Source organism: Pseudorhodoferax sp. Leaf267 (assembly GCF_001422405.1).
GTDB lineage: Bacteria > Pseudomonadota > Gammaproteobacteria > Burkholderiales > Burkholderiaceae_C > Pseudorhodoferax.
The window spans coordinates 169986-227656 of the sequence record NZ_LMMV01000024.1 but is presented as its reverse complement, the minus strand read 5'-3'; the positions used below and the strand labels follow the sequence as shown (position 1 = coordinate 227656).

Here is a 57671-nt window from a genome sequence, read left to right as displayed (position 1 = left end):
GGCAGCTGCGCGCCCTCGCCGCCCAGGCCCTGCCGCTGGTACCGCAACTGGTGGAACAGCAACGCCAGCGCTTCCTGGAGCGCTGGAAGGAAGCCATGGCCCTGGCCGACGGCGCCACCTTGCCCGAGGCCGCACAGGACCGCGCCTTGACCGAAGCCACGGCCTTCGCCATCCGCATCGACGTGGCCGAAGAGCTGACGCGGCTCAGCTCGCACCTGGACGAGATCGAGCGCCTGCTGAAGAAGGGTGGCGAGCTCGGCAAGCGGCTGGACTTCCTGATCCAGGAACTGCACCGCGAGGCCAACACCATGGGCTCCAAGTCGGCCGCGCTGGAACTCACGCGCATCTCGGTGGACATGAAGGTTTTGATCGAGCAGATGCGCGAGCAGGTGCAGAACGTCGAGTAGGCTGCCAGTCGCGCAAGGGCCCCCAAATCCAGCTCCCGTCGCCGCCGGAGCACAACTGCAGGCAAAGTGAGCCGCGCGCGGCCGGTCAAGATGGGAGGACTGGGCGCCCACCACCCAGCGCCACGGCAGCATCAACCATGCCACGCCCATCCAGAGCGGCGGCCGCACCACCGCCCAACGCCAAGCCGATGTGCTGGCTGCTCAGGTCGCTGCTTGCAGCTTGCGACGCTGCGCAAGTCCCAAGCCGGCAATGCCCAATCCCAGGAGAGCAAGCGAACCAGGCTCAGGTACCACTTGAACGACGTCGATGGAGAACGCGTACAAGCTCTGAAGTCCAGGGTTGCTGAAGTTTGAAATGGTGCCGTTGATGAACAGCGGGTCCAGATTTTGCGCATCGTGGTCCGTCGCCAACGGACCGGTGTTGCCCTGGAGGAAAATCGGGTTGAAACCGATATACGTGGCAAAACCCGCATAGACGGTCGTTGGAGAAAAAAGTTCGAAAACATCCGCCGGGCCAAAATCGACAGATTGGTCCAAAGTGGCTCCCGACAGCGTTTGCATCGAGCCGATCAATATGACTTCGTAGCTGGCGTTGCCGTTTGATATCGCCAAGAACGGCGTCACGTTTCCAGCCCGTCCTGCATCGAAGTTGAAATTGGTCGCCTGCCACGCGCCCCCAGCAAGCGTCACGGCCGAAGACAGATCGACATTCAGACGCCCAACGCCACCTTGATCGAGAAACTCATTGGCAATGGAGGTCCCGGGGCCGATCGGAACAGCCAACGCGGCAATGGGCGCGACAAGCGATCCGCAGGCTAAAGCGGAGATCAATGCGATGCTGAATTTTTTGAAAATCATGGTCCTGTCCTAGAGCTTTCTGTTTGAGTTCATGGGCTGCTGACTCGAATTTAGTAGCGCCGCGACCCGAGGTCCGCAACTTGATTGATCAAAATCTGAGCGTTGGATCGGAGAATTCCGTGCAACTTTTGAACTTACGCACGAATCGGGCCGTCTGTTTGAATTCAACAAGCTTTAGCACTTCGAGCTCCAATCGAGCGATGGGTGTAAAGAATCACGACTATTCAAATTGACTGATATCAAGCCGCCAATCAAGGCGATTCGCCAAGTTTCGACAAACGAAAATAATCAAGACGTTGCACGATTCGTCTCGGGCTGAAGATGGATGGGCAATACCAATCGACGACAAGTTTCATGATCGACCTGGCAGAAGCGCACTGCGCATGCGCAGCTTCCACGCAGGCGCCGACCACGAAGCATTATTCGAGGGGAGCCGTGCAGCGCTACGACACCCACGTGCCCCTGCCCATCGAGCTGGCGTGCTGGCATGTCCATGCGTCTGCTGTCGCGTGGTCAGAACAGCGGCACGACGCCGAATGCGGCCGCCGACAGGATCATCACCAGGACCAGCAGTGCCGCCCACTTGAAGGTGAACCTCTGGTGGGCACCGAACTCTACGCCGGCCACGCCCATCAACACGTAGTTCGCCGCAACGAGCGGGCTCAGTTGGTGGATGGGCTGCCCCAGCAGCGAGGCGCGGGCGATGATCTCCGGCGCGATGCCGCAGCCCTTCGCGGCCTCGGCCAGGATGGGCACGACGCCGAAGTAGAACGCGTCGTTGGACAGGAAGAAGGTGAACGGTGCGCTCAATAAACCGGTGATCAGCGGAAGGAAGTTGCCCGCGTTCGCCGGGATGTTGGACACCACGCTCTGCGCGATGGCGTCGGTCATCTTGGTACCGGACAGGATGCCGGTGAACACCCCAGCCGCGAAGATCACGGCCACGACCGCAATGACGCTGGACGCGTGCGAAGCGATGCGCTCCTTCTGGTCCTTCACGTTCGGGAAGCTCACCGTGATGGCGATGGCGAAGGCGCCCATGAACAGCAGCGGCAGCGGCAGAACACCCATCACCAGGCTGGCCATCAGGGCAGTGGTCAGGACCAGGTTGAAGGCCATCTTGGCGCGGCTGGAACGCGGCGGCTCGGATGCGTCGATGTCGACTTCGCCACCAAGCGGCGACGATTCGGAAAGGTTGGGCTTCCAGTCGATGCGTTTGAGTCGTGCACGCTCCTTGTTGCCCAGATACCAGGCCACGCCGAGGGTCGCCAGGCAGGCCATTGCCATCGATGGAATCAGGGGAAGGAACACCTGCGAGGCGTCCAGGTGCAACGAACTCATGACGCGCGCCGTCGGCCCGCCCCACGGTACGAAGTTCATGATGCTGTTGCCCATCATCGTGACGCACGGCAGGATCAGCGGGTTGATGCCCATGCGCTTATGCAGAGGCAGCATGGCCGTGACGCACAGCAGGTAGGTGGTCGACCCGTCGCCGTCCAGCGAGACGATCAGCGCCAGCAGCGCCGAATCCACGACGATGCGCACGGGGTCGCCCTTGACCAGGCGCACGATGAAGCGGATGAGCGGGTCGAACAAGCCCACGTCGATCATCAGCCCGAAGTAAAGGATGGCGAACAGCAGCAGAACCCCGGTGGGCGCGATGGAGCGGATGCCGGCGATGACCATCGGTCCGGCCTTTTCTCCGAACCCTCCGATGAGCGCGAAGACCAGCGGGACGGCAATCAGGGCGATGAGCGCGCTCACGCGCCCCGACATGATGCGCGCCATGAACACGATAATCATGGAGTAGAAGAGAGGGAAGCGGAGGCTTGCGCTCAGCCCAGGCTGGCGCCCTGGGAAGCGCTCGGCACGTCGCTGGCGGGCAACGCGTCAGGCAGTTCGTGCTGCAGGCCGCCCACCGGCGGCTCAACCGGCCCGGCCTTGTGCGATGCCACGTCGGTGGCCGCCGAAATCCAGCTGGAGTTTCTGGACCCGGGCGCCAATGACGATGGCGAGGGCGGCGCTACGTTCCTCACTGGCCACATGGTCGACACGGTGGCCGTGCCTGGCATCGGCGAGGTGCAGGCCACCTTGATCAACGCCGGCAACTCCACTATCTTCGTGGACGCGAAGACCCTGGGACTGACCGGCTCGGAACTGCAACCGGCGGTCAACAACGATGCAGCGCTGCTGGCCCGCTGCGAAAGCATCCGCGCCCATGCCACCGTGGCGATGGGCCTGGCGGCGACTGCGCAGGAAGCGACAGAGAAACGTCCGCACACCCCCAAGCCGGCCTTAGTTGCGCAGCCCCTGGGCTACACCTCGTCCAGTGGCAAGGCCGTCGCGCCCGAGGACATGGACCTGTGCGCGCGCAGGAGCCTTCAGGCCAGGTTCAATCGCCGCGGCTCGTGATTGCGCACCTGAACCTTGACTCTGTGGGCGTCGCGCGGCGAGGGCAAATACTGCTCGGTTGAACGCGGGCGCTCCGTGCGTGGCATCTGGAACACGGCGACAGATTTTTCCAGCGTGGTGGCACTCTGGCTGAGAGCACCGGCCGATGCCGCAGACTCTTCCACAAGCGCCGCGTTCTGCTGTGTCACGGTGTCGAGCTGCACCACGGCTTCGTTGATCTGCGCGATACCGATCGATTGCTCGCGAGTCGCGTCGGTGATCTGGGTCATCATCGAACCGGTCTCGGCCACCGATGCAATCACGGCCTTCAGCGTCGTGCCGGCACCTTTGATGCGCTCGCCTCCCTGTCCGATGCACTGGGCGGCCTCGGCGATCAATTGCTGGATCTCTTTGGCGGCCGTCGCGCTTCGCTGGGCGAGCGCGCGCACCTCCGTCGCCACCACCGCAAAGCCGCGACCTTGCTCGCCGGCCCGGGCCGCCTCGACGGCTGCGTTCAGAGCCAGGATGTTGGTCTGGAACGCGATGCCCTCGATCACCGACGTGATGCTGCTGATCTTCCTGGACGACTGCTCGATTGCGTCCATCGCCACCTGCGCCTGGTGCACGGCTTCTTCGCCTCGTTCCACGGCCTGGATGCTGGTGGCGCTCTGCACAGAACCGTGGGCGGCCCGCTCTGCGGTTTGGCGCACGGTGCCGGACAGTTGCTCCATCGACGCGGCAGTCTGCTCCAGGCTGCTGGCCTGGCTTTCCGTGCGCGATGACAGATCCAGACTGCCCTGCGCGATCTCCTTTGCGGAAGTGGTGAAGCCGCCAATCTCGCTGCGCACATCTCCCACGACCGCACGCAGGTTGATCTGAATCTGACTCAGCCGCCGCATCAGCGCACCGATGGGCTCGGGGAAGTCCGTGCGGACCCGCCCGCTCAGGTTGCAGCTCGACAGCTCACCGGCAAATCGCACCGCCTCGCGCATGCCGGCGTTCAGACGGGCGCTGAACCACGCGAACGCTCCGCCCAGCCCGATGGTCAGGATGGCCATGCGCGCGCCGATGGCCTGTGCCCCTTGCCATTGCAGCGCGTCCGGCAATATCGCCAGAACAGCCACGGCCGCGATGGCGCCCCCAAGCCGCATCGATAACGGCGCACGCGCCAGTCGGGCGGGCCAGGCCGCCGGGCCGCGCTGCTGCACCAGCCCTCCTTGCAGACTGAAGCGGGGACGCGCCCGGTCATGCTGCGCATTCAATGTTTTGTACAGGTCTTCGGCCGCAGCAACCTGCGCCCGGCTGGGCTTGATGCGAACCGACATGTACCCGCTGGGCTTGCCGTCCTGCATGATCGGCGTCACGTTGGCTTGCACCCAGTAGTGGTCGCCGTTCTTGCGGCGATTTTTGACCATGCCTGTCCAGGGCTGGCCGCTGCCAATGGTGCGCCACATGTCCTTGAACGCGGCTCGCGGCATGTCCGGGTGCCGGATGACGTGGTGCGGCTGGCCGATGAGCTCGTCGTACTCGAAGCCCGATGTCCGCACAAACGCCGGATTGCAGTGCGTGATGGTTCCGGAGGTGTCGGTCGTGGAGACCAGTTGCTCTCCCTCGGACAATTCGTACTCACGTTGCGTGACTGGAAGGTTGATCTGCATGGTGTACTCCTGACGGCAAGATGGGTGTGCGTATGAGTCGAACGAGGCTAGAAGGCTGCCCAGCCCTCTTCATCCGCCGACAGAGCCAGCGCCGGCGCTGGCGCCGCGCGCCGGTGCGCGACCGGCCGGCGAAGGGGCGCAGAAGTGGGAGACGGCGCAGCGCCTGGGGTGGCCGCCCGCTTGGTGCTGGAGCTTGCCTGCGTGGCCCGCACGGACGTGCCGATGGGCGTGACCTTGAACACGGCAACCGCATCCACCATCTGCTGGGCCTGTGCACTCAGGCTTGACGCAGCCGCTGCACTTTCCTCCACCAACGCAGCGTTCTGTTGCGTGGTCTGGTCCAACTGAGACACGGCCGCGACCACCTGCGAGACGCCGGCGCTTTGCTCCGTGCTGGCGCTGCTGATCTCGCCCATGAGGTCGTTCACGCTCGCGATGGACCTGACGATCTCCTGCATCGTCACACCGGCCTGGTCCACGAGCGCGGTGCCCTGCTCGACACGCTCCACGCTGGCGGCAATCAGGGCCTTGATCTCGCGCGCTGCTTCGGCGCTGCGGCTGGCCAGGCTGCGCACTTCCGTCGCCACAACGGCGAACCCGCGACCCTGCTCGCCTGCGCGTGCAGCTTCCACCGCCGCATTGAGCGCCAGGATGTTGGTCTGAAACGCAATGCTGTCGATCACGCCGACGATGTCGGACACCTTCGCCGAACTTTCGTTGATGCCGCGCATCATGTCGACCACTCGCGCCACCGTTTCGCCGCCCCGCGTGGCCACTGCCGTGGCACTCTTGGCCAGTTGATCTGCCTGTCGTGCGTTGTCCGCGTTCTGCGTGACGGTCGAACTCAGCTGTTCCATCGACGCCGCCGTCTCCTGCAGGGCGGACGCTTGAACCTCCGTGCGCTGGCTCAGATCCGCGTTGCCATGGACAATCTCTTCCGACGCGATGGCGACGCCCTCGGCATTGCGGCGGACGCTGGTGACCATGCCGGCAAGGGTCTCCTGCATGCGCTGGACCGTGGCCATCGTGCTCCCGGTGTCGCCCGCGCGTACCTGTACCGGCGTCGTCAGGTCACCGTCCGTCACGCGTTGCACGGCCTCGCTGACTTGGCCCGGCTCGGCCCCCAGGGCGCGTGTCAAGCTCCGCGTGATGCTCCAGCCCACCAGCGCGCCACAAGCCGCCATGGCGGCGACCATGGCGGTCAACAGTGCGACACTGCGCGACGCAGAAGCCATGGCGTCGATCGCAAAGACATTGGCACTGTCGGTCTGGATGGCGATGGATTCCTCGACCGCCTTGAACAGGACCTCCTTGTTCTGCCTGACATTGCTCGACAAATACCGTCCCGCTTCTTCGGTCCGCCCTTGGCGGGCCATCGCGAGGGCCTCGTCCACGCCCCGGTCGTAGAGCGGGGTCGATTGCTTGATCGTGGCCAACAAGGCGCGGCCCTTGGGCAGAACGACCAGTTTGTCGAGTTCGTCCACCAGCTGGATGTTGCGGGCACGCAGACCCTGAATCTTGCTGCTCTCGCCGTCGCGGAACCCCGGGTCCGCAACGATCACCACGTTGCGCGCGAACACGGCCATGTCGTTCAGGTTGTTCATCACGGCGTTGAACTGTCTGACCTTCAGCATGCGGCTGTTGGCCAACTCGTCCAGGTGCGATGCCAGCTGGCGCACCAGGACCGTCGAGTAGACCGCGATCGCCACACCGAAGAGGATCGAGAGGCCGAAGCCGAGCGCAAGGCGCGTGGAAATCTTGAGATTGGAATGTGGAGCCATGGAAGCTGTTTCCTGTCTGGAGGTTGTGCCGTTGGAGTCAGTGAGCGTGGCTTGGCAACGCCGGGGCCGACGCCGCCCTGGCCAACCCCATCTCCGGACTGCGCATCAGCGCTTCGATGTCGAGCAGCAGCAAAGTGCGGTTGTCGAGTGAGCCGATGGCCAGCAGGTGGTCGGTGAGCACCGACGCGTCCAGTTCAGGCACCGGATGCAGGTGCTCGGGCTCCAGCGTCAGCACGTCGCTCACGCTGTCCACGACGATGCCCGCGATCCGGGCGCCGAACGTGAGGACGATGACCACGGTCGAGGCGTTGAAGAGCGGCTGTTCGATGCCGACCTTTCGCCGCATGTCCACGATCGGCACGATGACGCCGCGCAGGTTGATGACACCGAGGATGAAGCTGGGCGCAGTCGGCAGCTGTGTCGGTGCCGTGTAAGAACGGATCTCCTGCACCCGCAGGATGTCCAGCCCGTACTCCTCTTGCCCCAGCCGGAAGGCCAGGAACTCGCGCGGCCCGGGCCCGAGAACCTTTTGGCTGGCGGCTGGTGGACGGGTGTCGACGGCAGTGCCGGCATTGACGCTGTAGGTCATGTCTTCTCCGGGGGTGATGGGTGGATGGCAGAGCGCGGGATGTGGGCCAGGCGCCTCGTCACAACCGCGCTGGCACCGTTTCGGCGTATCCGCGCATGGGCATGAAGATGTGGAATGCTGCTCCTCTGGGCAGGTTCTCTGCATGGATGCGGCCACCATGGGCCTCTGCGATCTTTCGGCAGATGGCCAGGCCGAGCCCCGTTCCGCCTGAACCATCCTTGGTCTTGCTCGACTGCACGAACGCTTCGAAGATGCATGCCAGTTCATCCTCGGGAATCCCGGGCCCCTCGTCGCTGACGCAGAAGTGCAGCTCATTGGTCAGGCTGACCTCTCCCACGATCTCGACCGTCCCGCCTTGCGGCGAGAACTTGATGGCATTGGCGATGACGTTGCGCATCAGCTGCTGGAACCGCAGCGGGTCGGCTTTTGCGACCAGGGGCACAGACGACAGGCTCGTCTGCAGGTGCAGGCGTCGCGAATCCACGAGGGGCTCCAGTTCCTGCAGCACGGTGCGCAGCGGTCCGCGCAGGTCGATGCGCTCCAGGTGGAACGTGCCCACCGTGCTCTCGATCTTGGCCACGTCGAGCAGATCGTTGACGAGTGCCAGCATGCGATGCCCTGCAGCGTGGATGTCGGCAAACATGCCGGCCAACTTGGGCTGGTCCTTGCCGCGCAGGGTTCCAAGTTCCGAGAAGCCGATGATCGATTGCAGCGGCGTGCGCAGCTCGTGGCTCATGTTGGCCACGAACTCGGACTTCGCGCGAGAGGTTTCTTCCAGCGCATCCTTGGCTTCGCGCGTGACACGCTCGGCCTCGCGGAAGTCGGTCACGTCCATGAGAACGCACAGGATCCCGGCTGCCTGGCCCCTTGCCTCTGGGACCAGGGCCTTGAACACACGCGTGCTGCGCAGGCTTCCGTCGGCGCTGCGGATGCGCGCCTCCAGATGCAAGGTGCCACCATTGCTCAGCAGTTCCCGATCGCCCTGGGCATGCATCTGTACCTCCTCGCTGCGCAAGATCTCGCTGAGCCTGCGGCCAATGACGGCGGCGCGCTTCAGGCCCTTGTAGTCCTGCCAGGCCTGGTTCACGAGCACCAGCCTGCCCTTGGAGTCGGTCATCGAAATGGGCAACGGATTGAGTTCGAGCAGCTGCGTGGTGAGGGCCAGGTGCGACTGCAGCTGTTGCTCGGCTTCCCAGCGATCGGTGATGTCAACCGCACTGCCGGCGAAGCCGATGAGCCGGCCTGCCATTTGCAGTGGCACCACGGCCACTTCGAGCAGCAGCTCGCGCCCGTCCAAGGTCATGGCGGTCGCCTGCGTGGACCGCGCGGCCGTGCCGCGAGAAGGTTGAAAAAGCTCCTGCACCGCCGCTTTGTGCTGCTGCAAGAACAGGTCGCGCAGCGGCCGTCCGATGGCGTTGTCGGCGCCGGTGCCCCGCCAGGCCGCCCAGCGTGCGTTGACGAATGTGATCGACCCATCGACGTCGGTCCGAAACAGCAGCTCCTGGACGCTTTCCATCACGACCGCCATCTCGTGCTGGCTCTGCGCAACGCGCGCCTGCGCTTCGTCCCGCAGCCGGCGCGCCGCCTCACGGGCCCGCAGGCTGCGTGAGGCGAGCGCCGTCAACCCCACGATGACGCCGACCGCGCAGGCGCCCACGATGACGAAGCCGAGAGCACTGTCGCGCCATCTCCGCCCCGCCGCGGAAAGCGGCTCGCGAACGACGGTCACCATCGGGCGCGTGCGCGATGTGCGGTAGGCGACGATGTCATCGTCGCTGGTGTAGCTGCCGAATTCCTTGCGCGGCAGCAGCGCGCTGAACACGCGGGAACTTTGCAGCCACCTGGTGGGATCGTGGCTGGCCGCGCCGGACGATGCCAACACATCGCCCGTGTAGGTCGTCACCACAGCGGACTTGTCGGCATCGCCCAAGCTCAGTTGCTGGTACGTCGCGATCGCATCCGGGTTGATCAGTCCCACCAACAGCAGCGGCTTGCCCGTGTCCGACCTGAACTGCCGCATCAGTGGAATGAAGCCGACGCCCTGGGGGCTCGGGGTTGCCCCGCTGCGTTGCAGTCCCGACAGCGAGCGACCAGGCACGAGGGGGCCAAGCACGTCGCGTTCTCCGGCTGGCATCTTGCCAAGACGGGTGGTGTCCACGACAAGGCCGGCCTCACCTGCGGTCGAACTGGCGAGCACCATGCCCTGCAGGTCGACGACAGCGGCGGAGCGCACGAACGGCAAGCCCAGCAGCGCCTGCGCCAGGTTGGCTTGTGCCGCATCCGCGCTGGCTGGAAGCCGATGCAGGACAGGCGAGTTGGCCAGCCCGTTCATGGCCACCGACGCCGTTTCCACGGTGCGCGTGGCCTGCTCGTCCAGCACCCTGGCGAGCAGATCCAGCTGGCGCTGCTCAGCGTGGATGTAGTGTTGACGGTCGCTGTACGCCACCCAGGCGGTGCCGACCGCGACCGCGCCGGCCAGCAGCGCACCGGCGATCCATGCGAAGCGGCTGGACAGCCGAGACCCCTGCCAAAAACCGTCGTCCCCGCCCTCGGGCGCTGCGAGGACGACAGCGCTGACGCTGGCTGCCGTCATGGCGCGACGATGTCGGCCAGGCCGTGCTTGCGCGCGGCCTCGGCCAAGGAGCCGTCGCGCTGGATGCGGCCCACAAAGCCATCCATGAGCGTGAACCAGGCTTCGTCGCCGGGCTTGACGGCATAGGCATAGGGCAGCACATGGAACGGCTTCGGCGGTGCAATCAGCCGCGCCCAGTCCGCGTTGTCCAGCAGCCGGCGGCTGTAGGGGTAGTCGGTCATGAACACGTCGACGCGGCCTGCTTCGAGCTCCAGTTCGCGCGTGGCGGGCGCTGCGACCTTGACCAGTTGCGCCTTTTTGAGCTCCGAGGCCATCACCGGCTCCATGAACGTCCCGGCCTGGACGGCCACCAGCACGCCTGGCCGGTCGATATCGGCCCACGCCTTGACGACCGGATTGCTCTTGGTCGTCACGGCGTAGATGCCGCTGCTCAGGTAGGGGCGCGTGAACCGCAAGCGCTCCATGCGCTGCGGCAGCATGGCAATGGCAAACATGGCGACGTCGCAACGGTCGCCGGTCAGATCGCCCACCAGCGATGCGAAGGACGAATCCACATACGTGACCTTCAGGCCGAGTTGCCGCCCGAGCAGGGCCGACAGGTCGATGTCCAGGCCGCTCAGCTGTTCGGTCCGCGGGCTGCGGAAGGTGATGCCGTAGTAGTCCGGCCAGATGCAAACCCGCACCACCCCGGAAGACTTCACGCGGTCGAAGGTGCTCTGGGCGGCAACCGGTGGCGCCGCAGCGAAAGCTATCAGCGCAGACAGGAGGGGGAAAAGGCGTCGAAGCATGGCACGTCCCGGTGGTTGTTCAAGACTGGTCCAGCAAGGCATGGAAATCGAGCTGCTGCGCATTGACGAACAAGCGCAGCGTTTCCAGGCGGTCGAATGCGTGGACGAATGCATCCACCACGGCAGGGTCGAACGCCAGGCTGCGTTCTGCCAACAGCATCAACAGCGCCTGCTCCGGTGGGTAGGCCTTGCGGTAGACCCGGTCCATCGTGAGTGCGTCGTAGAAGTCGACCACCGAAGTGATGCGTGCGGACAGTGGAATCTGCTCGGCCAGCAGACCGTTCGGATAGCCCTTTCCGTCATACCGCTCATGGTGGTTCAGCGCCACCTCGGCTGCCAGCTGGAACAGCGGGATGCGTGAGCGGCCCAGGATGCTGGCGCCGATCTCCGGATGGCAGTTCATGATCTCGCGCTCTTCCGGCGTCAGCGGGCCGGGCTTCTTCAGCACGGCGTCAGGCGTGCCAATCTTGCCGATGTCGTGCATGGGCGCTGCCTTGCGCAACATGCGGGCTTTCTCCTTGGTCTCGCCCAGGACCAGGGCCAGCGCCTCCACCAGGAAGCCGATCCGCACGATGTGCAGGCCGGTGTCGTCGTCCTTGAAGTCCGCCGCCAGTGCAAGGCGCAGCAAGGATTCGTGGTGGGCGCGTGTGATCTGCTCCAAGGCTTCGTTGCGCTCGCGGTACATGCGCCCGAAGTCGGCAACGAACCGTTCCATCTGCGCCGATGCGGCCTCGTCGAAACTGTTGGCAGGTTCGGTGTTGCGCGGGCCGGCCACTGTCGCGAGGCTCGCATCTTGCAGCGCGCCATCGGGCAGCTCTTGGGCTGAAGGCAAGGCCAAGCTCATGCTGCCACCTCGGAGCGGCGCAGGGTTTCCAGCACCTGGAGCGTCGAAAACGGCTTGACCAGGTACTCGTCGGCGCCCGCCTGGATCCCGGCTTCCCGGTCCCCGCTCTGGCCACGCGCGGTCAGCATGACCACCTTGGTGCGGCCGAGACTGGCCGTGCTCTTGATGCCGCGACAGACATCGAGCCCGCTGAGGGTGCCCGGCATCATCACATCCAGGAGGACGACGTCAGGGCAAAAGGCGAGCGCCAATGCGAAGCCGGAGTCACCGTCGCCCGCTTCTCGAATGTCGTAGTCTTCGAATTCCAGCGTCAAGCGCAGCAGCTTGCGGATGTCTGCATGGTCTTCAACGATCAGGATCTTGCGCATCGGTGCTCCAGTGAGGCTAAAGGAAATTCAACTGGCCGATATCATATCTATCAAATAAAATATTGTTAAATGATAGAAAGCGGGATTGTGCAAATTCGATAAAAATGCACGCATGATGAAGATGCAGAGTGAAATGGGCGAGGCTGCGGCACTCAGCACGATGGAGGTCGCAAGAAGGCTGGGGCTGGCCGTGCGGTCGGTCCAGCTGATGGTGGACCGCGGAGAACTGCTGGCGTGGAAGACGCCTGGCGGGCATCGCCGCATCTCGCACGCGTCCGTGAAGGCATGGGAGTTCAAGCGCGACAGCGGCCTGGAGGAGGCGCCGGCCAGTGCAGCCAGTCCTGGTGATGCCGGGCCCGACGGGCTCTCAGCGAAGGCTTCGGCGGCCCGGCCCGGCCCGGCGCCGCAGCGGGTGCTCCTCATCGAAGACTCGGTGCACTACCAGCGACTCATGTCCCTGCTGCTACAGGACGCGTTCGCGGACGTCGAACTGCATGTGGCGAGCGATGGCATCACGGGCCTCACCATGTATGGCCAGCTGCAACCCGATGTGCTGATCGTCGACATCCTGCTGCCCGGCATCGACGGTCCGACCCTCATCTCCACCCTGCGGTCGCAACCGCAATTCGCACACACGCGGATCATCGTCGTGACGTCGCTCGATCAGGATGAGCGGCTGCCGTACGCGCACGCCCTCGTGGGCGTGCCGGTGGTGCACAAGCCCCGGCTGGCAGCGGATTTGCCCGCCCTGCTCGCACAGGCACTGGCTGGCGCGGACCGCGCGCGAGGAGGCTGAGATTGCACAAGATCCTGCTCGTCGAGGACGACGCCTCGACCGCTCGTTTCGTCGATGGAGCCCTGGAAGACCTGGGCGTCGACTTGCGCACCACCAGCAGCGTGGCACAGGCTGTCGCGCAATTGTCAGCAGCGCCATTCAGTCTCGTGCTGACCGACCTCATGCTGATTGGCGAGTCCGGGCGGGACCTTGTGCAGCGATTGCGTGACCACCCCACACTGGGCGCGGGGCCCCGGGTGGCGGTGTACAGCGCAGGGCTCTCTGCGGAGATCAGCGCCGAACTGCTGCGGTTGGGCGCCTGGCGCCTGCTGCACAAGCCCGTGCCCGTGGAGACTCTTCGCCAGTGCGTGCGCGATGCCATCGCCACCGCACCGGCCCAGGCTTCGGCTGCGTGCGCACACACCGCCGAACACGCAGCGCCTGCGGCTGCCGGTTCGACTGACGTGGTGACGACCTATTTCGGCGGGAACCTGCGCATCTACCACGCCTACCGGGCGACCTGCGAGAAGCAGTTTCCCGTCGATGCGGCCGAGGGTGACCGCGCCATCGCCGCAGGCGACATCCAGGCGATGCGACGCCTGGCGCACACGCTCAAGTCGGTCCTGCAGGCACTGGGCCACGGGCAAGCGGCGGAGACCGCGCGCGCCATCGACGCGGGTTGCGCCACCAACGATTGGGCGGCGGTGACCGTGCGCTGGCCCGCGTTGCGAACGTTGCTGTTGGCGGGCATGCAACCTGGGAGCTGATCCGGCCTGCTCGTGTTGATGCAGGCAACCGATGGACGTGGCCCCTCAAACGCCAAAGCTCCTAATATCATTTCTCGCACATTTCGCAATTGAATGTGCAGTTTCTGCTTTGAGCCACGGCGGCGTAGACCCCACGTCCGTCACAGTCCCGAAACAGTTTGAAGCGAACGGCGCGCAGAATTCCCTCGTCAAAACAGATGTGGGGCGGCGTCATGCAATCGTTCGATGTTGTCGACCTCATCAGAACGCAATTTCCAGATGCCGCGATCCTCACGACCGCGGATGGCGAAGTCACGTATTGGAGCCTCGGCGCACAGCACGCCTTCGGTTATCTAGAGTCCGAAGCAACGCACCGCAACCTTGTCGATCTGATCGTTCCGCTGGCGCACGCCCATGAGCACGCCGAACGCATGCAGCAGGCTTTGCGCGATGGCCTGGTGACCTTCGAGTCGGTGCGCCGCCGGCAGGACGGCACCTTGCTCTATGCGGATGTGTCGGCCAAGCGTGTCGAAACGCCGCTCGACACACAACCGTCGATTCTCCTGGTCGAGAAGGATGTCACCTTGATCAAGGTGATGCGCGACGCCCGGCTGATGGAGGCACGCTACCGCGATCTGCTGGAGTCCACGCCCGACGGCATCGTGATGGTCAACCCCACGGGCCACATCGTCATCGCCAACAGCCAGGCGGAACGGCTGTTCGGCTACGCGCCATCTGAGCTTCTGGGCAAGTCGGTCGATCTTCTTCTGCCCGAGCGCTACCGCAAGGCACATGTCAGCCACCGCTCCAACTATCTGTTCCATCCACGCAAGCGCGCCATGGGCTCGGGTCTGGACCTGCAGGGGCGACGCAAGGACGACAGCGAGTTCCCGATCGAGATCAGCCTGTCCCCTCTGCACACAGAGGAGAACGCTTTCGTGATGAGCGCCATCCGCGACATCAGCGAACGCAAGAACTTCGAGAAGGCATTGCAGGAGAAAAACCTGGAACTGGCCAACGCCAACCAGGCCAAAGACCGCTTCCTCGCGAGCATGAGCCACGAGTTGCGCACGCCACTGAACGCCATCATCGGGTTCACGGGCACGCTGCTGATGAAGTTGCCCGGACCGCTCACCGTGGACCAGGACAAGCAACTGAAGACCGTGCAGACCAGCGCGCGCCATCTCCTGGCGCTCATCAACGACCTGCTCGACGTGGCCAAGATCGAAGCGGGAAAAATGGAGTTGCGTCCGGAGCCGACCGACTGTCGTGCCGTGCTGGAGGACGTGATGGCCGTGTTGCGGCCTCAGGCCGAAAGCAAGGGCCTCGCGTTCGTGCTGTCCGTTCCGCCCCAAGCTTGCTGGCTGCTGATCGACCGTCGGGCGCTCAGCCAGATCGTCATCAACCTGACGAGCAATGCGATCAAGTTCACCCACGCAGGTTCGGTCTGTGTCTCCCTGATTCGACCATCGATGGAACCCGGGGGCCGGACCGACATCATGGTGGAAGACAGCGGCGAAGGGATTTCGCCCGCCGACCAGGCCAGGCTGTTTGGCGCATTCAGCCGGATCGCGCAACGCACGGGCCCGCAAGCGGAAGGAACCGGCCTTGGACTGCATTTGAGTCTGAAGCTGGCGACCCTCATGGGCGGCGACATCCTCGTGCACAGCCGTGAAGGCCAGGGCAGTCGCTTCACCCTGACCCTGCCAGGGGTTGCAACGTGAAGCCGCGCATCCTGATCGTGGAAGACAACGCCGCCAACCTGGAGTTGGCTCGCTATCTCCTGTCCTACGCAGGGTACGACGTCCTGTTGGCCACCGATGGCGAAGAGGGGTTGGCCGTGGCGGCGCGCGAACTGCCCCATCTCATCATCAGCGACCTGCAGATGCCGGTCATGGATGGGTATTCGCTGATCGCAGCGCTTCGCGCCAGCGCCCAGTGCGCGCACATTCCAGTGGTTGCGCTCACTGCGTTTTCAATGCCTGGCGACCGCGAAGACGTGATGCGTGCCGGGTTTTTGGGCTACTTGTCCAAACCCATCGAACCAGAACTGTTCGTCCACCAAGTGGCAACGTTCCTCGCATCCGAAACGCCTCTCGGCGCACGTGCGCCCGAACCGATGCCGCGAGAAAGTCACTGAGATGGCGCGCGTGCTCGTGGCCGACGACGTTGCGGCGAATCGTGAGCTCGTCGCGACGCTGCTGCGCTACGCGGGGCATGAGCTCGCCGAGGCCGGTGACGGTGAGGAAGCACTGGAGAAGGTCCGCGCCTTCAAGCCGGACCTGGTCGTGTGCGACATCCTGATGCCTCGCATGGATGGCTACGAGTTCGTTCGACATCTGCGCGGTCTCTCGGAACTCGCACACACGCAGGTCATCTTCTACACAGCGACCTTCCTGGAGGAGGAAGCGCACGCATTGGCAAATGCGTGTGGCGTGCGCTACGTGCTGACCAAGCCCTGCGAACCCGAGGAGATCATCTCGACGGTTCGGTCGGCGCTTGCGCATCAAGGCACGCAGGTGCCTGCCATTGTTGCCACGCCGCACTTCGACCGCGAGCACTTGCGGCTGGTGACGGACAAACTGGCGCAGAAGGCGAATGAGCTCGAACAGTCCAACACGCGACTGGCAGGATTGATCAAACTGGGCGTACAGCTTGCGTCTGAACGGGACACGACCGTGCTGCTCGACACCTTCTGTGACGGCGTGCGCAACCTGTTCGGAGCCCAGTTGGCCGTGTTGTGGGTGCAGGACGATGAGCTCGACGACGAACACTGGGTGATGCGGAGCGACGCCGGCGCTGCATCGTTCACGGTGCAAGCCTTGCGCGGCGACCACGTTTTTGGCCGTGAGACGGCCAGGCTCAGCTGGTTCGACGCGCTTGGCGGAGACGAGGGGCTTCGGCGGGCCGTGACGTTGCACGTGCAGGGTGCGCGCTGCGCGCTCTTGGCGCCCATCGCCTCGCTGCATCTGCGCTACGGATGGATGCTGCTGGTCGACAAGCATGCCGGCGGCTGCTTCCAGGAAGACGACCAGCAAACCCTTGCCGTGCAAACGTCGCAGCTCGGCCGGGTGTACGAGAACGGCCGCCTCTACATCAAGGTGCAGGAGCAACTGGCCTTGCTGCGGCTGCAGGCCGAGGTGCGCGAGCGCGAAGCCGCCCTGCTCCGCTTGGAGCACAACGTGGCCCGGGCCCTGGCCGCTGCCGATGCCATGGACACGGGGCTTGCCACCGTGCTGCAGGCCGTTTGCGAATCGCAGCGGTGGGACATCGGCCGCATGTGGCATGTCGACGAATCCGCTTCTGTGCTGCGGCTGGCGATGGAATGGCACGCGCCGGAAATGGCGGCGCGCAGCGAGAAGTTGCCGCCGCTCACTGTGCTGAAGTCCGGTGAAGGGCTGGCCGGGCGGGTCTGGCGCACCGGTGAACCCATGTGGATTCCCGACCTGCACACCGAGCCCCGGATGATCCATCGCGCCTTGCTGCGCACCGTCGGTGCTGCCAGTGCCACGCTGTTCCCGCTTTACAGTGGCGGACGCGTCTTCGGTGTGCTGAGCTTCCTGGGCCGCGAACGGCGCGAGCCGGACGAACGGCTTCAAGCATCGGCCCGTGTCATCGGCAACCAGCTGGGCCAATTCATGCAGCGCAAGCGGGCGCAGGACGCGTTGAAGACGTCCGAGCATTTCATCCGCTCCACCCTCGATTCGCTCCTCGAACACGTCTGCGTGATCGACAGCCATGGCGTGATCCTGGCAGTGAACCGGGCCTGGCGCGAGTTCACGCACGCCCACAGCGAGGAACCCTTCTGCGTCATGGAGGGCGCCAACTACCTGCAGGCCTGCGCCAACGCGCACGGTGACGGTGCCGCCGATGCCCGCGTGATGGCGGCCGGCATCCGCAACGTGATCAAGGGCCACCAGGCAACGTTCACGATGGAATACACGTGCGACTGGCCCGCCACCACGCGCTGGTTCCTCGCCAGGGCATCGCGCTTCGCCGACGAAGGGCCCGTGCGTGTCGTGGTGGCGCACGAGGACATCACGGAGCGCAAGCAGAACGAGCAGCGCATCCGGCGCCTGCATCGCGTATCGAGCGTACTGAGCGACATCAACGCCCTGATCGTTCGGGTCACGGACCTGGACGAGCTGTTCCGGGATGCCTGCCGCATTGCCATCGAGACGGGGCGTTTCAAGATGGCATGGATCGGACTGGTGCATCGCAATCCGCTGCGCATCGAGATCGTCGCAGGCCAGCATGCCGGCGTTGCAGACGCCTACTTCAAGCAACTCGGCCCTGAACTGCAAAAGCACCTGGACAACAACACGCCGCAAACGCAGGCGCTACTGGATCTGCAGCAGAGCATTGTGATCAACGACATTGCCAGCAGCACCTGGATGTCTTTGCGCGATGTCTCGCTGAAGACCGGTTCCCGCTCGGCCATCGCAGTGCCGTTGGCAGTTGGCGCCGAAACCCGGGGCGTGCTGACCCTGTACGCAGAGGAACTCGACTTTTTCGACGACGACGAGATCAAGCTGATGCATCAGTTGGCCGGGGATCTGTCGTTCGCCATGGACCATGTGCGCCAGGCAGAGCAGCTCAATCACCTGGCGTACTACGACGCTCTGACGGGCCATGCCAACAACACGCTCTTCCACGAGCGCATGACACAGTTTGTCGATGCCGCCGCGGCAAGCAGCACGCGCCTGGCGATCGGCGTGCTGGACATCGAGCACTTCAAGTCGATCAACGACGTCTACGGGCGTCATGCCGGAGATGAAGTTCTGCGACAACTGGCCGGCCGCGTGCTGGCCTTGTTGGGAGATCGCAGCCGCATGGCGCGCGTGGGGCCTGACCAATTTGGCGTGGTGATCCAGAGTGCACCGCATGGAATCGAGTTGCTGCGAACGTTGGAGGAGTTCCGCGATCAGTGCTTCAAGGCGACGTTTGACAGCAGCAACGGCTCGATCCATGTGTCCGGGCGGCTGGGCGTGGCGCTGTTTCCAGACGACGGTGCCGATGCCGAAACGCTGTTCCGCAATGCCGAGGCCGCCGTCAAGCGCGCGCAGCGTTCGTCCGAGCAAGTGCTGCTGTACGACGCCCATGCCAGCAAGCAGATCGCCGATCGGATTGCGCTGGAACGGCGATTGCGCGATGCGCTTTCACAGGACCAGTTCGTGTTGCATTACCAGCCCAAGGTCGACGCCGTCTCTCGCGAGATCGTCGGCGTGGAAGCCTTGATCCGCTGGCAGGACCCCACATTCGGACTGGTGCCTCCCCTGCAGTTCATCCCGTTGATGGAAGAAACCGGCTTGATCGTCGAAGTCGGCTCCTGGGCCCTGCGCCAGGCCGCGCAGGATCGGCGGCGCTGGATCGAAAGCGGCCTGGTCGCATTGAACGTGGCCGTCAATGTGTCGGTCGTGCAATTGCGCAAGAGCGATTTCGTCGCGACCGTGATGGCTGCCCTTGGCACGCTGAACGAGCCGATCGGCATCGACCTGGAGATCACCGAAAGTGCAGCCATGGAGGATGTGGGCGACACGATCGCCAAGCTCGAGCGCCTGCGCCAGCACGGCATCTGCCTGGCCATCGACGACTTTGGCACCGGCTACTCGTCGCTGGCCTACCTCAGCAGGCTGCCTGCCCAGGTGCTCAAGATCGACCGGGCATTCACGATGACGATGAATGCAGACCCCAACACCCTGACCCTGGTTGCCACCATGATCTCGCTCGCGCATGCAATGAACATGAAAGTGGTGGCGGAAGGTGTCGAAACCGAAGAGCAGGCGGTCACACTGGAACGCCTGCACTGCGATCAGTTGCAGGGCTACCTGATCAGCAAGCCGGTTCCTGAGGCGGCATTGGCGCACATGCTCAAGGCTGGCTGACGGATGGGTCAGCGCGGAAGATCCAGGGGCCTTGTTCACCCCGCCGCAGGCGCGCAGGTGAAGCCATCAGCGCCTTGCTGCGAGATCACCCCACGCTGACGGCTTCGTCGGCTCGATCAGGACGGTTCGACTGCACGCTCACGTCGTGGACGGTCCGGTGCGGGCCTTGCGGTGGCCGCTCCATCCGCGATCCACAGGCCGATGCGCGTGCGTCCTGCCGCGGAGCGGGCCAATGTGCCGCCCTGGTGCATGTCCGCGATGGCAGCCACGATGGACAGGCCCAACCCATGGTTACGGTCGGCATGGCTGCGGGCCGGATCGGCACGGAAGAAGCGATCGAACAGCCGCGGCAGATGCTCGGGCGCAACGGTTGGGCCTTCGTTCTCGACCGCGATCTCGACCCGGCCCGCCCCCTCCGCCACGATCTGCAGGGCCACCGCGGAGCCTGGCGTGGCGTGGCGCACGGCGTTGCCCAACAAATTGGAGAGCGCCCGTTGCAGCAGCCGCGCATCGGCCTGCACCGCAGCGTCGCCCTCGATGCGCAGCAAGATCCCCGCCTCCTCCAGCGTGGCCTCATGGAATTCGGCGACATCGGCAGCCAATACGGCAAGGCTGTCCACCGGTGCGCGACGCGCGCCGATGCCGCGGTGCGCGCGCGACAGGAACAACATGTCGGCCACGATGCGCGCCAGACGGCCCAGCTCCTCCAGGTTGGATCCCAGCACCTCCTGCAATTCGGCCAGACTGCGCGCCTTGCGCAGTGCCAGCTCGCTGCTGCTGATCAGTATCGTCAGCGGGGTGTTGAGCTCGTGCGCCACGTCGGCATTGAACGCCTCCATCTGCGCGTAGGCTGCAGAAAGCCGGCCCAGCAATGCATTGAACTGCGCGATCAAGGGCTGCATCTCCGCTGGCTGGGCCGACCCGTCGAGCCGGCGCTGCAGGGTCTCGGCCTCGAGTCGGCGCGTTTGCGCGACGAGATGGTGCAGGGGCTTGAGGCTGCGGCGCACCAAGATGAATCCCCCCGCCGAGACCATCGCCGCCCCTCCAACGGCGGCCAGCAACAGCATCCACCCGGTGCGCCGCAGCAAGTCCGTGTCGGCGCTGGTGTCCAGCTCCAGGGACATGCTTACCGGGCCCGGCAGATGGGGGACCGTCAGGGTGACGACATGCGCATGCGCGCCCGTGCTGCTGACGGCGCCCTGGAGCGGCCGGTCGAACACGGTGCGGCCCAGACCATCCACCAGCTTCAGACCCACATCGGAATGGCCGGCCAGCATCGCCTCGAGCAGGTGCGACAGGTCTTCAGCCCGCCGGCCCGCGCTTTCCATCGAGACCTGGTCGCGCACGGCCTGCTCCTTCTGCACCAGCGTGTCGTGCTGGCGCTCGCGCAGCGTCCAATCCATGCCCAGATAGAGCGCCCCGCAGACCAGGCCCAGCCCGGCCATGGATTGCAAGGCCAGCCACAACGACAGCCGGGCGCCAAGGCTGCGCTGCCCCCTGCCCTCGCCGGTCACGCCCGCGCCTCGAGCACATAGCCCATGCCGCGCACGGTGTGCAGCAGGGCCTGCGCGAACGGCTGGTCGAGCTTGGCGCGCAGGCGGCGCACGGCCACCTCGACCACGTTGGTGTCGCTGTCGAAGTTCATGCCCCAGACCTGCGCCGCAATTTCGGTACGTGACAGAACTGCGCCCTGCCGCCGCAAGAGCAGCGTCAGCAAGCTGAATTCCTTGTTGGTGAGATCGAGCCGCTGCCCGGCGCGTGTGACACGCCGGCGAATCAGGTCGACTTCCAGGTCGGCAAGACGCAGTACAGCGGTCTCGGTGGACTGCGGCGTTGCGCGCCGCAGCAGCACCTGGATGCGGGCCACCAGTTCGGAGAACGCGAATGGCTTGACCAGGTAGTCGTCGGCACCGCTGCGCAGCCCACGCACACGGTCCTCGATCTCGCCACGCGCTGTCAGCATCAGCACCGGTGTCTGCTGGCCCTGGCGCAGTGCTGCCAACACCGCAAGGCCATCGAGCCCCGGCAGCATGCCATCGAGCACGATGAGGTCATACCGGTGCAGTGACGCCGCTTCCAGACCGGTCACGCCGTCGCGCGCCATGTCGACCGTGAACCCCTCTTCGCGCAGCCCCTTTTGCAGGTACTGGGCCAGTTTGATTTCGTCTTCGATGATCAGGATCTGCATGGCAGGGGGATGGGTGCGAGGGTGGTGCCCCGATTGTCACAAGGTCAGGGTGCGCGCGTGCGCTGGGCCGACGACCTCGCGCGTCGCACGACATCAAGGCTTCACGTCTGCGACCAACCGCGTCCTCGCGGCCCGCTTCTGGATGTCGATCTGCGGTTCACTGGCCCATTTGTAGGCACTGCCCCACGCCCAGGCCGTACCAGCCAGCCGAACGAAGCGCACGTCACCGCCAGAACCTGCGACGCGCGCTTCTCGGCGCTGCCCTTCGAACGTGAAGACCAGCGCATGCTGGCCGGGTCCGAGCCGCAAGCGGACCATCGAATCCGGCAGGGTTTCGATCGCAGGGCCGCCATCCACTTCGACGCTCAGCACGTTGGCCCCGTCCCCCCAGCTTTGTCGCACCACGTAAACCGTGAGCAACAGGGGATCGGCTTCGAACCGCTTCGCCTGCGCATCCGCGTTCAAGGACGGCACTGGCGCAGTCGTGCAGGGACCCTTGCGGTAGCGGTCGACCCTGCTTTGGTAGCAATGGACCGCTTCGACGGAGCGATCGGGGGCCGGCAGAGCGGCGCATCCAGCCATGACCCCGGCGAGGCCGACAACCATGGCGGCGCGTGCGAACCTGAACGGTTTCATAGGGGCTGGCTTCAAGAGAAGGGTGCAGAGCTGCATCAAGCGGTCACGGCGTGCACGGCACGCCGCATGTCGATGCCTGCAGCCTAGCGCTCGCCGCCGGGCAATGCGCCGGCGCGCATGGCAGCGATGGCCTGCGCGCGCACTTGCGCGCGGCTGGTCATCGAGCCGGCCGCCTGCTGCATGCCGCCCCACGATGCCCCTTCGCCCGAGGGGGCCGGCCCGTGCACGCGAAGATCCTCCAGCACCTCTGCCCGCGTCAGGGCGCGGCCTGCCGCTGCCGGTTCGGGCCAGACGCCCACTTCACCGAATCCTGGGAGTTGCCCCTGGGACCGCGCTTCGACGAACTCTGCGCGCACCTGATCGCGTGTGTGCGGCGCATCGTGCGCCTGTGCCCCCAGGCCTGCGAAAGCGAAGGCCGCGCATGCGATGGATTTGTTCAGCAACATGTTCTTCCCTCCTTAAACCTTGCCACCGGCAAGCGTGCCGGTACGCACGGCGTGGACCGCTTCGGCATGGACTTGCGCGCGGGAACGCACGCTCTGGGTTTGCTGCGCACCGATGTCTGTCCCCTCCGCGGTGGCCGCAGGACCGTCAGCGGCAAGGGCTTGCAGCACGGCCGCACGGCTGACCGTGCTCGGCCTGCTGTCGACGCGGGACACGTAACCGACTTTGCCCGTGGTCTGGCCGTGGTCGCGAGCTTGCGCGCCAGTGGACTGCGATGCCGTTTGCGCCTGGGCGCTGACGCCGAGCAGCGCAACCGTGATGACGGCGAGGGTGGATGTGCACTTCATGATGTTTCCTTTCGTGGTTGGTAGCGCGAACTGCGCATGACGCAAGTGTGGAAAGCCAAACATCGGCTTGTCGTACCGGTCGATGACATTTCCGTCATCGCATCGCCGGGTCTCACCGCCAGGGACCGACACGAGAGCACTCAACCAGGCCGTGCAGCCCTGCCGGCACGCCGTCTCGTGGCGATCGCCGGACACGTGGGCCAGGACGGATGGCCCCAGCCGCTGCGGCCCGTCGCTGGCGGGCGGCATCAATGCTCGGTGCTCGCGATGCTGCCGGGGGGATCCACTTGCACGGTCACATGTGCGATGGCGAATCGATCACGAAGACGAGCAGCCACCACCGCAGGCAAGGTCAATGGATCGATCCCGGGTGATGGCGTCACGTGGATGGTGGCCACCACGCGGTCATCGGTGAGCGTCCATGCGTGGAAGTGACCCGCCTCGCCGATCTGCGGCAACGCTGCAATGTCCGCTTCGGCGGCCTTGGTGTCCAGCCCCTTGGGTACGGCTTGCAGCAAGACCAGGACCGAGTCGGACAAGAGTCCCCAAGCCGACCGAACCACCAGAACAGCCACGAGCACCGACAGGACGGGGTCCAGCCAAGTCCAGCCGGTCAGCATGATCCCGATGGCCGCGCCGATGGCTCCGACCGATCCGAGCAGATCACCCATGACGTGCAGCAAGGCGCCCTTCAGGTTGCCGTCGCCACGGTTGCCACGCCACAGCACCCATGCCCCCACCAGGTTCACCAGCAGGCCGATCACCGCCACAGCCAGCATGGGGCCCGCCAGTACGTCGGACGGGCTCCTCAAGCGTGAGACGGCTTCCCAGGTGATCCACACCACCAGCAGCAGCAGCGATGCCCCGTTGGCCATGGCCGCCAACACCCGCACACGGTGGAATCCGTAGGTACGCACCATGTCAGGTGCCCTGCGTGCAACCCGGTAGGCAATCAGGGCAAGCAGCAACGCGGCAGCGTCGGACACCATGTGCCCGGCGTCTGCGATCAAGGCCAGCGAGCCGGAGAACCATCCTCCGACCGCTTGAACGCCGGCATACCCGGCGGTCAGCAGGAAGACGAGCCGGATCCTCTTCTCGTTGTCCGACGTGACGGTTGCGGCATGGCTGTGCGCGCCCTCGGCATGGTCGTGGCCATCATGACCTTGGTGAGCGCTACGGTTCATGCTCGAACTCCTTCATGGTGCGTGACCCCGGGGGTTCCGCACTGAACGCACGGTGTCGGAACAGCGCCGCTGCCGTTCCGCCCACGGCGAACAGCCGGGCCAGCGATAGGCGTGCCGCGTTGCGATGCATGCGAGAACGGTCAGGGCAGTGTGAAGCGTGCGGTGGACGCAGGCGTGGCCTTGCGTTGGACCGACACGACCACCTTCGTGCCGGCTGGAACGGTAGACGTTCCTCTGGCGCGCAGGGCGTTGTGGCCGGGGGCAAGTTGTTGTGCCTTGGCTTCCTTGGCATGGGCTTCGGTGCCCTTGGCGTCATGTGCGTGCCCTTTGTGGTCGTCGGCGGCATGGACAACGCCTGTGAGCGCGAGGGCCGCAACCGCGGCGGAAATCAGAGTTTTCAAGTTCGTGCTTTCAAGATGGGCCCTCGTCGGAATGGCCGTGCGAGGGCAATCACGGCAGCCCCTCAGTGAGACGCTTGCGCTGGCACCAGCACGGCGTGGTGTGCGACGTCTTGCCGTGCCGCGTCCTCCTCCTCCTCGTCACGCCTATACGCCAGCCGGTACAGCACGGGCAGCACCAGCAGCGTCAACGCAGTGGACGACAGGATGCCGCCGATCACCACCGTGGCCAGCGGGCGCTGCACCTCCGCGCCGGTGCCGGTGGCAATGGCCATGGGCACGAAGCCCAGCGAGGCCACCAGCGCCGTCATCAGCACCGGGCGCAGCCGCGTGAGCGCGCCTTCGCGGATGGCGTGGTCCAGCGTGGCGCCCTCCCCCCGCAGGTTGCGGATGAACGAGATCATCACCAGCCCGTTGAGCACCGCCACGCCAGACAGCGCGATGAAGCCCACAGCCGCGGTGATGGACATGGGAATGTCGCGCAGCCACAGCGCCAGGATGCCGCCCGTCAACGCGAACGGGATGCCGGTGAACACGATCAGCCCGTCCTTCAGGTTGCCGAACATGGCGAACAGCAGCGTGAACACCAGCAGCAGCGCCACGGGCACCACGATCTGCAGCCGGCGCGTGGCCGACTGCAGGTTTTCGAACTGCCCGCCCCAGGTGGTCCAGTAGCCGGTGGGGATCTTCACCTGCTCGGCCAGCGCGGCGCTGGCCTCCGTGACGAACGAGCCCAGGTCGCGCCCGCGCACGTTGGCGCTGACCACGATGCGGCGCTTGCCGTCTTCGCGGCTCACCTGGTTGGGGCCGGGGGCCAGTTCCAGGCTGGCCAGTTCAGACAAAGGGATGAAGCTCACGCGGCTGCCCGCCACGCTGCTGGCCGGCAGCGCAATGGGCAGGCGGCGGATGGCGTCCAGGTTGCCGCGCACGTTCTCGGGCAGGCGCACCACGATGTCGAAGCGCCGATCGCCCTCGAACAGCGTGCCCGCCGCGCGCCCGCCGATGGCGGTGGCAATCGTGTCCTGCACGTCGGCGATGTTGATGCCGTAGCGCGTAGCCTTCTCGCGGTCGATGTTCACGGTGAGCATGGGCAGGCCGGTGGTCTGCTCCACGTTGACCTCGGCCGCGCCGGGGATGGCGTTCAGCACGCGCTCGATGTCGGCGGCCGTCTTGTTCAGCACGGCCATGTCGTCGCCGAACACCTTTACCGCCACGTCGGCCCGCACGCCCGACACCAGCTCGTTGAAGCGCAACTGGATGGGCTGCGAGAACTCGTAGTTGTTGCCGGGGATCCGGGCCACCACCTCCTGCACCTCTTCCACGAGCTGCTGGCGCGTGCGCCTGGGCGCGGGCCATTCGGCCTCGGGCTTGAGCATCACGTAGGCGTCCGAGATGTTGGGCGGCATGGGGTCGCTGGCGATCTCGGCCGTGCCGGTGCGCGCGAAGATGCGCTCGATTTCGGGGAACCTGGCCTTCAGCGTGCGCTCCAGCTGCTGCTGCATCTGCACCGACTGCGTGAGGCTGGTGCCCGGGATGCGCAGCGCCTGGATGGCGAAGTCGCCCTCGTTCAGGTTGGGGATGAACTCGCTGCCCAGCTTGGTGGCCAGCAGGCCCGACAGCACGATGGCGATGCCGGCCACGGTGAGCACCACGGCCTTGGCGTCCAGCACGCGCTCCAGCAGCGGGCGGTAGGCCTTCTTGGCCCACACCATGAGGATGTTTTCCTTCTCGGCCACCTTGTGGCCGATGAAGAGCGCCACGGCCGCGGGGATGAAGGTGATGGACAGGACCATCGCGCCCAGCAGCGCGATCACCACGGTGAGCGCCATGGGGTGGAACATCTTGCCCTCCACACCCGTCAGCGCAAAGATCGGCAAGTACACGATCATGATGATCAGCTGCCCGAACAGCAGCGGGCGGCGCGCCTCCTGCGACGCGGCGAACACCTCGTGGAAGCGCTCCTTGCGCGTGAGCGGCCGGCCGAACTTCTCTTGCGCATGTGCCAGGCGGCGCACGCAGTTCTCCACGATGACCACGGCCCCGTCCACGATGATGCCGAAGTCCAGCGCGCCCAGGCTCATGAGGTTGGCGCTGACCTTCTGGTTCACCATGCCGGTGAAGGTGAACAGCATCGACAGCGGGATCACCATGGCCGTGATGAGCGCCGCGCGCAGGTTGCCCAGGAACAGGAACAGCACCACGATCACCAGCACCGCGCCTTCGAGCAGGTTCTTCTTCACCGTCTCGATGGCCTTGTCCACCAGCACCGTGCGGTCGTAGACGGTGATGGCCTCCACACCCTCGGGCAGGCTGCGGTTGATCTCCTGCATCTTCCTGGCCACCGCTTGCGACACGATGCGGCTGTTCTCGCCGATGAGCATGAACACCGTGCCCAGCACCACCTCGCGGCCGTTGTCGGTGGCGGCACCGGTGCGCAGCTCCTGCCCGATGTCCACCGTGGCCACGTCGCGCACGCGCACGGGCGTGGCGCCGCTGTGCGACAGGATCACGTTGCGCAGGTCTTCCACGCCGCGGGCCTGACCGGGCGCGCGGATCAGGTACTGCTCGCCGCGCCGCTCGATGTAGCCGGCGCCCACGTTGGTGTTGTTGCGCTCCAGCGCCGTCACCAACTCGGCCATCGACAAGCCGTAGGCCGACAGCCGCTCGGGGTTGGGCGCGATCTGGTATTGCTTCTCGTAGCCGCCGATGGAGTTGATCTCGGTCACGCCGGCCACGTTGCGCAGCTGCGGCTTGATGATCCAGTCCTGGATCTCGCGCAGGTCGCTGGATGTGTAGGGCGTGCCGTCGGGCTTCTTCGCGCCATCTTTCGCCTCCACGGTCCACAGGTAGATCTCGCCCAGGCCGGTGGAGATCGGCCCCACCATGGGGTGGATGCCCTCGGGCATCTCGCCCACGGCGGACTGCAGGCGTTCGTTCACCAGCTGCCGCGCGAAATACACGTCGGTGCCGTCCTTGAAGATCACGGTGACCTGCGACAGGCCGTAGCGCGACAGCGAGCGCGTCTGCAGCAGGCCGGGCAGGCCTGCCATGACGGTCTCGATCGGGAAGGTCACGCGCTGCTCGGTCTCCAGCGGCGAATAGCCGGGCGCGCCGGTGTTGATCTGCACCTGCACATTGGTGATGTCGGGCACGGCGTCGATGGGCAGCTTCTGGTAGCTGTACACGCCGAGCCCGGCCATGGCCAGCACGGCCAAGAGGACCAGCCAGCGCTGCTCGATGGCAAAGCGGATGATGCGTTCAAACATATGTGAGCCGTCTTAATGTGTGTGCGTCGCCGAGCTCTTGCCCTGCTCCGACTTGACGACGAAGCTGCCCGCGGCCGCCACGCTGGCGCCGGGCTTGAGCCCGCGCACGATCTCCACGCGCTTGCCGTCGCTGCGGCCGGTCTGCACAGGCTGCGGCACGAAGCCGCCAGGCACCTTGAGGAACACCACGGGCTGGTCGTCCAGCGTCTGCAGCGCAGCCGCCGCCACAGTGACGGCCGACGCCTTCTCGGCCGCCAGCACCTCCACGGTGACGAACAGCCCGGGCCGCCACGCGCCCTGCGGGTTGGGCAGCACCACGCGCGCAGGCGCGGTGCGGGTCTGCTCGCCGATCAGCGAGCCCACATACGAGACGGTCCCGTTGGCCACCGCGTCCGAAGCGCCCGCACGGACCACCACGCGCTCGCCCACGCGCACCTGTTGCAGGTCACGCGCGGCGACGCTCAGCTCGGCCCACACGCTGGACAGGTCGGACAGCGTGAACACGCTGGCGTCTTCCTTCACGGCTTCGCCCAAGGCGATGTGCTTCTCGACCACCATGCCGTCGAAGGGCGCGCGCAGCTCCAGGCGGCCCAGTGCGCCGCTGTGGGTGGACGCGCCCAGCGTCTGCAGCTTCTGCGTGGCGTTGGCCACGGTGATCTCGGCCTCGCGCAGGGCCTGGCGTGCCTGCAGCACGTCCTGCTCGGGCGAGATCTTCTGCTGCCACAGGCTTTGCTCGCGCTCGTAGGTGGTCTGCGCCAGTTCGCGGCGGCGCTGGGCGGCCTGCAACTCGGAGCGGGTCTCGGACACGGCGGCGCTGGAGATCACGGCCAGCACCTGGCCCTTCTTCACCTGCTGGCCCAGGTTGGCGCTGACGCTTTCCACCACGCCGAGCACGCGCGGCACGATGTGGGCGGTGCGGTCTTCGTTGAACTTGATCTCGCCCGGGAACTGCAGCGCGCTGCGGATGGTGGCGGGCACGCTGGTGTCCAGCGTGATGCTGGCGGCCTGGATCTGCGCGTCGGTCATGGCGACCTTGCCCTCTTGCTGCGAGAAGGAGAACAGGTAGGACTCCTTGGGCGTCTGCACGGCCACCGAGGCCTCGAAGATGTGCGGCTCGGCCACGGTCTGCGCGCTGGTCAGCACGCCATTGACGGGGCGCAGCACGATCTCCTGCTCGTCGCCGTTCGGGCGCGTGAGCGTCAGCGCCACCGCCGTGCCGGCCAGCGGCATGGGCTGGGCCTTGTCCACCAGCCAGGCCTTGAAGCGCGGCTCGCCGCCCTCCTCGGCCAGCAGCAGCTCCAGAGCGAAGTCGCCCTCGGTGAACAGCTGGCCGCCGTGCGGGCCCTTGGGCGCAGCTTCTTCGGCGTGGGCGCCGGCCTCTTCGGCGTGGCCATGGCCATCGTCGCCGGCCTTGGCGCTTTCCTCATGGCCGTGGCTGTCGCCGCCCGCTGGCTTGGTGGGGCCGCTGCGCAAGATCATGGCGCCGACGATGGCGCCCACGACGAGCAGCACGATGATGATGAAGACTTGCTGGCGGCCGGGCTTGCCGGACGCCGATGGCGATGCGTTGGACATGGTCGGTGCTCAAGGGTTGGAATGGGGGGCGCCCAGCAGGCGGTCCAGGTCGGTGGCGGCGCGGTGCACTTCGGCCACGGACCGCAGGTATTGCGCGCGCGCCTGCAGCAGGCTGCGCTGTGCGTCCAGCGCTTCGAGGTAGTCGAACTTGCCCGCCTCGAAGCCTTTGCTGGCGGCGTCGAAGGCGCTCTGCGCGCCAGGCAGGATGTCGGTCTGCACGGCCGCCACCTCGGCCAGGGCCGTGGCGTGGCGCTGGCGCGTGGCGGCCACATCGGCACGCAGGCGCAGCTCGACGGCGCGGGCTTCGTCCTCGGCCTTGTCCTGCCGGCGCAGGGCCTCGACGATGGCGCCGCGATTCGTGTCGAACACCGGCAGCGGGATGGAAATGCCGACCACGGCCTGGTTGCGAGCCCCTGGGTCCTGCGTGCGCTTGAAGCCGGCGTTGACGGTGATGTCGGGCACGCGCCTGGCGCTCTCCACGTCTGCCAATGCGCCCAGGCGCCGCACCTCCAGACGCGCCTGGCGCAAGGCGGGCGCGTCGGTGATGCGTTGTTCGATGGCCTCCTGCGCGGGCATGGCGGGCAGTGCCAAGGCGTTGCCGTCCACGGCGTCGATGCCGGTGCTGCGCGTGGTCAGCGCACGCAATTCGTGCAGGCTGGCCTGCAGCTCGCCTTGCGCCTGGATCAGCTCCAGCCGCACATTGGCCTCGGCCAGTTTGGCCCGCGTCTCCTCCACCGGCGACACCTTGCCGGAGACCACGCGCTTGCCCGTGGCCTGGCTGCCGCTGCGGGCCAGATCGAGCGAGGCCTGGGCCAGGCGCACGCGCTCCTGCGCGATCAGCGAGGCCAAGAACGCGGCCGTCACACTGGCGCGCAGCTCGGCCTGCTTGCCGTCCAGCTGCGCGCGGGCCAGCTCGGTGGCGCGCTCGGCGGCGGCGATGCGCGCGGCGCGCTTGCCGCCCAGCTCGAAGGGCTGGCTCAGCATCACGGTGGTGGTGCGGTTGTCGCGCCGCAGGTCTTCCGCCTCGACGCTCAGCGACGGGTTCTGGATGGCGCCGGCCTGCGTGCGCGCGCCTTCGGTGGCGTCGACCTCACGCCGCGCGGCGGACAGGTCGGGGTGGCGGTCCAGCGCCAGCTGCACGGCGGCGGCCAGCGTGAGGGGGGCAGGCGCTGCGGCAGCACCCACGGTTTGGGCGAGCACGCTGGCGCCCGAGAAGGCCGTGAGCGCGAACGCCAACGGCACCAGAAACCTGCACATCGAATTCTCCAGTCATAGGGACGAGACAAGGGAATCCGGCGGGCGTCGTCAGAGGAAGTCAGGGCCTGAGAAAGAGTCGAACGCGCGCCGGGTCAGCTGGCGCGCGTCCATTTGGGGCGTTCGATGTCGGGGTCGATCCGGTCGCCGTAGAGATGCTGCGCGGGAGCCCCCAGAGCCGAAGATTGCGCGGGCAGGAGGATGCTCCCCGAGGCGAACGGCAGTTGGGCCACGTTCAAGTGGCAATAGCCGCAGTCGCCATGGAGCTGGGCAGGAGCACTGTCCGCGGCTGGTGAAGACGCTCCAGACTGCAGATGCACCGGTTCGGCAGCCCCATGCGCGTGGGCATGGTGGCCCACGTGGAACGAGGCAGGCGCCGTTTCGTGCTGGCAATACACGGCCGCAGCCGACCAGGCGAGCTGGACTGGCAGCATGAAACCAATGAAAAGCAGCAGCCAGCGCGTCACGGTGCTTCTATCGGGTCAGTTCGACAGGGGGCCGCGGTACGCACGTGGGCAAAGAAGGCTTGGGGGATCGCCATGAAAAAAAGTGAGTTGCCTTCATGGACTGAGCAAGTGGAGGGCCAGAGTGCGGGCAGTCTATTGCGCGAATCCGTCGGTTCATGGGCATGGAGATTGCATTTTTGTCATCTTCGACGCGCAGGCGTGTGTCGGTCGTGGGGGCCGGTCCAGGTGGAGCATGCCCAGGCCATCCGCGCGCCCGCCACGGCTGCGTCCGGGTGCCGTCTATCTTTCCCAGACGCCCCGCACCATCGACGCCAACGCGACCGCCAAGGGGTCTTGCCGGCCTTCTGCGGCAGTGGTCAGGTACAGGGCCGCCTCCACGCGCGCCGGCCCCCAGACCAACCACTCGTCGCGCTCGGCGCCGCGCAGCGCGACTTCCTCGCGCAGCAGCGCGCAGCCGCTGCCGGCGCGCACGTACGCGGCCAGGCCGGTGGTGTCCTGGATCTGCATCGCCGCACGCGGCATCAGGCCCTGGGGCTCGAACAGCGCGCGCAGCAGCAGGTGGACGTGCGAGTCGGCCAGGCCGTCCACCCAGGGCAGTTCGGCCAGCGTGCGCCACCCGCCCTGCTGCATGGCCGGCACCAGCCGGGTCGGAATGGCCACGCGGTAGACCACCGAACGCAGCGACTGCCACGGCAGGTCGCGCGGTGGGTGCGTGCCGATGTAGTAGCCGGCCGCCAGCGTGCCGGCGCGGACCAGGTCCAGCAACTCCAGCGCCGAATGGTTGCGTGTGCGCAGCTCCACCAGCGGCAGCGCTTCGTGGACGCGCGTGGCCAGTTCGCCCAGGCGCAGAAAGTCGGCGGACTCGCTGGGCAGGCCGAAGTCGATGCGGCCGGTCAGTTCGCCGTGCAACTGGCGCGCCGCCGCACCCAACTCGTTGCCGGCGGCCAGCAGTGCCTCGGCCTTGGGCAGCAACACCTCGCCCGCGCGCGTGAGCGAGAGGCGGCCAGCACTGCGGTGGAACAGCGTCACACCCAGGCCCTGCTCCAGGCTCTTGAGCTGGCCGGTCACGGCCGGCTGCGTCACGCACAGCGCCTCCGCGGCCTTGGTCACGTTGCCGATGCGGGCCACGATCACGAAGGCGCGCACTTGGTAGAGTTCCATGGCCCTGCCGCCTGCCGCGCTTCAGCCCGCGTACACCCGCACGGCGGACGGATCGATGCCCACCGCCACCTCGCCGCTGACCGGGAAACGCGACAGCCCCGCATGGTGTGGCCGGTCGACCGCCAGACTCTGCTCGCCCACGCGCACGCGGTAGCGCACGAACTCGCCGTGGAACTCCAGCGCCTCCACCCGGCCCGGCAGCTGCACGAAGCGCGCGTCGGGCTGCGCATCGGCCACGTCCAGCCGCACGGTCTGCGGCCGGATCGCCAGCACCGCAGCCGCGCCGTCGGCCAGCACGAGGTCGCTGTCGACCACGGTGTCGCCCCAGCCTGGCACGTCCAGGCCGATGGCGCCGCCGCGCGTCCAGCGCACGCTGCAGGCGAGCAGGTTCATGGTGCCCACGAAGCCGGCGACGAAGGGCGTGGCCGGGTAGTCGTACAGCGCGGTCGGCGTGCCGACCTGCTGCAGCCGGCCCTGGTCCAGCACCGCGATGCGGTCGGCGCTGGTCATCGCCTCTTCCTGGTCGTGCGTGACGAAGATGGTGGTCAGCCCCAAGCGCCGCTGCAGCGCCAGCAGCTCCTGGCGCATCTGCACACGCAGCGAACGCTCCAGGTTGGACAGCGGCTCGTCCAGCAGCAGCACCTCGGGCTCGGTGACCAGCGTGCGCGCCAGCGCCACGCGCTGCTGCTGCCCGCCGGACAGCTGGCCAGGGCTGCGGTGGGCCAGGCTGCCCAACCCGACCAGGTCCAGCACCTGCGCCACGCGCTGCGCGACCTCGCGCCGCGGCACACCGGCCTCCACCAGCCCGAAGGCCACGTTGTCGCGCACGTCCAGGTGCGGCCACAGCGCGTAGTTCTGGAACACCATGCCCACGCGACGGGCCCAGGCCGGCTCGTCGGTGCGCTCGCGTCCGCCGATGAACAAGCGGCCGGACTGGTGGCGCAGGAACCCGGCGATCACACGCAACAGCGTGGTCTTGCCCGAACCGGACGGCCCCAGCAGGGCGAAGAACTCGCCCGGCTCGACGTCCAGTGTCACGCCATCGAGGACGGGAACGGGGCCGTACGCCAGCCGCAGCTGTTCGCACCGCACACTGACTCTGTTCATCCTGCTCGACCCACCCGCTCTTTGGAAAGCCGGCGACGATACACAGGCTCTTGATCGCTTTTCGCGCGAATCAAATGGGCAACAGGCGCGCCTGGCTTCGCTCCAGGCCGATGCCGACCGAGCTGCCGGCCGCAAAGCGGTCCACGCCGCGGTGGTGCGGCTGGTCTACCGACAGCGACTGCGTGCCCACGCGCACCTGGTAGCGCGTGGCCTCGCCCAGGAATTCGCTGGCCTCGACCACGCCGCGCATCCACAGGTGGCGCGCGTCCCCGGCCGGGGGCGCGCCGTCGATCTGCAGCGCGTGCGGGCGGAAGCTCAGCACCGCGCGGCCACGCACCGGCGCGCCCGCGGTGGCCGGCAGCTGCACCAGGCCCACGCCGTCCAGGTCGAGCGTCAGCTGCTGGCCCTCGTGCGACTGCACGGTGCCGGGCAGCAGGTTCATGGTGCCGACGAAGCTGGCCACGAACTCGTTGACCGGGTGGTCGTACAGCTCGCGCGGGCTGCCGACCTGCTGCACCACGCCCTTGTCCAGCACCGCCATGCGGTCGGCCGTGGTCATGGCCTCTTCCTGGTCGTGTGTGACGAAGATCGTGGTGATGCCCAGGCGCCGCTGCAGCGCCAGCAGCTCCTGGCGCATCTGCACGCGCAGCGACTTGTCCAGGTTGGACAGCGGCTCGTCCAGCAGCAGCACCTGCGGCTCGATGACGATGGTGCGCGCCAGCGCCACGCGCTGCTGCTGCCCGCCGGACAACTGGCCCGGCCGGCGCTGGGCGAAGCGTTCCAGCCCCACGGTGGCGAGGGCCTGCTCCACCTTGCGCGCCTGCTCGGCCTTGGGCACGCGGCGCTCCACCAGGCCGAAGGCCACGTTGTCCCACACCGTCAGGTGCGGCCACAGCGCATAGCTCTGGAACACCATGCCGACGTTGCGCTCCCAGGGCGGCATCCCGGTCACGTCGCGGCCATCGATCAGCAGCTCGCCGTGCTGGTGCTGGTTGAAGCCGGCGATCAGCCGCAGCAGCGTGGACTTGCCCGAGCCCGAGGGCCCCAGCAGCGCGAAGAACTCGCCGGGCTGGATGTCGACGTTGATGTTCTTCAAGACTTCGTTGTTGCCATAGGCCAGCCGGATGCCCCGGCACTGGACGCTGTTCTTCTTCATGGTGGATCTCCGGTGGGATGGTCAGGTACGCGCTGGCGCGGCAGCGATGGGCAAGGCTGGCAGCTCTTCGTCCACCGGCCGCTGCTGCAGCCGGCTGCCGGTGCGCTCGACGATCACGTGCGAGGCGTAGGTGCCCAGCGCCACCACGGCGATGGCCAGCACGCCCAGCGCGGCGCCGGGGCCGCGGCCGGCGATGCTCTGCATGTACAGGTAGATGCCGTAGCTCATCGGCGCCTGCGACTGCGAGGAAGTCAGGAGGATGGTGGCCGACAGCTCCACCGCCGCCGTGATGAAGCTGGTGACGAAGCCCGCCAGGATGCCGCCGGCCATCAGCGGCACCACCACGCGCTGGATGGTGCGCATCTTGGTCGCGCCCAGGCTCTCGGCGGCCTCCTCCAGCGAGATGTGCACCTGCTGCAGCGCCGCCACGCAGGACCGCAGCGCATACGGCAGGCGCCGCACCGCGTAGGCGATCATGATGATGAACCAAGTGCTGGTGACCATCACGTCGGTGCCCGGCACCACCACGCCCCTGAAGAAGCGCAGGTAGCCGATGGCCAGCACCAGGCCCGGCACGGCCAGCGCGGCGGTGGCGATCCAGTCCAGCCACTGGCGGGCGGGCAGCCGGGTGCGCATGATCAGGTAGGCGATGGTGGTGCCCAGCAGCACGTCGATGCCGGCCGCGATGCCGCAGTACAGCAGCGTGTTGCCGACCATGCCGCCGGCATCCTGGAACACGGTCGCGTAGTGGGCCAGCGTGTAGGCGTCGGGCAGCGGCGCGAAGCTCCAGACCTTGGCGAACGACAGCAGCAGCACGCCGATGTGCGGCGACAGCGTCAAGAGCAGGATGAAGCCGATCCAGGCATAGGCCGCCAGCGAGCCGATGGGCGTGAGCCTGCGGCGCTGGATGGCGCCGCCGCCCTTTTGCGTGGTGGCGTAGTCCTTGCCCTTGAGCACGCGCGCCGACAAGGCCATGGCCGCGATCGAGAACACGATCATCAGCACGCTGGTCACGTAGCCCAGCGGGTCGTCGATGCCGACCTGCGTGATGCGCAGGTAGGCCTGCGGCGCCAGCATGTTGGTGGTGCCCAGCACCAGCGGCGTGCCCAGGTCGTCGAACACCTTCACGAACACCAGCGAGGCGCCGGCCACGAAGCCCGGCATGGCCAGCGGGAAGATCACGCGGCGGAACAGCCGCCAGCCGCGGCAGCCCAGGTTCAGCGCCGCCTCTTCCATGGCGCCGTCGATGTTGCGCAGCGCCAGCGTCAGGTTCATCAGGATGAACGGGAAGTAGTGCAGCGCCTCGACGAAGATCACGCCGTTGAGCCCCTCCATGATGGGCACGGTGAAGCCCAGGTGCTGCTCCAGCAGCAGGTTCACGGTGCCCGAGCGGCCGAAGATCAGCTGCATGGCCACCGCGCCGACGAAGGGCGGCATGATCAGCGGCAGCACGCCCAGCGTCTGGATCAACAGCGCGCCGCGGAACTCGAAGCGCACCGTGAAGTAGGCCAGCGGCACGGCGATCAGCGCCGCGGCGATGGTGGCCATCGTCGCCACGTACAGGCTGTTGGTGAAGGCCTCGGTCATCAGCGGCTGGTGGAAGAAGGCCGCGAAGTGGCCCAGCGTCAGGCTGCCGTCGGCGTTGACGAAGGCAGAGAAGAACACCCAGGCCACGGGCAGCACCAGGAACAGCAGCAGGAAGGCCAGCACCAGGCCGGCCGCCAGCCAGGCGCCGGGCCGGGCCGATGCGAACAGACGGTTCATCGCTTGATCCTCATTTGGCCAGCGCGCGGGCTTCGTCGGCCAGCTGTTTGGCCTGGCGGTAGTTCTCCAGCGCCTTGGTGTTCCAGCTGCTTTCGGTGGCCGTGACTTCCTTGTTGGTGTCGGCGTTCTTCTTGTTGGAGGTGAACAGGTTCAGGAACGTCGCGTCCTTGGCCATGGCCTCGCTGACCGGCGGCGTGAAGGCCAGCTCGCGCGCGCGCTGCAGCCGCGCCGCGCCGTCGGCGTTGGGCCGGGCCGCCAGCGCCGCATCGGCCTGGTGGATGGCCGCCGAGGCGGCCTGCAGTTCCTTGTGGCGGAAGGTGATGGCCTGGTCGAACAGGGCCGTCACCAGGTAGTAGCGCGCGGCCGACAGGTCGGCGTCGAACTTGACCTTGGCGCGCTTGGCGACCTCGAAGGCATTGGGGTAGCCGGCCGGCATCTTCATCTGGTCCGGCGGCAGCACCGGCAGGCGCGCCAGCTGCGGCAGTGTCAGCAGCTCCTGGCCCTCCCTGGACAGCGCGAAGCTGATGAAGCGCCTGGCCTCGCCCGGGTTCTTGCCGCCGGCCACCAGCGCGATGTTGGCCGGCACCACGGCCGTGACCGAGGGATAGGCGAACTCCACCGGGAAGCCCGAGAACTTGCCCGACAGGCCGAAGAAGTCGATCACCAGGCCGATGCCGAACTGCCCGTTGTTCACGCCGTCCGGCACGCCGAAGCTGCGCTCGGTGATGGCCGACGAATTGCCCGCGATCTGCATCAGCTGGCGCCAGCCCTTGTCCCAGCCCTCGCCCTGCAGGATGGCCTCGACCGTCAAGTGGGTGGTGCCCGAGCGCGAGGGCGAGCTCAGCGCCACATGGCTGTGGTAGACGGGTTTGGTCAGGTCGGCCCATTCGGCCGGGGCCGGCAGCTTCTTGGCCGCCAGGTAGCGCGTGTTCCACATCAGGCCGTAGCCGCCCAGGGCCTGGCCCAGGTACAGGCCGTCGGGGTCGTTGATCGGGTAGCCGGCGATGTCCTTGGGCGCGGCCGGGTTGGCCAGGTCGGCGATGCGTTCCAGCAGCCTGGCCTTGCCCAGCACTTCGAAGGCGTCGGGCGCCGAGGCCCAGAAGATCTCGGGCCGCTGGCCGGCGCTGAGTTCGCGCACATAGGCCACGCCGGCGGTCGTGCTCTTGTTCAGGATTTCGAGCTTGATGTCGGGGTTGGCCTTCTCGAACGCGGTCTTGTAAGCCTGCGTGAGTTCCTTGGGGAACGAGGTCACGACCGAGACGGTGCCGGCTTGCGCCAGCGTGGCGAGCAGTGCAGCGGCCAGGACGGCGGCGGGGCGAAGAGGCGAGGGGAAGGTCATGAGGTCTCCGGTGCGATGGATCGGCCGGCGCATGTTCTTCGAGGGGTACGACGAGCGTCCAATCAGACTTTGTGATGCGGCACATCAACGCCAGCCGCTCGGCAGGAGCCTGCGCGCGCACGCCTGCGTTCTGATCCGGCGCATCAGAAATGCTGATTGGATTTCGCAGGGTGGGCTGCATACGCTCGGCGCCACCCTGACTGCTGGAGACAAGCATGAAACTCGATCGGCGCCTGCTGCTGTGCATGGCCGCGCTGGGCCTTTGCAGCCACCTCACCTGGGCCAAGGAGCCGGCCCCTAACAGCGACGACATCCTGATGCAGCGCTTCGACGCTGCTGGCGTCAAGCTCGGCAGCGAGACCGTGGTCAACACCGTGACGGCCGGCCAGCAACGGCGCGCCGACATCGCGATGGATGCCCAAGGCAACTTCGTCGTCGTCTGGGTCGGCAACGGCCCGGGCGACAGCAACGGTGTCTTCATGCGCCGCTTCAATGCGGCAGGCTCTGCTCTGGGTGACGAAGTTCTCGTCAATACGACGACTGCGGGGGACCAGAACGAAGTCAGAGTGGGCATGCACGATGACGGACGTTTTGCGATCGCGTGGACGGACTACATCGGACGCGTGGGCACCGATGGCACGTTCGGCGCCGGGCCGGGCAACGTCACGGGCGTCGTGGTGGAAAGCCAGAACAACCAGATCGGCGGAAGGGGCGCGGGCGAGGCCAATGTGATCGCCGGCCAAAGCGGCGCGGGCGTCGCCATCCTTTCGGGCACCGGCAACACGGTGCTGGGCAACAGCATCCACTCCAACGGCGGCCTGGGCATCGACCTCGGCGCCATCGGGGTGACCCTGAACGACGCGGCGCCGGATGGGGACAGCGGCGCCAACAACCTGCAGAACTTCCCGGAGCTGACGCGGGCTCTCGTCACGGGTCCCAACAGCGTGGAAGTGGCGGGCACGTTGGACAGCGAGAGCCTGGGCTATTACTGGATCGAGCTATTCGTCTCTCCGACCGCCGATGCCAGCGGCAACGGCGAAGGCCAAACGTACCTGGACGCCTTCGGCATGCGGGCCGATGGATCGGGTCGGCTCAGTTTCTCGCGCACGATCAACGCTGCCGTGCCTGTCGGCTACGTGGTAACGGCCACCGCCACGCAGAGCAACAGCGGCTACACCGCCTTCACCAACACCTCGGAGTTCTCCGCAGCGGTGACAGCGCAGCCTCCGGTACCGCAGAACACGGTGCCCGGTGCAAAGACCTTCTTCGAAGACACACCTTCGGACTTCACCGGCCTGTCGGTGGCGCACAGCGACTCCTCGGTGACCACCATCACCACCCGCCTGTCGGTGCTCAACGGCCGGCTGAACGTGACGCTGAGCGGTGGCGTCACCATCTCGGCCGGCGCCAACGCCAGCGCCAGCCTCACGCTCAGCGGCAGCCTGAGTGCGGTGCGCACCGTGCTGGGCACGCTGCGCTACCAGGGCGCCCTGAACTTCAGCGGCGCGGACACGCTGACCATGCGCTCCACCGATGCGGCGTCGCGCGTGGACGAGGACACCGTGGCCATCACGGTCACCCAGGTCAACGATGCGCCCAGCGGCGTCAACACCACGGTCACCACGGACGAGGACAAGACGTACGAGTTCAAGGTGGCCGACTTCGCCTTCACCGATGTGGAAGGCCACGGTCTGCGGGCCGTGACGATCACTGCGGTACCCCTGGCCGGCAGCCTCACGCTCAATGGCACGGCCGTGACGGCGAACCAGACCATCGGCGTGGCGGACATCAACGCCGGGCTGCTGCGCTTCAAGCCCGCGGACAACGCCAGCGGCACGGGCTACGCCAGCTTCAACTTCCTGGTGCAGGACAACGGCGGCACTGCCAACAGCGGGGCCGACACCGATTCCACGCCCAATACCCTGACCATCGACGTCACCGCCGTCAACGACCCGCCCAGCGGCACGAACAGCACCGTGTCCGCAACGGAAGACACGGCCTATGTGCTCACGGCAGCCAACTTCGGCTTCAACGACACGGATGACCGCAACAACGTCTACGAGGTGACGGTGCTGGCCAGCGATGGCACCCGCACCGACAGCCAGGCGCTGCAGATCACGGTGACCAACCTGCCCGAGGCGCCCACCGGCGGCCCGGTGGTCACCGGCAGCGCGGTGCAGGGCCAGACGCTGAGCGCGGGCACCGGCACCATCGCCGACGGCGACGGACTGGGCCCGTTCAGCTTCCAGTGGCTGCGCGACAACGACGCCATTGCCGGGGCCACCGGCGCGAGCTACACGCTGGGCCAGGCCGACGTGGCGCGCAACATCCGCGTGCGCGTGTCCTGGACGGACGGTGGTGGCACCCAGGAGGCGCTGGTCAGCCCCGCGGTGGGCCCGGTGGCCAATGTGAACGATGCGCCCACCGGCTTGCCGACCATCACCGGCACGCCCACCGAGGACCAGACGCTGACGGTGAACACCACCGCCATCGGCGACGCGGACGGGCTGGGCACCCTCTCCTACCAGTGGGTGCGCGGCGGCACGGACATCGACGGGGCCACCGGCACCAGCTACCAACTGGTCGATGCGGATGTAGGGCAGCCGGTCAGCGTGCGCGTGTCCTGGCGGGACGGGTTCGGCACGGCCGAGTCGCTGCCCAGCGCGGCGGTGGGGCCGGTGGCCAACGTCAACGATGCGCCGACCGGCGCGCCGGTGGTCGCCGGCACTCCCCGGGAGGGAGAGACCCTCGTTGCCAATGTTGCCGCCATCGCCGATGCCGACGGCCTGGGCACCTTCTCCTACCAGTGGCTGCGCGACAACGTGGCCATCGCCGGGGCCACCGACGACGCGTACACGCTGGGCGATGCGGACGTCGGCGCGCTGATCAGCGTGCGCGCGCGCTACACCGACGGCCACGGCACGCCGGAGAGCCTGACCAGCGTGGCCGTCGGCCGGGTGGCCAACGTCAACGACACGCCCACGGGCGCGCCCGCCATCCTGGGCACGCCGACGCAGGGGCAGACCCTGCCCGAGGGCGCCGCCACCGGCACGACGGTCGGCATCACGGCTTGGGCGGTCGATGCAGACGGCACAACCAACACAGTGCGTTATGCGCTGTTGGACGATGCGGGCGGGCGCTTCGCCATCGATGCCGCAAGCGGCGTGGTGACGGTGGCCAATGGCAGGCTGCTGGACTTCGAGGCAGGGGCGCCGGCCCACGGCATCACGGTACGCGCCACCAGCGAGGACGGCTCGTCGACGACGCTGGACTTCACCATCACGCTCTCCGACGTCAACGAGGACGGGGTCGGCGAGGTGACGAACCTGCAGCCCCCTCCCCCGGCCCTGCCGGAGAACCCACGCAACGGCACGCCCGTGGGCATCACGGCGCATGCGGTCGACCCCGACGGCACCAACAGCACCGTGCGCTACACGCTGACCGACGATGCCGGTGGCCGCTTCACCATCGACCCGGTGACCGGCGAGGTGACGGTGGCCGACGGCAGCCGGCTGGACTTCGAGGATGCCCCCAGCCACCAGATCACCGTGCGCGCCGACTCGGCCGACGGCTCGTTCTCCACGGCGGGCTTCACCATCGCGCTGGCCGACTCGAACGAGCACGCGCTCGGGCCGCTCACCGATGCAGACCCGGCAGCGGACACGGTGCCCGAGGGCGCCGCCACTGGCACGCCGGTGGGCATCACGGCGCAGGCGGTCGATGCGGACGGCACAACCAACACGGTGCGTTATGCGCTGCTGAACGATGCGGGCGGGCGCTTTGCCATCGATGCCGCCAGCGGCGTGGTGACGGTGGCCAATGGCAGGCTGCTGGACGGCGGCGTGGCCGCCCGCCACGGCATCACCATCCAGGCCATGAGCGCCGATGGCTCGACCAGCACGATGGCCCTCGACGTCGCCGTGGCCCAGCGCCCGCTGCCTGCCGATCTGCCCCCGGTGTTCCCGGCCGACAGCAGCACCGTGGGCGTGCCGCACGAACAGATGCAGGTGAAGACGGTAGCCGCCACCGACCCGATGGACCGCGCACTGACGTACAGCATCGCCGGTGGTGACGATGCCGCGCACTTCGAGATCGACGCGGCCACGGGCGCGTTGCGCTTCGCGGCCCCGCCGCGCTACGACCTGCCGCGCGACGCCGGGCGCGACAACCGCTACGAGGTGCTGGTGCGCGCCAGCAACGGAACGCTGTCCGCAACCCACATGGTCTATGTGCAGGTGCAGCCCCTGGACATCGAGCTCCCCGGCGACCCGCTTGGGCCGGGCGTGCCGCCCGATGCCATCGTGCTGGCGCCGGTGGCACCTGTGGTGGCCGGGCCGGGCAGCCCGCTGCAGGCCGTGCGCCCGCCGCCCCTGCTGGGCGCGGGTGGTGCATCGACCAGGCTGGCCGAGCCCGGTGGTGCGGACGGCACCGGCACACGTGCCGGCCAGGACGGCGCCCCGGGCACCGTGCCGGCGCCGGCGGTGGCGGCCGGCTCCGTCTTCGATGCCGTGCTGCGCGCCTCGGGCGTGCAGCGCATGGACTGGGCCAGCGTGCACAGCAGCCGGCTGCACCAGGCGCGGCCGGACGACACGTTGACGTTGATGCTGCGCCTCTTGTCCAACCCCAGCGGCCCTGCGCAGGCCATCGGTGGCGGCAGCGCTGCAGGCGCGAAGATCACGGCAGGCGAGCCGCTCACCCACAGCGGCAGCGGATCGGGTACGGCCGTGCAACTCGACGCCGTGCTGATCGGCGGCGTGGCGATCACGCTGGGCGCGGCATTCTGGGCCAGCCGCGGCAGCGCGCTGGTGGCCAGCCTGCTGGCCGCTTCGCCCGCCTGGGCGAGCTTCGATCCGCTGCCTGTGCTGACCCGCCGCGAGCGTCGCCGCATCAAGGCAGACACGCCACCTGCCCGAGAGCTCGGCAGCCTGCCTGGCCAGGCTGCGGGCCCGGCCGTCCCCTAAACTCGCGCAGCTGCCCCCAGGCGGCACGCCGCGGGCACCGCCCCTGTGCGAACAACGAGGAGACACCGCCATGCTGACGCGCCGCCATCTTCTGGCTTCTTCCGTGGCCGCCGCCACGCTGCCCGCCACCGCCCTCGCCGCCATGGGGCCGAACGACAAGTTCGACCTGCTGGTGCGCAACGCCAACCTGCTGGACCCGAGCCAGAAGCTGGCGGGCGCGCGCGACATCGGCATCCGCCACGGGCTGGTGGCCGCCGTGGAGCCCAGCATCGCCCCCGAACGCGCGCAGCGCGTGCTGGACGCCGGCGGCAAGCTGGTCACGCCCGGCCTGATCGACCTGCATGCGCACAGCTACCCCTACGGCTCGGCCATCGGCATCCCGGCCGACGAACTCGTGGCGCTGCAAAGCACCACCACCGTGGTCTCGGCCGGCGACGCGGGCGCCAACAACTTCGCCGCTTTCCGCCGCTTCGTCGTGCCGGGCTCGCGCACACGGCAATTCGCTTTCGTGCACATCGGCATCGTGGGCCTGGCCGGCTTTCCGGTGCCCGAGCTGTTCAACATCGACTACGCCCGGCCCGAAGCTGCGGCCCGCGTGATCGCCGAGAACGCCGACATCGTGCTGGGCGTGAAGGTGCGCATGAGCGAGAACGTGATCGCGCGCCATGGGCTGGAGCCGCTCCGGCGCGCCATCGCAGCCTGCGAGATGGCCGGCGTGCCGGCCAGGCTCATGGTGCACATCGGCGGGGTGTCCGAGAAGGCGCTGATGTCGCAGATCCTGGACCTGCTGCGCCCCGGCGACGTGCTCACGCACTGCTATTCCGGCGCACTCAACGCGGCAGGCGAAGGCACGAACATCGTGCAGGACGGCAAGCTGCTGCCCGCGGCACTGGCTGCCAAGCAGCGCGGCGTGGTGTTCGATGTGGGCCATGGCGGCGGCAGCTTCGACTACCGCATCGCCGAAGCCGCCATCGCCCAGGGCTGCCCGCCGGACACGATCTCGTCGGACATCCACGCCTTCTCGGGCAATACGCCGGGCATGCCCTTCATGCCCTGGGTCATGAGCAAGATGATCGGCCTGGGCTTCGCGCTGCCCGAGGTCGTGGCCATGTCCACCGTGGCGCCGGCCCGCATCATCGGCCGCATTCCCCGGCACGGCACGCTGCAGCTCGGCGCGCCAGCCGATCTGTCGCTGCTCGATGTGGTCGAGGGGCCGGTGGAGTTCGTCGACACCATGGGCAACAAGCGCCAGGGCCAGATGCACCTGAAGCCGGCCGGCACCATCGTGGCCGGCGTGGTGTTCGGGCGGCCCTACCAGTCGCCGTTCAGCGTGCGCTGAGGGCTCTGTTGAGACCGCTGTCTCGCATGCCGATGCGTCTCGCTGCCATCGCCACCGTGTTCCTGCTCCTCTTCGCGTGGGCGCTGCCCGCTCGGGCCGAGGAGCCGGCCGCCGCCCCATCGGCGACGCCCCATGTCCAGCACGGCCGGCTCAGCTACTACAGCCACAAGCTCGCCGGCCGAAAGACGGCCAGCGGCGAGCCCTTCGACCCGCAGGCGCTCACGATGGCACACAAGACGCTGCCCTTCGGCACGCTGGTGCGCGTGACCAACCCGCGCAACCAGCGCAGCGTGGTCGTGCGCGTGAACGACCGCGGGCCCTGGTCGCCATGGCGCGTGGGCGACGTGTCGCTGGCGGCGGCGCGGGAGCTGGGCATCACGGCCCGTGGCGTGGTGGATGCGCGGCTGGAAGTGGTGGCGACGGCGGAGTGAATGGACTCGGCCCACGGCGCTGCGATCCGGCCGGCGCCCTGACGTCAGCGCAGCAAACCTGAGCTGGCGCGGCGCAGGGGCTCAATCCGCCAACTTGTAATCCTTGAACTGCTGCCGCAACTGCGTCTTCAGCAGTTTGCCCGTCGCCGTATGGGGCAGGCTGTCCACGAAGGCCACGTCATCCGGCAGCCACCACTTCACGATGCGCTGCTCCAGGTGGTCGAGCACGCTTTGCCGGTCCACCTCGGCGCCGGGCCGCTTGACGATGATCAGCAGCGGGCGCTCCTGCCACTTGGGGTGCGGCAGGCCGATCACGGCGGCCTCGGCCACGCCGGGGTGGCTCATGGCGGCGTTCTCCACGTCGATGGACGAGATCCATTCGCCGCCGGACTTGATGACGTCCTTGGCCCTGTCCACCAGTTGCAGGAAGCCGTCGGTGTCGATGGTGGCCACGTCGCCGGTGGTGAAGAACCCCTCCTCGTCGATGGGCGAGCCGCCCTCGCCTTTGAAGTAGCCGCTGGCGATCCACGGGCCGCGCACGCGCAGGTGGCCTGAGGATTGCCCGTCCCAGGGCTGCACGGTGCCGTCGTCGCTCACGAGCTTCAGGTCCACGCCCCAGACGCCGCGGCCCTGCTTGAGCTTGACCTTGACGAGTTCCTCAGCGTCCATGCCGTCGTGCTTGGGCAGCAACTTGCTGATCACGCCGATGGGGCTGGTCTCGGTCATGCCCCAGCCCTGCGTGACCTCGGCGCCGAATTGGTTCTCGAAGCGCTCCAGCATGGCGCGCGGCACGGCGGCGCCGCCGATGCCGATGCGCTTGATGCCCAGCTTCTTCGGATCGATGTCGGGGTGGGCGTCCAGGTACTGGAACAACATAAGCCAGACCGTGGGCACGCCCTGCGAGAACGTCACCTTTTCGTCGCGCATCAACGTGTAGACGCTCTGCCCGTCCAGGTGCGGGCCGGGCAGCACGAGGCGGCAGCCGACCATGGCCGCCGCATACGGCGTGCCCCAGGCGTTGGCGTGGAACATGGGCACGATCAGCATCACGGTCTCGCGCGAGCTGACGCCGAAGGTGTCGGGCGCCAGCTCCATCAGCGTGTGCAGCATGGTGGAGCGGTGCGAGTACAGCACGCCCTTGGGGTTGCCCGTGGTGCCCGAGGTGTAGCACAGCGACGAGGCCGTGCGCTCGTCGAACTCGGGCCAGGTGGTGGCGTCGCTCGCGCCGCCGATCAGGTCGTCCCAGCAGTGCAGGTTGGGCACGTCGATCTGGGGCATGGCCTCGCGCGTGCACATGCAGACGAAGGCCTTCACGGTCTTGAACTTGCTGGCCAGCTTCTCCACCAGCGGCGCGAAGCTGGTGTCGAAGAACATCACCTGGTCTTCGGCGTGGTTCACGATGTAGTCGATCTGCTCGGGGAACAGCCGCGGGTTCACCGTGTGCAGCACGGCGCCCGAGCCCGAGACGCCGAAGTACAGCGCCAAATGGCGGTAGCTGTTCCAGGCCAGCGTGCCCACGCGCTGGCCGCGCTCGATGCCGAGCTTGTGCAAGGCATTGGCCACGCGGCAGGCCTCGCTGCGCACGCCGGCCCAGTCGGTGCGGTGCACGCCGCCCTCGGGCAGGCGCGAGACGATCTCGGCTTTGGGGTGGAAGCGCGCCGCGTGCTCGATCAATGACGAGATGAGCAGCGGGCGGTCCTGCATCAGCCCGTACAGGGTTTCAGCCATGGTTCTTCCTTACTTGACGGCGATGGACTGGCCCATCGGCTCGAATTCCTTGCCGTTGAACTGCACCAGCTGCAGCGCGCTGAACGGCCAGTAGTCGGTGGGCGTGGTGTTCATGGCGATGCCGGGCAGCAGCATGCCGGTGGACAGGTTCTTCAGGTTGGTGGCCTGCTTGAGCACGTTGGCACGCGTGAGGTCGTCGCCCGAGGACTTGAGCACCTGCTCCATGGCCTGGGCCACGCCGTAGCCGTAGACAGCGGCGGCGTTGTTCACGTCCTCATTCGGCGCGTACTTCTTCATGAAGGCCAGGAACTCCTGCGTGGCGGGGTCGCCGGCCCAGCGTGGCTGCACGGCGTCCTTGAAGAAGGCCATGGCCATGATGCCCTTGCTCTTGTCCAGCCCGGCGGGCTCCAGCGTCATCTTCACGTAGGCCGAGACATAGGTGAGGTACTGCTGCCTGGGCCGCCAGCCGATGTCCCACACCTTGCGGATGGCCTGGGCCGCGAAGCGCGCGGTGGCGAAGTTCACGAACACGTCGGCGCCCGAGGCCTGCAGCTTGATGATCTGCGAATCCACGGTCGGGTCCGCGATCTCGAACGAAGCCTCGGCCACCACCATGCCGGCCTTGTCGCCCAGGCCTTTCTTGAGGCCCTTGAGCAGGTCCTTGCCGAAGTCGTCGTTCTGGTAGAGCACGGCGATCTTCGCGTCGGGCGCGGTCTTCAGGATGTTCTTGGCGTACAGCGCGCCCTCGCCCTCGTAGCTGGGCATGTAGGGCGTGGTCCAGGGCGCGCCCTTGGGGTCGTTGAAGCGGTCTGCCCCCACGCCCAGGAACAGGTGCGGCACCTTCTTGGCGTTCATGTAGCGCATGATGGCCGCGTTGGACGCCGAGCCCAGGTTGCCGTAGACGGCCAGCACCTCGTCCTGCTCGACCAGCTTGCGCACCACCTCGGTCGTGCGCGGCGGCGTGTACTGGTCGTCGTAGCTGATCAGCGTGACCTTGCGGCCGTTGATGCCGCCCTTGTCGTTGACCATCCTGAAGTAGGCCTCGTTGACCTTGCCCACGATGCCGTAGGACGACACGGGGCCGCTGTAGGGCATGGCCATGCCGAGCTTGATCTCGGTGTCGGTGGCGCCGGTGTCGTACTTTTTCTGCGCCAGGGCCGGAATGGCCACCAGCGCCACGGCCAGGGCCGCGACCAGGGTTCTGCGCTGCGTCATGTCAACGGCCCAGCACCGGGCCCATGGGCACGTAGCGCGTGCCGTCGAACTGCTGCGGCTGCATCTTCTCGATCGGGTAGAAGTCGTCCGGCGCGGTCTTGATGTCGATGCCGGGGTACAGCATGGGCAGTTGCAGCGAGAGGTTGGCCGCGATCTTCATGATGTTCTCGCGCGTGAGGTTGTCGCCGGCCTTGCGCAGCACGGCCTCCAGCGTCTGGGCCGAGGAGTAACCCAGCACGTTGAGCGAGTCGTTCGGGTCGCCGCCCGGGTAGTACTTGGCGATCACGGCCAGGTAGTCCTGCGTTTCCTTGGCGTCCTTGTAGTCGGTCGGGTCGCGCAGGTAGGCCGCCGAGATCACGCCCTTGGCGTTCTCGAAGCCGGCCGGCTTGAACACCGAGGTCACCGACTGCGACACGCTGGCCAGGTAGTGCGTGGGCTTCCAGCCGATCTCGGCCACCTTGCGGATGGCCTGGGCCGCGAACTTGGGCGTGGTGATGGAGAAGAACACGTCGGCGCCCGAGGCCTTCAGCGCCACGAGCTGGCTGTCCACCGTGGGGTCGGTCACCTCGTAGGTCTGCTGCGAGACGACCAGGGCCTTGCCCTTGTCGCCCAGGCCGTCGAGGAAGCCCTTGAGGTAGTCCTTCCCGAAGTCGTCGTTCTGCATCAGGATGCCGATCTTGGCGTTCGGCTTGGTGGCCAGGATGTGCTGGGCGTAGATCTGGCCTTCGGCCTGGTACGTGGGCTGCCAGCCCATGGTCCACGGGAAGGCCTTGGGGTCGCCGAAGCGCGTGGCGCCCGTGGCCACGAACAGCTGCGGCACCTTCTTGGCGTTCATGTAGCGCTGGATCGCCATGTTGTGCGCCGTGCCCAGCGTGCCGAACATCAGCAGCACCTCGTCCTGCTCGACCAGCTTGCGCGCCTGCTCCACCGTGCGCGAGGGCGTGTAGGCATCGTCCAGCGAGAGCAGGTTGATCTTGCGGCCGTTGATGCCGCCCTCGGCATTGACCTTGGCGAAGTAGGCCGCCACGGACTTGCCGATGGTGCCGTAGGCCGACACCGGGCCGCTGTAGGGCACGAGGTGGCCGATCCTGATCTCGGTGTCGGTGGCGCCCGTGTCGTACTTCTTTTGCGCCTGCGCGCCGAAGGTGGCCAGGCCGATCGCCAGCGCGAGGCCGGCGGTCCAGAGGCGGCGCGTGGGCCGCAGGGTCGCATGGGTCATGGAATGTCTCCTGCCTTCTTGGGGGTGGCGCCTGTCCGCAGCAGGCGCGGCGGATCGGGCTGCATGGTAGGCAGCGGCCATTGGGCGCCACATCGTCGGAACGGACGATTGAGCGCGCTCTAGGGTTGCCCCTAGGATGGCCCGGACTTCAGGGGTACGCGCGCGCCGACTGATGGCACGATCGCGCTTTGCCCGCTGACAAGGAGACCCATGACCGCTTCCCCCCGCATGCTCGAAGGCCTGCGCGTCGTCGACCTGACGACCGTGATCTTCGGGCCCTACTGCACGCAGATCCTGGCCGACCTGGGCGCCGAGGTGATCAAGCTGGAGCCCGCCGATGGCGACCACATCCGCATCATCGGCAACCCGGCGCACACGCCCGGCATGAGCCCCGTGCACCTGCGGCTGAACCGCGGCAAGCGCTCGGTGGACTGGGACCTGAAGACGCCCGAGGGCCTGGCCGCCATGCACGCGCTGGTGGCCACGGCCGACATCTTCATCCACAACGTGCGCGGCGAGGCCATCGCGCGCGCCGGCCTGTCCTACGACAAGGTGAAGGCGATCCGGCCCGACATCCTGTACGTGCACTGCACCGGCTTCGACCAGCGCGGCCCGTACGCCGGCCTGCAGGCCTACGACGACATCATCCAGGCCGCCTCGGGCGTGGCCTCGCTGCCGCCCAGGGTGGACGGCAACCCCGCGCCGCGCTACGTGCCCATGACCATGGCCGACAAGGTCTCGGGCCTGCACGCGGCCTACGCCGTGCTGGCCGCCGTGATCCACCGGCTGCGCACCGGCGAGGGCCAGATGGTCGAGGTGCCGATGTTCGAGTCGCTGGTCAGCTTCAACCTGCTGGAGCATCTGTGCGACGCGACCTTCGTGCCGCCCACCGGCCCCGCGCTCTACCCGCGCCAGATCGACCCCAGCCGCCAGCCCATGCGCACCAAGGACGGCTACATCGCGATCGCGCCCTACATGGACGAGCGCTGGCTGCGCTTCTTCGATGCGGCCGGCCACCCCGAGGAGCTGGACCGCCCCGAGCTGGCCGACAAGCTGCTGCGGCGCAAGAACATGCACCTGATGTACCAGGCCGCCGCGCGCATCCTGCCCGAGCGCGGCACCGAGGAATGGCTGCAGATCCTGGAGAAGGCCAACGTGCCGGCCATGCGCGTGAACGAGGTGGAAGACCTGCTGCACGACCCGCAGCTGGCGGCCAGCGGCCTGTTCCGGCAGCGCCAGCACCCGACCGAGGGGCAATACCTGGAGCTGCGCCCGCCGGTGCGCTTCTCGGCCTACGACAGCCCCGAGCTGGCGCATGCGGCGCTGCCCGGGCAGCACAGTGCAGAGATCGCGCAGGAACTGGGCGTGGCCGTGCCGCGCAGGGAACAAACATGACCCCCACGCTCATCGCTTCGCGTATCGCTGCCCCCCAAGGGGGCGCTCCAGTGCCTTCGGGCGGCCGGGCGGCACTGGCATGAACGTCTACGAAGCAGTCGACACCCGCCGCTCGGTGCGCGATTTCCTGGCCACGCCGGTGCCCGGCGACGTGATCCGCCGCGTGCTCACGCACGCCCTGCGCGCGCCCTCGGGCGGCAACCTGCAGCCCTGGCATCTGCACCTGGTGGGCGGAGACAAGCTGGACGCGCTCAAGGCCACCATGCGCGACCGCGTGGTGGAGGCGCCCGGTGGCGAGGGCAGCGAGTACGACATTTACCCCAAGGAGCTCGTCGCCCCCTACCGCGACCGCCGCTTCGCCGTGGGCGAGGCGATGTACGCGCGCCTGGGCATCCCGCGCGAGGACAAGGACGCGCGCCGCCGCTGGTTCGCCCGCAACTACCAGTTCTTCGGCGCGCCGCTGGCGCTGTTTTGCAGTGTCGACCGGCGCATGGGGCCGCCGCAGTGGTCCGACCTGGGCATGTTGCTGCAAAGCGTGATGCTGCTGCTGCGCGCCGAGGGGCTGGACAGTTGCGCGCAGGAATGCTGGGCGATCTACCCACAGACCATCGGCCGCTTCCTGGACCTGCCGGCCGAGCGCATGCTGTTCACGGGCATGTCGATCGGCTATGCGAAGCGAGATGGCGCCATCGACACGCTGGTGACCGAACGCGCGCCTCTGGATGACGTGGCCGAGTTCATCGGGATCTGAACACGCACGAAGACCCCATTCCCGTTCGCCGCACCGCCCTCACCTGCCCCTCGCCACGCTCTGGTCGCGCAGGTCGTGAAGAGCCCGGACAACGCGGCCCACTTCGAGGGCTGGGCGTGGTCCCGGTCGGCAGCACGCCCCAACAGCTGGCCGCCACCATGCGCGCGGACCAGGCGCGCTGGGGCACGGCGATCAAGGCCAAGAACATCCGGCTGGAGTGAGCAGCCGTCAGCCCAGCGCGAAATCCACCGCCGCCTGCGCATGCAGCACGGTGGTGTCCAGCGTGGGCAGGCTGCTGTGCTCGGGCTGGATCAGCAGCGTGATCTCGGTGCAGCCCAGGATCACGGCCTGCGCGCCGCGCGCGGCCAGCTGGTCGATCACGCGCTGGTAGACGGCGCGCGAGGCGTCGCGCACCACGCCCGTGCACAGCTCGTCGTAGATGATGCGGTGCACGGCCGCGCGCTCGTCGGCATCGGGCACCAGCACCTGCAGCCCGTGCGCGTCGCGCAAGCGGCCTCGCATGAAGTCCTGCTCCATCGTGAAGGCCGTGCCCAGCAGGCCCACGGTCGCGAAACCCTGCGCGCGGGCGGCCGCCCCTACCGGGTCTGCGATGTGCAGGAACGGCAGGCCGCCCGCCGCCGCGATGCGGTCGGCCAGCTTGTGCATGGTGTTGGTGCACAGCACCACGCAGTCGGCGCCGCCGGCCTGCAGGCGACGCGCCGCGTCTTCCAGGATCAGGGCCGTGTCGTCCCAGCGGCCCGCGTGCTGGGCCGCCTCGATGGGGCCGAAGTCCACGCTCATCATCAGCAGCTGGGCCGAGCGCAGCGGTCCCAGGCGCGCGCGCACCTGCTGGTTGATGAGGCGGTAGTACTCGGCGCTGGACTCCCAGCTCATGCCGCCGATCAGGCCGATGGTGCGCATCTTCGTCGTCTCCGTTGTGGCAAGCCTCGCAGCATGCCAGCGTTTCCGTCGCTTTCGACGATGCCCGCCGCAGCCCCGCCCGCCCATACTGCGGCCCGCACGCCACGACGGAGACACGCCATGGAACTGACCCAGCCCCTGCACAAGGCCTTGCAAGAACGCCCCCGCGCCACGGCCCTGGTCTGCGGCGCGCGGCGCAGCGACTTCGCCACCTTCGTGGACCGCGTGGCGCGGCTGGCCAGCGTGCTGCAGTCGCTGGGCCTGGCGCCCGGCGACCGGGTCGGCATGCTGGGCCTGAACTCGGACCGCTACGTCGAATACCTCTATGCGACCTGGTGGGCCGGCGGCGTCATCAACCCCGTCAACATCCGCTGGAGCCCGCGCGAGGTGGCCTACTCGCTGGACGATTGCGACACGCGCATCCTGCTGGCCGACGGCCACTTCGGCGCCGTGGCGGCGGCCCAGCGCGAGCTGTCCACCAGCCTCAAGACGCTGGTGCATTTCGGCGACGGCCCGGCGCCCGAGGGCATGCACGACGCCGAGGCGCTGATGGCGCACACCGCCCCCATGGCCGACGCGCGCCGCGGCGGCGCCGACCTGGCGGCCGTGATGTACACCGGCGGCACCACCGGCCTGCCCAAGGGCGTGATGCTGTCGCACGGCAACCTCTACGTGAGCCAGCTCTGCACCAACATGGCAGCCGCACGGCCCGACGAGTCGGTGGGCCTGAACATGGCGCCGATGTTCCATGTGGGCGGCACCGGGCTCACGCTGCAGCTCATGATGCGGCTGTGCAAGCAGGTCATCATCCCGGCCTTCGACGAGCTGGCCGTGCTGCAGGCGCTGCAGGCCGAGCGCTGCAGCGAGACCTTCATGGTGCCCACCATGCTCAAGCGGCTCATCGAGCACCCGCGCTTCGCCGAGTTCGACACCAGCAGCCTGCAGCTGGTGCTGTACGGCGCAGCGCCCATCGACGACGCGCTGCTGCTGCAGGCGCTGGACAAGCTGCCACAGGCCCGCTTCTGCCAGCTCTACGGCATGACCGAGCTCTCGCCCGTCATCACCGCGCTGCCGGCCTGGTGCCACGCGAGCGACCAGCCCGCGCACCGGCGCCGCTCGGCCGGCCGGCCCGTGCCGATCGCACAAGTGCGCATCGTCGATGCCGAAGGCCGCCCGGTGCCGAACGGCACGGTGGGCGAGATCGCCGCGCGCGGCCCCATGGTCATGCAGGGCTACTGGAACAAGCCCGGGCAGACGGCCGAGGTGCTGCGCGACGGCTGGATGCACACCGGCGACGGCGGCCGCATGGACGACGACGGCTTCGTCTACGTCGTGGACCGGCTCAAGGACATGGTGGTCACGGGCGGCGAGAACGTGTATTCGGCCGAGGTCGAGAACGCCATCACGCAGCTGCCCCAGGTGTCGATGTGCGCCGTGGTCGGCGTGCCCGACGAGCGCTGGGGCGAGCGCGTGCACGCCGTGGTGGTGCTGCGCGCGGGCGAGGTGCTCACGGCCGACGACCTCATCGCGCACTGCAGGACCCAGATCGCCGGCTACAAATGCCCGCGCAGCGTGGAGTTCGTGGACGCGATCCCGCTGTCGCCGGCCGGCAAGATGCTCAAGTACAAGCTGCGCGAGGCGCACTGGGCCGGGCGCGAACGCCGAGTGGGTTGAACATCCGGCGCGGCACGCGACTTGCGTTGCGCCGTCCGCGCGAATCCCCAGGAAAACCCGCATAGCTCGCGCGCAAGTCTTGTCTATATTTCTTGCATGCAAGATTTTTAGACGCTTGCATGCAAACAAGGAGCATCCCTATGCGCTTTTTCCGTTCCCTCTTTGGCCAGGTCGTGATCGCGCTGTTACTCGGCGCGACGCTGGGCCTGCTGGCCCCCGACTTCGCCATCCAGCTCAAGCCGCTGGGCGACGCATTCATCAAGCTGATCAAGATGATCATCCCGGTGCTGGTGTTCTGCGTGGTGGTGCACGGCATCGCCGGCGCGGGCGACCTGAAGCGCGTGGGCCGCGTCGGCATCAAGGCGCTGATCTACTTCGAGGTGCTGACGACCTTGGCCCTGGCACTCGGGCTGGTGCTGGCCTATGTGTTCCAGCCCGGCGTGGGCATGAACGTGGACCCCAAGGCGCTGGACCCGGCCGCCATGGCCGCCTACGCGAGCAATGCCGAGAAGCTGACCAGCGGCGGCACGGTCGACTTCCTCATGAAGCTGATCCCGACCACCGTGGTCAATGCCTTCGCCACGGGCGACGTGCTGCAGGTGCTGCTGTTCGCCGTGCTGTTCGGCTGCGCGCTGGCGCTGCTGGGCGACATCGGCAAGCCCGTGGCGCAGCTGGTGGACACGCTGTCGCTGGTGCTGTTCAAGATCATGGGCATCATCATCAAGCTGGCGCCGCTGGGCGTGCTGGGCGCCATCGCGTTCACGGTGGGCAAGTACGGCCTGGGCTCGCTCAAGCAGCTGGGCATGCTGGTCGGCCTGTTCTACGTCGCCGTGCTGCTGTTCGTGTTCGTGGTGCTGGGCGCGGTGATGCGCATGTCCGGCTTCAGCCTGATCAAGCTGCTGCGCTACCTGCGCGAGGAGCTGACCATCGTGTTCGCCACCACCTCGTCGGACAGCGTGCTGCCGCAGATCATGGCCAAGCTGCGCCGCATGGGCATCCGCGATTCCACGGTGGGCCTGGTGATCCCCACCGGCTACTCGTTCAACCTCGATGCGTTCTCCATCTACATCACGCTGGCCGCGGTGTTCATCGCGCAGGCCACGAACACGCCGGTCAGCATGTCCGACCTGCTGGCCATCCTGGCCATCGCGCTGGTCACGTCCAAGGGCGCGCACGGCGTGCCGGGCTCGGCCATCGTGGTGCTGGCCGCCACGCTGCAGGCCATCCCTGCGATCCCGGCCATCGGCCTGGTGCTGGTGCTGTCGGTCGACTGGTTCATGGGCATCGCCCGCGCCCTGGGCAACCTGATCGGCAACTGCGTGGCCACCGTAGCCGTGGCCGCCTGGGAGGGCGACATCGACCGCCAGCGCGCCCATGCCGTGCTGAACGGCGAGCCGGTGGAAGACGAAGTGGTGGCGGCCGACCCGGCCGTGCCGTACCCGGGGCCTGCTGCGGCACACTAGGCCACCATGTCTGCCCGCCCCGCCCCCGCCCTGCCCGAAGTGAGCCCCACCGTCATCGCCGAGCGTGTCGTGCAGTCCATCCTGGCGCAAAAGCTCGCCCCCGGCGAGCGGCTCGGCGAACAGGCGCTGGCCGACAACTTCGGCGTGAGCCGCACCATGGTGCGCGAGGCGCTGATGCAGCTGCAGGCGCGCGGCTTCGTCGAGGTGCAGCCCAAGCGCGGCTGGTACGTGGTGCAGCCCTCGGCCGAGGAAGCGCGCGACGCCTTCGCCGCGCGCCGCATCGTCGAGGCCGGCATCCTGGGCACCGAAGGCAAGCCGCTGGCCCAGACCATCCGCGCGCTGCGCCGCCACATCGGCCAGGAGCGCGAAGCCATCGACGGCGCCGACGCCGCCACCCGGGCGTTTTTGCTGGCCGACTTCCACGTCTGCCTGGCGCAGGAGATGGGCCACCGCCTGCTGTGCGATGTGCTGCGCGACCTCACCGCGCGCACCACGCTGGCCGCCACGCTCTACCAGTCGCGCCACGACGCCGGCGAATCCTGCAACGACCACGAGGCCATCGTCGCGGCCATGGAGCGCGGCGACATGGCCGAGGCACGCCAGCGCATGCTGCGGCATATCGGGAATGTGGAGGAAGGCTTGCAGACGGAGCAGGCCGAGCCGTCGCGGGCGGAGCGGCTGCGGGCGACGCTGTCGCCGCTGGCGTTGCCGTAGCGGCCGGGAATGCCGCCAGACCCGAAGCTCGGCACTTGCAAGCTGGCTACACTGCCGTCCATGCATGCGCTGATCGAAACCCACCGCGCTGAATTGCTCGCCTTGGCACACAGGCGCGGCGTCACAGGTGTTCGGGTTTTCGGCTCCATGAGCCGTGACGACGACAGCGACAACAGCGACGTCGATCTGCTGGTGACCCTGGCGCCAAGCACCAGCGCCCTCGCCTTGGGCGGCTTGCTGCTCGATGCGCAGGAACTGCTGGGCCGTCGTGTGGATGTCGTGACCGAGGCGAGCTTGCACCCTGCGCTGCGCGAGCGCGTGATGGCGCTCGCTGTGCCGCTGTGATCCCCAGCCCCGAGTCGGACCGGGTGTTGCTCGCCCACATGCGCGACTGCCTGGACCGGATCCTCGAATACACCAACGCCGAACACGCCCGCTTCGACGGTCCCGGTTGGTGCAAGACGCCGTGATCCGCAATCTGCAGACATTGGCCGAATCGAGCCAGCGCTTGTCAAACCATATCAAAGGCACCGAGCCGCAGATCCCGTGGCGCGAACTCGCCGGGTTCCGCAATGTGATCGTCCATGGCTACCTGGGCGTCGACCTCGGCGCCGTCTGGCTGGTCGTCGAACAAGACTTGCCGACGCTAGCCGCAGCTGTCGACCGCATGGCCACGCACCTGGGCTCTCAGGGCTGAAACGGAGCCGCAGCCATCCTCTCGCTACCGGCGATCCATCTCCGCCATGTAGGCATCCACCACGGGTGTCCATAGCGATGGCTCGACGTGCAGCATGTGGCCATCGCGTCCCGGCGCGGGCTGGAACTCCAAGAATCGTCCCTGGCCCCCCGAGGCCTTGAACGCCTCGAAATCAACAGGACTTTCGGACACGCCGGGCTGCAGGCGCGGCATGAAATCCGGCCACGCAGTCTGCGCCTGCGCACCGACCGTGACCAGGGCGCCCCAGGCCAGCGCCACACAGCATTTGCGAATCATCGGTTCCTCCATGGGCGAGTCGCTGCGCACGACGGGCACCACTGCCCCGCCCATGGCCATCTTAGGTGCGCACACGCCGGCACGGGGGCACCGCCGAAGCTGAGCGGCGCCGATGACATCGAGGGCAGACGAGCCTGTCGCCGTGGGCCCTGCCCTGGAAGCCGCGCCCGGGGGGATGCGCACAAGCCGCGCGAAGCCTATGGTCTTCGCCCCACCGCAGAAGGAGGGCCCCATGCACACGCTTCGTTTCGCCGCGCTGGCGGCGTCCGCCATGGTCCTGTGCGCCGGGGGCGCGCAGGGTGCCACGGTGTCGTCGGTCGCCACCGTGCTGTTGCCCGATGCGTCCACCGCCACGATCGGCCCGGTCACCGCGCCCGCGCCCAACAACGACAACGCCACGTCGACCAGCCCGAACGCCGTCCCCTACAGCGTGTTCTTCAACACGCTCGGCCCGCTGGACGTGGAGTTCGCCACCAGCGATTCGGGCGGCACCACCGAATACCGCTTCGCGCAGAACTTCGTCAACAACACCGGCCAGGCCTGGATCGGGTTCCGCTTCGAGCTGGGCTATGGCGTGGGCGCGGCGTTCACGGCCTCCGGCGCCGATGGGCTGGACTTCGACACGCCCGGGGCCGACCCCGCGTCGCTCGCCTCCCTGTTCCCCGTGCTGCGCCAGCTGGACGACCGCATCGACTGGTCGGGCGGCAGCGTGCCTTCGGTCGGCAGCCTGGCGCTGGAATTCGCGGTGGACGTGCCGGATGGCCTGGCCGCGTTCCATCCCAGCCAGCTCAGCCGCTTCACGTTGCGCCAGACGCCCATCGTCGCGGCCGAGGTGCCCGAGCCGTCTTCGCTGCTGCTGCTCGGCGGCGGCCTGATGGCGCTGGGCCTGCGGCGTCG

48 protein-coding genes (2 of these 48 cut by a window edge) are annotated in these 57671 nt (G+C 67.5%); 18 read left to right on the top strand and 30 right to left on the bottom strand.

Annotated features, from left to right (window positions below):
- Positions 1 to 407, top strand: partial view of a YicC/YloC family endoribonuclease gene (locus tag ASF43_RS24620; protein ID WP_056187158.1) — the 3' portion only. The gene continues 511 nt to the left of window position 1, outside the view; 407 of the gene's 918 nt are visible here — the last part of the coding sequence; the start codon falls outside the window, past its left edge; its stop codon occupies positions 405 to 407.
- A gap of 201 nt (positions 408 to 608) precedes the next feature.
- Here ASF43_RS24620 and ASF43_RS31445 read toward each other — a convergent pair whose 3' ends face one another.
- Positions 609 to 1265, bottom strand: coding sequence for a PEP-CTERM sorting domain-containing protein (locus ASF43_RS31445; RefSeq protein WP_056187156.1), 657 nt, complete (start codon positions 1263 to 1265; stop codon positions 609 to 611).
- 513 nt (positions 1266 to 1778) lie between these two features.
- Positions 1779 to 3068, bottom strand: coding sequence for a CitMHS family transporter (locus ASF43_RS24610; RefSeq protein ID WP_056187152.1), 1290 nt, complete (start codon positions 3066 to 3068; stop codon positions 1779 to 1781).
- Between the two features lie 156 nt (positions 3069 to 3224).
- Here ASF43_RS24610 and ASF43_RS24605 point away from each other — a divergent pair, with 156 nt between their 5' ends.
- Complete coding sequence (locus ASF43_RS24605; RefSeq protein WP_235578356.1) at positions 3225 to 3677, top strand: 2-methylaconitate cis-trans isomerase PrpF family protein; 453 nt, start codon at positions 3225 to 3227, stop codon at positions 3675 to 3677.
- Here the strand turns inward: ASF43_RS24605 and ASF43_RS24600 are convergent.
- The 7 genes from ASF43_RS24600 to ASF43_RS24570 form a co-directional block, all read right to left on the bottom strand.
- Positions 3647 to 5314, bottom strand: coding sequence for a PAS domain-containing methyl-accepting chemotaxis protein (locus tag ASF43_RS24600; protein ID WP_082498150.1), 1668 nt, complete (start codon positions 5312 to 5314; stop codon positions 3647 to 3649). The genes ASF43_RS24605 and ASF43_RS24600 overlap by 31 nt on opposite strands.
- A 47-nt stretch (positions 5315 to 5361) precedes the next feature.
- Complete coding sequence (locus ASF43_RS32125) at positions 5362 to 7095, bottom strand: methyl-accepting chemotaxis protein (protein ID WP_056187149.1); 1734 nt, start codon at positions 7093 to 7095, stop codon at positions 5362 to 5364.
- 37 nt (positions 7096 to 7132) lie between these two features.
- Entirely contained in the window at positions 7133 to 7684 is a 552-nt protein-coding gene (locus ASF43_RS24590; RefSeq protein ID WP_056187146.1) for a chemotaxis protein CheW, read from the bottom strand.
- A gap of 58 nt (positions 7685 to 7742) precedes the next feature.
- Complete coding sequence (locus ASF43_RS24585) at positions 7743 to 10277, bottom strand: PAS domain S-box protein (RefSeq protein WP_082498149.1); 2535 nt, start codon at positions 10275 to 10277, stop codon at positions 7743 to 7745.
- Positions 10274 to 11065: an ABC transporter substrate-binding protein gene (locus ASF43_RS24580; protein ID WP_200932605.1), complete on the bottom strand. Its 792-nt coding sequence runs from the start codon at positions 11063 to 11065 to the stop codon at positions 10274 to 10276. Before ASF43_RS24580 ends, ASF43_RS24585 begins: the two co-directional genes overlap by 4 nt.
- Before the next feature lie 19 nt (positions 11066 to 11084).
- Positions 11085 to 11780, bottom strand: a complete 696-nt coding sequence (locus ASF43_RS24575; RefSeq protein WP_235578361.1) for an HD-GYP domain-containing protein — start codon at positions 11778 to 11780, stop codon at positions 11085 to 11087.
- Positions 11781 to 11905: 125 nt separating this feature from the next.
- Positions 11906 to 12277, bottom strand: coding sequence for a response regulator transcription factor (locus ASF43_RS24570; protein ID WP_056187140.1), 372 nt, complete (start codon positions 12275 to 12277; stop codon positions 11906 to 11908).
- A 112-nt stretch (positions 12278 to 12389) separates the two neighbouring features.
- On the opposite strand from ASF43_RS24570, the gene ASF43_RS24565 reads away from it, so the two are divergent.
- From ASF43_RS24565 to ASF43_RS24545, 5 genes are all read left to right on the top strand, one after another.
- Positions 12390 to 13073: a response regulator gene (locus ASF43_RS24565; protein WP_056187137.1), complete on the top strand. Its 684-nt coding sequence runs from the start codon at positions 12390 to 12392 to the stop codon at positions 13071 to 13073.
- Between the two features lie 2 nt (positions 13074 to 13075).
- On the top strand, positions 13076 to 13819 hold the full coding sequence (locus ASF43_RS24560; RefSeq protein WP_056187136.1) for a response regulator: 744 nt from the start codon (positions 13076 to 13078) through the stop codon (positions 13817 to 13819).
- A gap of 212 nt (positions 13820 to 14031) precedes the next feature.
- Complete coding sequence (locus ASF43_RS24555) at positions 14032 to 15522, top strand: PAS domain-containing sensor histidine kinase (RefSeq protein ID WP_056187484.1); 1491 nt, start codon at positions 14032 to 14034, stop codon at positions 15520 to 15522.
- Positions 15519 to 15938: a response regulator gene (locus ASF43_RS24550; RefSeq protein WP_056187133.1), complete on the top strand. Its 420-nt coding sequence runs from the start codon at positions 15519 to 15521 to the stop codon at positions 15936 to 15938. Before ASF43_RS24555 ends, ASF43_RS24550 begins: the two co-directional genes overlap by 4 nt.
- 1 nt (position 15939) lies before the next feature.
- On the top strand, positions 15940 to 19683 hold the full coding sequence (locus ASF43_RS24545; RefSeq protein WP_056187131.1) for an EAL domain-containing protein: 3744 nt from the start codon (positions 15940 to 15942) through the stop codon (positions 19681 to 19683).
- A 116-nt stretch (positions 19684 to 19799) separates the two neighbouring features.
- On the opposite strand, the gene ASF43_RS24540 is transcribed toward ASF43_RS24545, so the two are convergent.
- From ASF43_RS24540 to ASF43_RS24470, 16 genes are all read right to left on the bottom strand, one after another.
- On the bottom strand, positions 19800 to 21197 hold the full coding sequence (locus tag ASF43_RS24540; RefSeq protein ID WP_056187128.1) for a heavy metal sensor histidine kinase: 1398 nt from the start codon (positions 21195 to 21197) through the stop codon (positions 19800 to 19802).
- Positions 21194 to 21871, bottom strand: a complete 678-nt coding sequence (locus ASF43_RS24535) for a heavy metal response regulator transcription factor (RefSeq protein WP_056187125.1) — start codon at positions 21869 to 21871, stop codon at positions 21194 to 21196. The genes ASF43_RS24540 and ASF43_RS24535 overlap by 4 nt, the downstream gene beginning before the upstream one ends.
- A gap of 93 nt (positions 21872 to 21964) precedes the next feature.
- Entirely contained in the window at positions 21965 to 22507 is a 543-nt protein-coding gene (locus ASF43_RS24530) for a hypothetical protein (protein WP_056187481.1), read from the bottom strand.
- 83 nt (positions 22508 to 22590) lie between these two features.
- A complete protein-coding gene (locus ASF43_RS24525) occupies positions 22591 to 22953 on the bottom strand; it encodes a DUF4148 domain-containing protein (protein WP_056187121.1) in 363 nt (120 codons plus the stop codon).
- Positions 22954 to 22965: 12 nt separating this feature from the next.
- Positions 22966 to 23298, bottom strand: coding sequence for a hypothetical protein (locus tag ASF43_RS30990; protein ID WP_156373508.1), 333 nt, complete (start codon positions 23296 to 23298; stop codon positions 22966 to 22968).
- A 248-nt stretch (positions 23299 to 23546) separates the two neighbouring features.
- Positions 23547 to 24482 (bottom strand): cation diffusion facilitator family transporter, encoded by a 936-nt coding sequence (locus ASF43_RS24515; protein WP_056187116.1) that lies wholly within the window; start codon positions 24480 to 24482, stop codon positions 23547 to 23549.
- A gap of 140 nt (positions 24483 to 24622) precedes the next feature.
- Complete coding sequence (locus tag ASF43_RS30985; RefSeq protein ID WP_156373507.1) at positions 24623 to 24883, bottom strand: hypothetical protein; 261 nt, start codon at positions 24881 to 24883, stop codon at positions 24623 to 24625.
- A gap of 62 nt (positions 24884 to 24945) precedes the next feature.
- Positions 24946 to 28146, bottom strand: coding sequence for a CusA/CzcA family heavy metal efflux RND transporter (locus ASF43_RS24510; protein WP_056187113.1), 3201 nt, complete (start codon positions 28144 to 28146; stop codon positions 24946 to 24948).
- 12 nt (positions 28147 to 28158) lie between these two features.
- Positions 28159 to 29721, bottom strand: coding sequence for an efflux RND transporter periplasmic adaptor subunit (locus ASF43_RS24505; protein WP_056187112.1), 1563 nt, complete (start codon positions 29719 to 29721; stop codon positions 28159 to 28161).
- A 9-nt stretch (positions 29722 to 29730) separates the two neighbouring features.
- Positions 29731 to 30978, bottom strand: a complete 1248-nt coding sequence (locus tag ASF43_RS24500; RefSeq protein WP_056187109.1) for a TolC family protein — start codon at positions 30976 to 30978, stop codon at positions 29731 to 29733.
- Between the two features lie 92 nt (positions 30979 to 31070).
- The gene (locus tag ASF43_RS24495) at positions 31071 to 31442 is read right to left on the bottom strand and encodes a hypothetical protein (RefSeq protein WP_056187106.1); all 372 of its coding nucleotides are present in this window, start codon (positions 31440 to 31442) and stop codon (positions 31071 to 31073) included.
- Between the two features lie 279 nt (positions 31443 to 31721).
- Positions 31722 to 32603, bottom strand: a complete 882-nt coding sequence (locus ASF43_RS24490) for a LysR family transcriptional regulator (protein WP_056187103.1) — start codon at positions 32601 to 32603, stop codon at positions 31722 to 31724.
- Positions 32604 to 32624: 21 nt separating this feature from the next.
- The gene (locus ASF43_RS24485; RefSeq protein ID WP_056187100.1) at positions 32625 to 33710 is read right to left on the bottom strand and encodes an ABC transporter ATP-binding protein; all 1086 of its coding nucleotides are present in this window, start codon (positions 33708 to 33710) and stop codon (positions 32625 to 32627) included.
- 70 nt (positions 33711 to 33780) lie between these two features.
- Positions 33781 to 34866, bottom strand: a complete 1086-nt coding sequence (locus tag ASF43_RS24480; protein WP_056187098.1) for an ABC transporter ATP-binding protein — start codon at positions 34864 to 34866, stop codon at positions 33781 to 33783.
- A 21-nt stretch (positions 34867 to 34887) separates the two neighbouring features.
- Positions 34888 to 36630, bottom strand: coding sequence for an iron ABC transporter permease (locus ASF43_RS24475; protein ID WP_056187095.1), 1743 nt, complete (start codon positions 36628 to 36630; stop codon positions 34888 to 34890).
- Between the two features lie 10 nt (positions 36631 to 36640).
- Positions 36641 to 37969, bottom strand: a complete 1329-nt coding sequence (locus tag ASF43_RS24470) for an ABC transporter substrate-binding protein (protein WP_056187092.1) — start codon at positions 37967 to 37969, stop codon at positions 36641 to 36643.
- 215 nt (positions 37970 to 38184) lie between these two features.
- Between ASF43_RS24470 and ASF43_RS24465 the strand changes: the two genes are divergently transcribed.
- The 3 genes from ASF43_RS24465 (at position 38185) to ASF43_RS24455 (ending at position 44700) form a co-directional block, all read left to right on the top strand.
- Complete coding sequence (locus ASF43_RS24465; protein ID WP_056187090.1) at positions 38185 to 42930, top strand: cadherin domain-containing protein; 4746 nt, start codon at positions 38185 to 38187, stop codon at positions 42928 to 42930.
- 70 nt (positions 42931 to 43000) lie between these two features.
- Entirely contained in the window at positions 43001 to 44269 is a 1269-nt protein-coding gene (locus ASF43_RS24460; RefSeq protein WP_056187087.1) for an amidohydrolase/deacetylase family metallohydrolase, read from the top strand.
- 26 nt (positions 44270 to 44295) lie between these two features.
- Positions 44296 to 44700: a septal ring lytic transglycosylase RlpA family protein gene (locus tag ASF43_RS24455; RefSeq protein WP_082498145.1), complete on the top strand. Its 405-nt coding sequence runs from the start codon at positions 44296 to 44298 to the stop codon at positions 44698 to 44700.
- An 81-nt stretch (positions 44701 to 44781) separates the two neighbouring features.
- Here ASF43_RS24455 and ASF43_RS24450 read toward each other — a convergent pair whose 3' ends face one another.
- The 3 genes from ASF43_RS24450 to ASF43_RS24440 are packed head-to-tail and all read right to left on the bottom strand — an operon-like array spanning position 44782 to position 48862.
- Positions 44782 to 46428 (bottom strand): long-chain-fatty-acid--CoA ligase, encoded by a 1647-nt coding sequence (locus ASF43_RS24450; protein WP_056187081.1) that lies wholly within the window; start codon positions 46426 to 46428, stop codon positions 44782 to 44784.
- A gap of 9 nt (positions 46429 to 46437) precedes the next feature.
- The gene (locus ASF43_RS24445) at positions 46438 to 47643 is read right to left on the bottom strand and encodes an ABC transporter substrate-binding protein (RefSeq protein ID WP_056187077.1); all 1206 of its coding nucleotides are present in this window, start codon (positions 47641 to 47643) and stop codon (positions 46438 to 46440) included.
- A gap of 1 nt (position 47644) precedes the next feature.
- Positions 47645 to 48862, bottom strand: a complete 1218-nt coding sequence (locus ASF43_RS24440) for an ABC transporter substrate-binding protein (protein WP_082498144.1) — start codon at positions 48860 to 48862, stop codon at positions 47645 to 47647.
- A 210-nt stretch (positions 48863 to 49072) separates the two neighbouring features.
- Between ASF43_RS24440 and ASF43_RS24435 the strand changes: the two genes are divergently transcribed.
- The gene (locus tag ASF43_RS24435; RefSeq protein ID WP_056187074.1) at positions 49073 to 50257 is read left to right on the top strand and encodes a CaiB/BaiF CoA-transferase family protein; all 1185 of its coding nucleotides are present in this window, start codon (positions 49073 to 49075) and stop codon (positions 50255 to 50257) included.
- 79 nt (positions 50258 to 50336) lie between these two features.
- On the top strand, positions 50337 to 51008 hold the full coding sequence (locus tag ASF43_RS24430) for a nitroreductase (RefSeq protein WP_056187071.1): 672 nt from the start codon (positions 50337 to 50339) through the stop codon (positions 51006 to 51008).
- A 228-nt stretch (positions 51009 to 51236) separates the two neighbouring features.
- Here ASF43_RS24430 and ASF43_RS24425 read toward each other — a convergent pair whose 3' ends face one another.
- Positions 51237 to 51929, bottom strand: a complete 693-nt coding sequence (locus tag ASF43_RS24425) for an aspartate/glutamate racemase family protein (RefSeq protein ID WP_056187068.1) — start codon at positions 51927 to 51929, stop codon at positions 51237 to 51239.
- A 120-nt stretch (positions 51930 to 52049) separates the two neighbouring features.
- Here ASF43_RS24425 and ASF43_RS24420 point away from each other — a divergent pair, with 120 nt between their 5' ends.
- From ASF43_RS24420 to ASF43_RS31440, 5 genes are all read left to right on the top strand, one after another.
- Positions 52050 to 53603: a long-chain-fatty-acid--CoA ligase gene (locus tag ASF43_RS24420; RefSeq protein WP_056187065.1), complete on the top strand. Its 1554-nt coding sequence runs from the start codon at positions 52050 to 52052 to the stop codon at positions 53601 to 53603.
- 140 nt (positions 53604 to 53743) lie between these two features.
- Positions 53744 to 55066: a C4-dicarboxylate transporter DctA gene (locus tag ASF43_RS24415; protein ID WP_056187061.1), complete on the top strand. Its 1323-nt coding sequence runs from the start codon at positions 53744 to 53746 to the stop codon at positions 55064 to 55066.
- Between the two features lie 6 nt (positions 55067 to 55072).
- Positions 55073 to 55780: a GntR family transcriptional regulator gene (locus tag ASF43_RS24410; RefSeq protein WP_056187060.1), complete on the top strand. Its 708-nt coding sequence runs from the start codon at positions 55073 to 55075 to the stop codon at positions 55778 to 55780.
- Between the two features lie 60 nt (positions 55781 to 55840).
- Positions 55841 to 56125, top strand: coding sequence for a nucleotidyltransferase family protein (locus tag ASF43_RS24405; protein ID WP_056187059.1), 285 nt, complete (start codon positions 55841 to 55843; stop codon positions 56123 to 56125).
- Positions 56112 to 56477, top strand: a complete 366-nt coding sequence (locus ASF43_RS31440) for a DUF86 domain-containing protein (protein WP_369803331.1) — start codon at positions 56112 to 56114, stop codon at positions 56475 to 56477. The genes ASF43_RS24405 and ASF43_RS31440 overlap by 14 nt, the downstream gene beginning before the upstream one ends.
- A gap of 24 nt (positions 56478 to 56501) precedes the next feature.
- On the opposite strand, the gene ASF43_RS24395 is transcribed toward ASF43_RS31440, so the two are convergent.
- Positions 56502 to 56774 (bottom strand): hypothetical protein, encoded by a 273-nt coding sequence (locus ASF43_RS24395; protein ID WP_156373506.1) that lies wholly within the window; start codon positions 56772 to 56774, stop codon positions 56502 to 56504.
- Positions 56775 to 57006: 232 nt separating this feature from the next.
- Here ASF43_RS24395 and ASF43_RS24390 point away from each other — a divergent pair, with 232 nt between their 5' ends.
- Positions 57007 to 57671, top strand: the 5' portion of a protein-coding gene (locus tag ASF43_RS24390; RefSeq protein WP_162241854.1) for a choice-of-anchor F family protein. The gene runs 13 nt beyond the window's last position; the window shows 665 of its 678 coding nt (coding positions 1-665); its start codon is at positions 57007 to 57009; its stop codon lies off the right edge, out of view.

What these genes read in the sequence shown, in the direction of transcription:
- ASF43_RS31445 (WP_056187156.1), bottom strand. Translation starts at nt 1,265, where the DNA reads ATGATTTTCAAAAAATTCAGCATCGCATTGATCTCCGCTTTAGCCTGC.
- ASF43_RS24610 (WP_056187152.1), bottom strand. Translation starts at nt 3,068, where the DNA reads ATGATTATCGTGTTCATGGCGCGCATCATGTCGGGGCGCGTGAGCGCG.
- ASF43_RS24600 (WP_082498150.1), bottom strand. Translation starts at nt 5,314, where the DNA reads ATGCAGATCAACCTTCCAGTCACGCAACGTGAGTACGAATTGTCCGAG.
- ASF43_RS32125 (WP_056187149.1), bottom strand. Translation starts at nt 7,095, where the DNA reads ATGGCTCCACATTCCAATCTCAAGATTTCCACGCGCCTTGCGCTCGGC.
- ASF43_RS24590 (WP_056187146.1), bottom strand. Translation starts at nt 7,684, where the DNA reads ATGACCTACAGCGTCAATGCCGGCACTGCCGTCGACACCCGTCCACCA.
- ASF43_RS24585 (WP_082498149.1), bottom strand. Translation starts at nt 10,277, where the DNA reads ATGACGGCAGCCAGCGTCAGCGCTGTCGTCCTCGCAGCGCCCGAGGGC.
- ASF43_RS24580 (WP_200932605.1), bottom strand. Translation starts at nt 11,065, where the DNA reads ATGCTTCGACGCCTTTTCCCCCTCCTGTCTGCGCTGATAGCTTTCGCT.
- ASF43_RS24575 (WP_235578361.1), bottom strand. Translation starts at nt 11,780, where the DNA reads ATGGAACGGTTCGTTGCCGACTTCGGGCGCATGTACCGCGAGCGCAAC.
- ASF43_RS24570 (WP_056187140.1), bottom strand. Translation starts at nt 12,277, where the DNA reads ATGCGCAAGATCCTGATCGTTGAAGACCATGCAGACATCCGCAAGCTG.
- ASF43_RS24565 (WP_056187137.1), top strand. Translation starts at nt 12,390, where the DNA reads ATGATGAAGATGCAGAGTGAAATGGGCGAGGCTGCGGCACTCAGCACG.
- ASF43_RS24555 (WP_056187484.1), top strand. Translation starts at nt 14,032, where the DNA reads ATGCAATCGTTCGATGTTGTCGACCTCATCAGAACGCAATTTCCAGAT.
- ASF43_RS24545 (WP_056187131.1), top strand. Translation starts at nt 15,940, where the DNA reads ATGGCGCGCGTGCTCGTGGCCGACGACGTTGCGGCGAATCGTGAGCTC.
- ASF43_RS24535 (WP_056187125.1), bottom strand. Translation starts at nt 21,871, where the DNA reads ATGCAGATCCTGATCATCGAAGACGAAATCAAACTGGCCCAGTACCTG.
- ASF43_RS24530 (WP_056187481.1), bottom strand. Translation starts at nt 22,507, where the DNA reads ATGAAACCGTTCAGGTTCGCACGCGCCGCCATGGTTGTCGGCCTCGCC.
- ASF43_RS24525 (WP_056187121.1), bottom strand. Translation starts at nt 22,953, where the DNA reads ATGTTGCTGAACAAATCCATCGCATGCGCGGCCTTCGCTTTCGCAGGC.
- ASF43_RS30990 (WP_156373508.1), bottom strand. Translation starts at nt 23,298, where the DNA reads ATGAAGTGCACATCCACCCTCGCCGTCATCACGGTTGCGCTGCTCGGC.
- ASF43_RS24515 (WP_056187116.1), bottom strand. Translation starts at nt 24,482, where the DNA reads ATGAACCGTAGCGCTCACCAAGGTCATGATGGCCACGACCATGCCGAG.
- ASF43_RS24510 (WP_056187113.1), bottom strand. Translation starts at nt 28,146, where the DNA reads ATGTTTGAACGCATCATCCGCTTTGCCATCGAGCAGCGCTGGCTGGTC.
- ASF43_RS24505 (WP_056187112.1), bottom strand. Translation starts at nt 29,721, where the DNA reads ATGTCCAACGCATCGCCATCGGCGTCCGGCAAGCCCGGCCGCCAGCAA.
- ASF43_RS24500 (WP_056187109.1), bottom strand. Translation starts at nt 30,978, where the DNA reads ATGTGCAGGTTTCTGGTGCCGTTGGCGTTCGCGCTCACGGCCTTCTCG.
- ASF43_RS24490 (WP_056187103.1), bottom strand. Translation starts at nt 32,603, where the DNA reads ATGGAACTCTACCAAGTGCGCGCCTTCGTGATCGTGGCCCGCATCGGC.
- ASF43_RS24485 (WP_056187100.1), bottom strand. Translation starts at nt 33,710, where the DNA reads ATGAACAGAGTCAGTGTGCGGTGCGAACAGCTGCGGCTGGCGTACGGC.
- ASF43_RS24480 (WP_056187098.1), bottom strand. Translation starts at nt 34,866, where the DNA reads ATGAAGAAGAACAGCGTCCAGTGCCGGGGCATCCGGCTGGCCTATGGC.
- ASF43_RS24475 (WP_056187095.1), bottom strand. Translation starts at nt 36,630, where the DNA reads ATGAACCGTCTGTTCGCATCGGCCCGGCCCGGCGCCTGGCTGGCGGCC.
- ASF43_RS24470 (WP_056187092.1), bottom strand. Translation starts at nt 37,969, where the DNA reads ATGACCTTCCCCTCGCCTCTTCGCCCCGCCGCCGTCCTGGCCGCTGCA.
- ASF43_RS24465 (WP_056187090.1), top strand. Translation starts at nt 38,185, where the DNA reads ATGAAACTCGATCGGCGCCTGCTGCTGTGCATGGCCGCGCTGGGCCTT.
- ASF43_RS24460 (WP_056187087.1), top strand. Translation starts at nt 43,001, where the DNA reads ATGCTGACGCGCCGCCATCTTCTGGCTTCTTCCGTGGCCGCCGCCACG.
- ASF43_RS24455 (WP_082498145.1), top strand. Translation starts at nt 44,296, where the DNA reads ATGCCGATGCGTCTCGCTGCCATCGCCACCGTGTTCCTGCTCCTCTTC.
- ASF43_RS24450 (WP_056187081.1), bottom strand. Translation starts at nt 46,428, where the DNA reads ATGGCTGAAACCCTGTACGGGCTGATGCAGGACCGCCCGCTGCTCATC.
- ASF43_RS24445 (WP_056187077.1), bottom strand. Translation starts at nt 47,643, where the DNA reads ATGACGCAGCGCAGAACCCTGGTCGCGGCCCTGGCCGTGGCGCTGGTG.
- ASF43_RS24440 (WP_082498144.1), bottom strand. Translation starts at nt 48,862, where the DNA reads ATGACCCATGCGACCCTGCGGCCCACGCGCCGCCTCTGGACCGCCGGC.
- ASF43_RS24435 (WP_056187074.1), top strand. Translation starts at nt 49,073, where the DNA reads ATGACCGCTTCCCCCCGCATGCTCGAAGGCCTGCGCGTCGTCGACCTG.
- ASF43_RS24430 (WP_056187071.1), top strand. Translation starts at nt 50,337, where the DNA reads ATGAACGTCTACGAAGCAGTCGACACCCGCCGCTCGGTGCGCGATTTC.
- ASF43_RS24425 (WP_056187068.1), bottom strand. Translation starts at nt 51,929, where the DNA reads ATGCGCACCATCGGCCTGATCGGCGGCATGAGCTGGGAGTCCAGCGCC.
- ASF43_RS24420 (WP_056187065.1), top strand. Translation starts at nt 52,050, where the DNA reads ATGGAACTGACCCAGCCCCTGCACAAGGCCTTGCAAGAACGCCCCCGC.
- ASF43_RS24415 (WP_056187061.1), top strand. Translation starts at nt 53,744, where the DNA reads ATGCGCTTTTTCCGTTCCCTCTTTGGCCAGGTCGTGATCGCGCTGTTA.
- ASF43_RS24410 (WP_056187060.1), top strand. Translation starts at nt 55,073, where the DNA reads ATGTCTGCCCGCCCCGCCCCCGCCCTGCCCGAAGTGAGCCCCACCGTC.
- ASF43_RS24405 (WP_056187059.1), top strand. Translation starts at nt 55,841, where the DNA reads ATGCATGCGCTGATCGAAACCCACCGCGCTGAATTGCTCGCCTTGGCA.
- ASF43_RS24395 (WP_156373506.1), bottom strand. Translation starts at nt 56,774, where the DNA reads ATGATTCGCAAATGCTGTGTGGCGCTGGCCTGGGGCGCCCTGGTCACG.